General features: G+C 72.2%; 56 protein-coding genes and 2 pseudogenes (1 of these 58 only partly in view). 28 read left to right on the forward strand and 30 right to left on the reverse strand.

Translation table 11 applies throughout. The annotated features are described in order from the left end of the window. Positions 1-1,046: 1,046 nt before the first annotated feature. The 4 genes and pseudogenes from ACIQ6R_RS15195 to ACIQ6R_RS15210 form a co-directional block, all read right to left on the reverse strand. Positions 1,047-2,660, reverse strand: coding sequence for a sulfite oxidase (locus ACIQ6R_RS15195; protein WP_404221575.1), 1,614 nt, complete (start codon positions 2,658-2,660; stop codon positions 1,047-1,049). A 163-nt stretch (positions 2,661-2,823) separates the two neighbouring features. Continuing rightward, a complete protein-coding gene (locus tag ACIQ6R_RS15200) occupies positions 2,824-3,090 on the reverse strand; it encodes a hypothetical protein (RefSeq protein WP_404179100.1) in 267 nt (88 codons plus the stop codon). A 39-nt stretch (positions 3,091-3,129) separates the two neighbouring features. Then, a pseudogene (locus ACIQ6R_RS15205) lies at positions 3,130-3,818 on the reverse strand (hypothetical protein); the annotation flags it as partial. Beyond that, positions 3,818-5,146: an MFS transporter gene (locus ACIQ6R_RS15210; RefSeq protein WP_404221577.1), complete on the reverse strand. Its 1,329-nt coding sequence runs from the start codon at positions 5,144-5,146 to the stop codon at positions 3,818-3,820. The pseudogene ACIQ6R_RS15205 and the gene ACIQ6R_RS15210, both read right to left, overlap by 1 nt. A gap of 71 nt (positions 5,147-5,217) precedes the next feature. Here ACIQ6R_RS15210 and ACIQ6R_RS15215 point away from each other — a divergent pair, with 71 nt between their 5' ends. Continuing rightward, complete coding sequence (locus ACIQ6R_RS15215; protein ID WP_404178673.1) at positions 5,218-6,204, forward strand: GlxA family transcriptional regulator; 987 nt, start codon at positions 5,218-5,220, stop codon at positions 6,202-6,204. Positions 6,205-6,266: 62 nt separating this feature from the next. Here the strand turns inward: ACIQ6R_RS15215 and katG are convergent, their stop codons facing one another. Further along, positions 6,267-8,489, reverse strand: coding sequence for a catalase/peroxidase HPI (katG, locus tag ACIQ6R_RS15220; RefSeq protein ID WP_404221580.1), 2,223 nt, complete (start codon positions 8,487-8,489; stop codon positions 6,267-6,269). A gap of 29 nt (positions 8,490-8,518) precedes the next feature. Next, positions 8,519-8,965, reverse strand: coding sequence for a Fur family transcriptional regulator (locus ACIQ6R_RS15225; protein ID WP_404178667.1), 447 nt, complete (start codon positions 8,963-8,965; stop codon positions 8,519-8,521). A 189-nt stretch (positions 8,966-9,154) separates the two neighbouring features. Here ACIQ6R_RS15225 and ACIQ6R_RS15230 point away from each other — a divergent pair, with 189 nt between their 5' ends. Both ACIQ6R_RS15230 and ACIQ6R_RS15235 read left to right on the forward strand, forming a co-directional pair. Beyond that, positions 9,155-10,255 (forward strand): DUF475 domain-containing protein, encoded by a 1,101-nt coding sequence (locus tag ACIQ6R_RS15230; protein WP_404221583.1) that lies wholly within the window; start codon positions 9,155-9,157, stop codon positions 10,253-10,255. 118 nt (positions 10,256-10,373) lie between these two features. Then, positions 10,374-10,796, forward strand: a complete 423-nt coding sequence (locus ACIQ6R_RS15235; protein ID WP_055421381.1) for a DUF350 domain-containing protein — start codon at positions 10,374-10,376, stop codon at positions 10,794-10,796. 47 nt (positions 10,797-10,843) lie between these two features. Here ACIQ6R_RS15235 and ACIQ6R_RS15240 read toward each other — a convergent pair whose 3' ends face one another. The 5 genes from ACIQ6R_RS15240 to ACIQ6R_RS15260 form a co-directional block, all read right to left on the reverse strand. After that, positions 10,844-12,004: an oxygenase MpaB family protein gene (locus tag ACIQ6R_RS15240; RefSeq protein ID WP_404221586.1), complete on the reverse strand. Its 1,161-nt coding sequence runs from the start codon at positions 12,002-12,004 to the stop codon at positions 10,844-10,846. Positions 12,005-12,017: 13 nt separating this feature from the next. Continuing rightward, a complete protein-coding gene (locus ACIQ6R_RS15245; protein WP_404221588.1) occupies positions 12,018-13,076 on the reverse strand; it encodes a polyprenyl synthetase family protein in 1,059 nt (352 codons plus the stop codon). After that, positions 13,069-13,353, reverse strand: a complete 285-nt coding sequence (locus tag ACIQ6R_RS15250) for a polyprenyl synthetase (protein ID WP_404178655.1) — start codon at positions 13,351-13,353, stop codon at positions 13,069-13,071. The genes ACIQ6R_RS15245 and ACIQ6R_RS15250 overlap by 8 nt, the downstream gene beginning before the upstream one ends. A 376-nt stretch (positions 13,354-13,729) precedes the next feature. Continuing rightward, positions 13,730-13,912 carry a hypothetical protein gene (locus tag ACIQ6R_RS15255; protein WP_404221590.1) on the reverse strand — a complete coding sequence of 61 codons (183 nt, stop codon included), beginning with the start codon at positions 13,910-13,912 and terminating at the stop codon, positions 13,730-13,732. Between the two features lie 64 nt (positions 13,913-13,976). Then, positions 13,977-15,050 carry a polyprenyl synthetase family protein gene (locus ACIQ6R_RS15260; RefSeq protein WP_404221592.1) on the reverse strand — a complete coding sequence of 358 codons (1,074 nt, stop codon included), beginning with the start codon at positions 15,048-15,050 and terminating at the stop codon, positions 13,977-13,979. Positions 15,051-15,336: 286 nt separating this feature from the next. Here ACIQ6R_RS15260 and ACIQ6R_RS15265 point away from each other — a divergent pair, with 286 nt between their 5' ends. Beyond that, positions 15,337-17,208, forward strand: coding sequence for a LamG-like jellyroll fold domain-containing protein (locus tag ACIQ6R_RS15265; protein WP_404221594.1), 1,872 nt, complete (start codon positions 15,337-15,339; stop codon positions 17,206-17,208). A gap of 165 nt (positions 17,209-17,373) precedes the next feature. Further along, positions 17,374-18,600 (forward strand): cytochrome P450, encoded by a 1,227-nt coding sequence (locus ACIQ6R_RS15270; protein WP_404221596.1) that lies wholly within the window; start codon positions 17,374-17,376, stop codon positions 18,598-18,600. A gap of 19 nt (positions 18,601-18,619) precedes the next feature. Here the strand turns inward: ACIQ6R_RS15270 and ACIQ6R_RS15275 are convergent, their stop codons facing one another. Further along, complete coding sequence (locus ACIQ6R_RS15275; RefSeq protein WP_404221598.1) at positions 18,620-19,507, reverse strand: LysR family transcriptional regulator; 888 nt, start codon at positions 19,505-19,507, stop codon at positions 18,620-18,622. Positions 19,508-19,591: 84 nt separating this feature from the next. Between ACIQ6R_RS15275 and ACIQ6R_RS15280 the strand changes: the two genes are divergently transcribed. Both ACIQ6R_RS15280 and ACIQ6R_RS15285 read left to right on the forward strand, forming a co-directional pair. Beyond that, positions 19,592-20,494 (forward strand): PhzF family phenazine biosynthesis isomerase, encoded by a 903-nt coding sequence (locus ACIQ6R_RS15280; RefSeq protein ID WP_404221600.1) that lies wholly within the window; start codon positions 19,592-19,594, stop codon positions 20,492-20,494. Between the two features lie 74 nt (positions 20,495-20,568). After that, positions 20,569-21,084: pseudogene (locus ACIQ6R_RS15285) on the forward strand (cytochrome c biogenesis CcdA family protein); the annotation flags it as partial. 103 nt (positions 21,085-21,187) lie between these two features. Here the strand turns inward: ACIQ6R_RS15285 and ACIQ6R_RS15290 are convergent. After that, a complete protein-coding gene (locus tag ACIQ6R_RS15290) occupies positions 21,188-22,201 on the reverse strand; it encodes a TIGR01777 family oxidoreductase (protein ID WP_404221602.1) in 1,014 nt (337 codons plus the stop codon). A gap of 170 nt (positions 22,202-22,371) precedes the next feature. On the opposite strand from ACIQ6R_RS15290, the gene ACIQ6R_RS15295 reads away from it, so the two are divergent. Further along, positions 22,372-23,208 (forward strand): lysozyme, encoded by an 837-nt coding sequence (locus tag ACIQ6R_RS15295; protein WP_404221604.1) that lies wholly within the window; start codon positions 22,372-22,374, stop codon positions 23,206-23,208. A 33-nt stretch (positions 23,209-23,241) separates the two neighbouring features. On the opposite strand, the gene ACIQ6R_RS15300 is transcribed toward ACIQ6R_RS15295, so the two are convergent. The 8 genes from ACIQ6R_RS15300 to ACIQ6R_RS15335 form a co-directional block, all read right to left on the reverse strand. Continuing rightward, positions 23,242-23,964, reverse strand: coding sequence for an FAD binding domain-containing protein (locus ACIQ6R_RS15300; protein WP_404221606.1), 723 nt, complete (start codon positions 23,962-23,964; stop codon positions 23,242-23,244). A gap of 115 nt (positions 23,965-24,079) precedes the next feature. Next, a complete protein-coding gene (locus tag ACIQ6R_RS15305; RefSeq protein WP_404178626.1) occupies positions 24,080-24,667 on the reverse strand; it encodes a hypothetical protein in 588 nt (195 codons plus the stop codon). Continuing rightward, positions 24,664-24,963, reverse strand: a complete 300-nt coding sequence (locus ACIQ6R_RS15310; protein WP_404221608.1) for a hypothetical protein — start codon at positions 24,961-24,963, stop codon at positions 24,664-24,666. Before ACIQ6R_RS15310 ends, ACIQ6R_RS15305 begins: the two co-directional genes overlap by 4 nt. A 76-nt stretch (positions 24,964-25,039) precedes the next feature. Continuing rightward, entirely contained in the window at positions 25,040-25,843 is an 804-nt protein-coding gene (locus ACIQ6R_RS15315) for an alpha/beta fold hydrolase (protein WP_404221610.1), read from the reverse strand. Positions 25,844-25,897: 54 nt separating this feature from the next. Further along, the gene (locus tag ACIQ6R_RS15320) at positions 25,898-26,692 is read right to left on the reverse strand and encodes a hypothetical protein (protein WP_404178617.1); all 795 of its coding nucleotides are present in this window, start codon (positions 26,690-26,692) and stop codon (positions 25,898-25,900) included. 99 nt (positions 26,693-26,791) lie between these two features. Then, positions 26,792-27,565 (reverse strand): class I SAM-dependent methyltransferase, encoded by a 774-nt coding sequence (locus ACIQ6R_RS15325; RefSeq protein ID WP_404178614.1) that lies wholly within the window; start codon positions 27,563-27,565, stop codon positions 26,792-26,794. Between the two features lie 162 nt (positions 27,566-27,727). After that, positions 27,728-28,345: a sigma-70 family RNA polymerase sigma factor gene (locus ACIQ6R_RS15330; RefSeq protein ID WP_404178611.1), complete on the reverse strand. Its 618-nt coding sequence runs from the start codon at positions 28,343-28,345 to the stop codon at positions 27,728-27,730. Positions 28,346-28,541: 196 nt separating this feature from the next. Next, on the reverse strand, positions 28,542-29,285 hold the full coding sequence (locus tag ACIQ6R_RS15335; protein WP_404221612.1) for a hypothetical protein: 744 nt from the start codon (positions 29,283-29,285) through the stop codon (positions 28,542-28,544). Positions 29,286-29,620: 335 nt separating this feature from the next. Between ACIQ6R_RS15335 and ACIQ6R_RS15340 the strand changes: the two genes are divergently transcribed. Beyond that, the gene (locus ACIQ6R_RS15340) at positions 29,621-29,836 is read left to right on the forward strand and encodes a hypothetical protein (protein ID WP_404221614.1); all 216 of its coding nucleotides are present in this window, start codon (positions 29,621-29,623) and stop codon (positions 29,834-29,836) included. Positions 29,837-29,949: 113 nt separating this feature from the next. After that, positions 29,950-30,555, forward strand: coding sequence for a flavodoxin family protein (locus ACIQ6R_RS15345; protein WP_404178604.1), 606 nt, complete (start codon positions 29,950-29,952; stop codon positions 30,553-30,555). Between the two features lie 203 nt (positions 30,556-30,758). Here the strand turns inward: ACIQ6R_RS15345 and ACIQ6R_RS15350 are convergent, their stop codons facing one another. Beyond that, positions 30,759-31,301, reverse strand: a complete 543-nt coding sequence (locus ACIQ6R_RS15350) for a hypothetical protein (protein WP_404221616.1) — start codon at positions 31,299-31,301, stop codon at positions 30,759-30,761. A 213-nt stretch (positions 31,302-31,514) separates the two neighbouring features. Here ACIQ6R_RS15350 and ACIQ6R_RS15355 point away from each other — a divergent pair, with 213 nt between their 5' ends. Next, positions 31,515-32,075, forward strand: coding sequence for a Dps family protein (locus ACIQ6R_RS15355; RefSeq protein WP_404178598.1), 561 nt, complete (start codon positions 31,515-31,517; stop codon positions 32,073-32,075). A 118-nt stretch (positions 32,076-32,193) separates the two neighbouring features. On the opposite strand, the gene ACIQ6R_RS15360 is transcribed toward ACIQ6R_RS15355, so the two are convergent. Both ACIQ6R_RS15360 and ACIQ6R_RS15365 read right to left on the reverse strand, forming a co-directional pair. After that, positions 32,194-32,358 carry a hypothetical protein gene (locus ACIQ6R_RS15360; RefSeq protein WP_404221618.1) on the reverse strand — a complete coding sequence of 55 codons (165 nt, stop codon included), beginning with the start codon at positions 32,356-32,358 and terminating at the stop codon, positions 32,194-32,196. 48 nt (positions 32,359-32,406) lie between these two features. Continuing rightward, complete coding sequence (locus tag ACIQ6R_RS15365) at positions 32,407-32,763, reverse strand: PRC-barrel domain-containing protein (RefSeq protein ID WP_404221621.1); 357 nt, start codon at positions 32,761-32,763, stop codon at positions 32,407-32,409. Between the two features lie 168 nt (positions 32,764-32,931). Between ACIQ6R_RS15365 and ACIQ6R_RS15370 the strand changes: the two genes are divergently transcribed. The 3 genes from ACIQ6R_RS15370 (at position 32,932) to ACIQ6R_RS15380 (ending at position 35,191) form a co-directional block, all read left to right on the forward strand. Further along, positions 32,932-33,285: an STAS domain-containing protein gene (locus tag ACIQ6R_RS15370; protein WP_404178591.1), complete on the forward strand. Its 354-nt coding sequence runs from the start codon at positions 32,932-32,934 to the stop codon at positions 33,283-33,285. After that, entirely contained in the window at positions 33,282-34,211 is a 930-nt protein-coding gene (locus ACIQ6R_RS15375) for an anti-sigma factor RsbA family regulatory protein (protein ID WP_404221623.1), read from the forward strand. Before ACIQ6R_RS15370 ends, ACIQ6R_RS15375 begins: the two co-directional genes overlap by 4 nt. A gap of 134 nt (positions 34,212-34,345) precedes the next feature. Beyond that, positions 34,346-35,191, forward strand: coding sequence for an RNA polymerase sigma factor SigF (locus ACIQ6R_RS15380; protein WP_404178585.1), 846 nt, complete (start codon positions 34,346-34,348; stop codon positions 35,189-35,191). An 8-nt stretch (positions 35,192-35,199) separates the two neighbouring features. Here the strand turns inward: ACIQ6R_RS15380 and ACIQ6R_RS15385 are convergent, their stop codons facing one another. Next, positions 35,200-36,345 (reverse strand): Ku protein, encoded by a 1,146-nt coding sequence (locus ACIQ6R_RS15385; RefSeq protein ID WP_404221625.1) that lies wholly within the window; start codon positions 36,343-36,345, stop codon positions 35,200-35,202. 231 nt (positions 36,346-36,576) lie between these two features. On the opposite strand from ACIQ6R_RS15385, the gene ACIQ6R_RS15390 reads away from it, so the two are divergent. After that, positions 36,577-37,701: a lipid II:glycine glycyltransferase FemX gene (locus ACIQ6R_RS15390; protein WP_404178580.1), complete on the forward strand. Its 1,125-nt coding sequence runs from the start codon at positions 36,577-36,579 to the stop codon at positions 37,699-37,701. A gap of 30 nt (positions 37,702-37,731) precedes the next feature. Here ACIQ6R_RS15390 and ACIQ6R_RS15395 read toward each other — a convergent pair whose 3' ends face one another. Both ACIQ6R_RS15395 and ACIQ6R_RS15400 read right to left on the reverse strand, forming a co-directional pair. Then, on the reverse strand, positions 37,732-38,472 hold the full coding sequence (locus ACIQ6R_RS15395) for a class I SAM-dependent DNA methyltransferase (RefSeq protein WP_404178577.1): 741 nt from the start codon (positions 38,470-38,472) through the stop codon (positions 37,732-37,734). A 20-nt stretch (positions 38,473-38,492) separates the two neighbouring features. Further along, on the reverse strand, positions 38,493-39,950 hold the full coding sequence (locus ACIQ6R_RS15400) for a purine-cytosine permease family protein (RefSeq protein WP_404221627.1): 1,458 nt from the start codon (positions 39,948-39,950) through the stop codon (positions 38,493-38,495). Between the two features lie 69 nt (positions 39,951-40,019). On the opposite strand from ACIQ6R_RS15400, the gene ACIQ6R_RS15405 reads away from it, so the two are divergent. The 3 genes from ACIQ6R_RS15405 (at position 40,020) to ACIQ6R_RS15415 (ending at position 43,086) form a co-directional block, all read left to right on the forward strand. Further along, positions 40,020-40,682 (forward strand): TetR/AcrR family transcriptional regulator, encoded by a 663-nt coding sequence (locus tag ACIQ6R_RS15405; protein WP_404221630.1) that lies wholly within the window; start codon positions 40,020-40,022, stop codon positions 40,680-40,682. 2 nt (positions 40,683-40,684) lie between these two features. Beyond that, positions 40,685-42,310, forward strand: a complete 1,626-nt coding sequence (locus ACIQ6R_RS15410) for an amidohydrolase (RefSeq protein ID WP_404221634.1) — start codon at positions 40,685-40,687, stop codon at positions 42,308-42,310. A gap of 77 nt (positions 42,311-42,387) precedes the next feature. Further along, entirely contained in the window at positions 42,388-43,086 is a 699-nt protein-coding gene (locus tag ACIQ6R_RS15415) for a type 1 glutamine amidotransferase (protein WP_404221636.1), read from the forward strand. A gap of 63 nt (positions 43,087-43,149) precedes the next feature. Here ACIQ6R_RS15415 and ACIQ6R_RS15420 read toward each other — a convergent pair whose 3' ends face one another. Both ACIQ6R_RS15420 and ACIQ6R_RS15425 read right to left on the reverse strand, forming a co-directional pair. Further along, positions 43,150-44,349, reverse strand: coding sequence for a GDSL-type esterase/lipase family protein (locus tag ACIQ6R_RS15420; RefSeq protein WP_404178562.1), 1,200 nt, complete (start codon positions 44,347-44,349; stop codon positions 43,150-43,152). A gap of 109 nt (positions 44,350-44,458) precedes the next feature. Next, positions 44,459-45,028, reverse strand: coding sequence for a TetR/AcrR family transcriptional regulator (locus ACIQ6R_RS15425; RefSeq protein WP_404179097.1), 570 nt, complete (start codon positions 45,026-45,028; stop codon positions 44,459-44,461). 71 nt (positions 45,029-45,099) lie between these two features. Here ACIQ6R_RS15425 and ACIQ6R_RS15430 point away from each other — a divergent pair, with 71 nt between their 5' ends. The 9 genes from ACIQ6R_RS15430 (at position 45,100) to ACIQ6R_RS15470 (ending at position 53,182) form a co-directional block, all read left to right on the forward strand. After that, complete coding sequence (locus ACIQ6R_RS15430; protein WP_404178559.1) at positions 45,100-45,591, forward strand: FBP domain-containing protein; 492 nt, start codon at positions 45,100-45,102, stop codon at positions 45,589-45,591. Between the two features lie 34 nt (positions 45,592-45,625). Continuing rightward, positions 45,626-46,186, forward strand: coding sequence for a GNAT family N-acetyltransferase (locus tag ACIQ6R_RS15435; protein ID WP_404178556.1), 561 nt, complete (start codon positions 45,626-45,628; stop codon positions 46,184-46,186). A gap of 118 nt (positions 46,187-46,304) precedes the next feature. After that, the gene (locus ACIQ6R_RS15440) at positions 46,305-46,877 is read left to right on the forward strand and encodes a DUF488 family protein (protein ID WP_404221638.1); all 573 of its coding nucleotides are present in this window, start codon (positions 46,305-46,307) and stop codon (positions 46,875-46,877) included. Positions 46,878-46,899: 22 nt separating this feature from the next. Continuing rightward, positions 46,900-47,844, forward strand: a complete 945-nt coding sequence (locus ACIQ6R_RS15445) for a hypothetical protein (protein WP_404221640.1) — start codon at positions 46,900-46,902, stop codon at positions 47,842-47,844. Between the two features lie 88 nt (positions 47,845-47,932). Next, the gene (locus ACIQ6R_RS15450; RefSeq protein WP_404221642.1) at positions 47,933-48,271 is read left to right on the forward strand and encodes an SCO0607 family lipoprotein; all 339 of its coding nucleotides are present in this window, start codon (positions 47,933-47,935) and stop codon (positions 48,269-48,271) included. A gap of 266 nt (positions 48,272-48,537) precedes the next feature. Continuing rightward, positions 48,538-49,290 carry a hypothetical protein gene (locus ACIQ6R_RS15455; protein ID WP_404221644.1) on the forward strand — a complete coding sequence of 251 codons (753 nt, stop codon included), beginning with the start codon at positions 48,538-48,540 and terminating at the stop codon, positions 49,288-49,290. Positions 49,291-49,398: 108 nt separating this feature from the next. After that, positions 49,399-50,262 carry a DMT family transporter gene (locus ACIQ6R_RS15460; RefSeq protein WP_404221646.1) on the forward strand — a complete coding sequence of 288 codons (864 nt, stop codon included), beginning with the start codon at positions 49,399-49,401 and terminating at the stop codon, positions 50,260-50,262. A gap of 142 nt (positions 50,263-50,404) precedes the next feature. Continuing rightward, complete coding sequence (locus tag ACIQ6R_RS15465; RefSeq protein ID WP_404178538.1) at positions 50,405-51,859, forward strand: basic amino acid/polyamine antiporter; 1,455 nt, start codon at positions 50,405-50,407, stop codon at positions 51,857-51,859. 84 nt (positions 51,860-51,943) lie between these two features. After that, on the forward strand, positions 51,944-53,182 hold the full coding sequence (locus tag ACIQ6R_RS15470) for an arginine deiminase (RefSeq protein ID WP_404179094.1): 1,239 nt from the start codon (positions 51,944-51,946) through the stop codon (positions 53,180-53,182). 35 nt (positions 53,183-53,217) lie between these two features. Here ACIQ6R_RS15470 and ACIQ6R_RS15475 read toward each other — a convergent pair whose 3' ends face one another. Next, the gene (locus ACIQ6R_RS15475) at positions 53,218-53,502 is read right to left on the reverse strand and encodes a hypothetical protein (protein ID WP_404178535.1); all 285 of its coding nucleotides are present in this window, start codon (positions 53,500-53,502) and stop codon (positions 53,218-53,220) included. A 326-nt stretch (positions 53,503-53,828) separates the two neighbouring features. On the opposite strand from ACIQ6R_RS15475, the gene ACIQ6R_RS15480 reads away from it, so the two are divergent. Continuing rightward, on the forward strand, positions 53,829-53,851 hold the 5' portion of the coding sequence (locus tag ACIQ6R_RS15480) for a hypothetical protein (RefSeq protein WP_404221649.1). The gene runs 436 nt beyond the window's last position; the window shows 23 of its 459 coding nt (coding positions 1-23); the start codon lies at positions 53,829-53,831; the stop codon falls past the right edge of the window.

The following is a 53,851-nucleotide window of genomic DNA, read 5'->3' on the forward strand; positions in this document are numbered from 1 at the left end:
TCTTTTCGGCTGGTCGGCGAAACGGGGATGACGACCTCCTGCTGGCGTAATGGGCGACCGCCCACCGTGCGCCGCGTGGCGGCCCACTACCTGGGCAGCTGCGCGGTGCGCTCGGGGTGGGTCGCGGTGATGTATCGCATTGCGGTCTGAGAGGAGATGCCGAACAGCGCATCAGGTGGAGCGGGTCGTCGACCTCGAACGCCTCGTCCCGGATCCGGTCATGTCGCAGCGTGGGCATCGTGAGTCCGGTGGGCCGGAAGATGGCGGTGAGCGTGGTACCGATGGGCGAGCGGGTGGTGTCTACCGCGGTCCATCGGTTGATCAGCGGATGCGGGTTGGTCGTCACCGGCCAGCGGCGGTGACGTTCGCATCCGGCGGACGGGGAAGAGCGGCAACTGCCCCGGGACGGTGGGCGGGAGGACCGCAGGGTCGTCCCGCGTGGGGGCCGCGGCCGCGCGTAGGTGTTCCACCCAGTGCAGCCGCTCGCGCTGATCGACGCCGGTGCGGCCGGTGCGCCTGCCGTACTTCTTCAGCGGCTGGGTGGGGGCGAGGCCGTAGTAGAGGAACATCAGCTGGCGGCTACGCGGGCCGGCGCCTTCAGGGTCGGTGACCCACGCGGCGTCGGCGTCGAGCCGGACAGCGTGCAGACACGCCCGGCACAGACGATCGGAGTTGAGATGTCCGGTGTGACGACAGCGCAGACATACGCCCTGCTCAGGATGCTTCCTCCGCCACTCCGTGCACCCCTGGCACACGCTCAGCCCCAGCGCCCCCCAGCCCCTGCAGTCCGGGCACTGAGCGGGATGAGGTCCTGCCCGCATCGGAGTCACCGCCGTCGTCGGAGCAGGCGCTCAGCGTGAGCGGCAGGACGGCGGGGTCGGTGCACCCGACGGGATCGGCGCCGCCGACGCCCTGGGCGCCATGACCCCCCACCACGGCGACGGTGACGGCGATGCGGCGGACGCGGGTCCGCATGCTGTTACTCCTGTGGGATTGCCCGGCTACTGCCGCCTGAGTTGAGGGGGAAGGGTGGTTGATCTGGTGAGTCACTCGGCCGTCACCACGACGGAGTGCCATCCACTGGCACCGTCGGGAACGGTGCGGGTGCGCTTCTCGGTCTGCACCTCGCCGGTGCGGTCGGTCGCCCGCACGGTGAGGGTGTGGCCGCCCTTGGCGGCCTGCCAGGCGTAGGACCACTGGCGCCAGGTGTCGCGCGAGTCCTCGGCCGTGAGGGTGGCCTCCTGCCAGGGCCCGTCGTCGACGCGCACCTCGACCTTGTCGATGCCGCGGTGCTGGGCCCAGGCGACGCCGGCCACCATGACGGTGCCCGCCTTCGGCCGGGCGAACGGCTTCGGGGTGTCGATCCGGGACTGGGTCTTGATCGGGGCCTCACGGGCCCAGTCGCGCTTGACCCAGTAGGAGTCGTACGCGTCGAACGTGGTCAGCTCGATGTCCTTGATCCACTTGCAGGCGGACACGTATCCGTACAGGCCGGGGACGAGCATGCGGACGGGGAATCCGTGGTCGAACGGGAGGGGCCGGCCGTTCATACCGATGGCGAGCATCGCGTCGCGGCCGTCCATGACGTCCTCGACCGGGCTGCCGATGGTCATGCCGTCCACGGAGCGGGCCACCAGCTGATCGGCGGGGCCGCCGGCCGACGGAGGCCGAACGCCGCACTCCTTCAGCAGGCCGTCCAGCCGCACGCCGATCCAGCGGGCGTTGCCGACGTACGGGCCGCCGACCTCGTTGGACACACAGGTGAGGGTGATGTCCCGCTCGATCAGCTCGCGGCGCAGCAGGTCGTCGAAGGTCAGGGTCTTCTCCCGGGTGACCCCCTTGCCGTGGATGCGCAGCCGCCAGGCCGTGGCGTCCACCTTGGGGACGACCAGGGCGGTGTCCACCCGGTAGAAGTCGCCGTTGGGCGTGATGAACGGGCTGACACCGGCGACCCTGGCCTGTGCGCCCCGGGGCACCGCGGGGGCGCGTGAGTCGGGCGGCGGCAGGTCGATGTTCTTGCGAGAGGCCACGGCCTCCTGGCCACTGGAACCGTTCAGGACCCGGCCCAGTGCGCCCGCCCCGGCCGAGGCGGCGGCAGCGGCCGTCGCCGCGATCACGAAACCGCGCCGGTCCCAGCCTTCACCGTGCCCTCGCGGTGCCGCGTCCGGTGCCGCCGGCACGTCCCGGGGCGGCGCCGGGAGGCGGCCCACGAGGACGTAGAGGAGCCCCGCGCCGACGACCGCCCCCAGGACTGAGGGGAGGGCGTCGGTGATGCTCGTGGAGTCGGGCCGGCTGGTGGCCGCCGTCGCTCCGACGGCCCCGAAGACCAGGACGCCCGCCGCCCCCGTACGCCGGTGCCGGAGGGCGAACATGCCGAGGGCCAGGGCGAACAGCGCCAGTACGGCGAGGATGCCGAGCTGGAGGATCAGCTTGTCGTCGGTGCCGAAGTTGCGGATCGCCCAGTCCTTCACGGCGCTCGGCGTACGGTCGATGGCCGCTGCGCCGACCGCGACGACCGGGCCCGCCTGTGGACGTACCGACCCGGCCACCGGTTCGGCGACGGCGAGCGCGGCGAAGCCCGCCAGGAGACCGCTCAGCGCACTCAGCCCGAGCCGTGTCCTGCTTCCGGGATTCCGCGGTTTCTTCTCTTCGTCGCTCACGTCGGTAATCCGGGACCGCACGGTCGGCGGATTGGCCCGGATCCCATTCCATTCCACTTTGCTTCCGGACCGATTCACGCGTTCACCGGATACGGATCATTACGCTCGCCGGTCAGTGGCCGATGCCCCGGCGGTGGCGTCACGCCGCCGGGGCGAGGCGACGTCAGGGCACGTCGCCCCGCCAGTCGAAGCGGCGGGGGTCGCCGGGCCGTGGGGAGTAGGCGGAGCGGCCGCCCGGGCCGTAGCGGCCTATCTCCGTCGCCAGCGACACCCCCCGGCCGCGCTCCAGTTCGGTGAGGTCGGTGACGTCCAGGAGCAGACCGTCCAGAGGGCCGCCCACCAGTTGTGCGTAGACACGGCCGGTCCGCGGACCGGGGTTGTCGTGATCGGCGCCGTAGACCCTGCCCCGCATGAATTCCACCTCATCCATGCCCCGCAGCCTCGCATCCGCCACTGACAACGGCGTCTGGACCGGCGGCTCGTCGAGCAGTTCCAGCAGGCAGCGGGCGCCCTCCCCGGTCACCGCGGCACCGGCGGCGCCGTGCGCGGTGGGGAACAGCCTGCCGTAGGCGCCGGCCCGGCTCAGGGCACTCAGCCGCCACGCGAGGCTCACCGCACGCCGCAGTTCCGCCGTGCTCCGGCCGCCGCCCGTCCACGGCTCCAGGTAGGCGTCACGCAGCCGCGGCAGTACGTGCGGCCCGTATCGCTCGCGGGCCTGTGCTGCATGGCGGCGTACTGGCGCAGCGGTTCCTCCCAGGCGCCGGGACCGCTGGGCTTCTTGTCGAGTACGTTCCTCAACAGCGGTCCCCCGTCGGGCAGCAGCGACCAGCCGCGGTCGGTGTCCACCGCCAGCGGCTCCAGTACGTGCTCCGGCACCCAGCGGGCCAGGGCCGCGGTCAGCGGGCCCTCGAAGGCGCTGGCCGGCGGATTCGCCTTGAACCACACCGCGCCGTGCCCCTCGACGGACAGCCGCACCAGCACGGACCAGGGCCGCAGCCGTACCCGCCGCTCCCCCGTCGCCCGCAGGCCGCGGGCGGCGAGCGCGCCCTCCGCCCAGCCGAGGGCCTCGGTCCGCCAGGCCTCGTCCTCCCAGGGAGTCACCGTGTCCTGGTACCGCCCCCGGTCCACGACCACCGGAGTCTCCGTCTCGCTCCGCATCACGCCATCTCAGCATCGCGTCCCCCGGCGGCCACCGCTTTTCGCCCCGGCAGGGGCGCCGCGGTCGCGCGCGGCCCGGTACGGCGGACGGTGAGGACGAGGAGGGCCGCCGCGGCGCATGCCGCGCCGAGGACGATCCAGACGGGGTCGTAGCCGGCGAAGGTGTCCCGGGCGACGCCGCCGAGGAAGGCGGCCAGTGCCGCGCCGACCTGGTGGGCGGCGTTGGTCCAGCCGAAGACGATGGCGCTGTCGTCGCCGTAGAACCGGCGGCACAGGGCGATGACGGGCGGCACCGTGGCGAGGTCGAGGAGGCCGAAGAGGACGACGAAGGCCATCATCGGCGGCGTCACGGTGGCGCTCATGATCACGGGCAGCGCCACCAGCAGGAGACCGCGCAGGGTGAAGACCACGGCGAGCAGCCTGCGCGCGTCGACGCGGTCGGTGAGCCATCCCGCGGCGACGGTGCCGGCGACGTTGAAGACACCGATGAGGGCGAGCAGGGTGGACGCGGTGGTGACCGGCATCCCGTGGTCGTGGGCGGCGGGGGCGAAGTGGGTCCACATGACGCCGTTGGTGGAGGCCCCGCAGACGGCGAACGCGGCGGCGAGCAGCCAGAAGGGGGCGGTGCGGGCCGCGTGGCCGAGGACGGTGACGGCGCGGCGCGCGGCGCCGGGGGCGGGTGGCGGCTTGGGGACGAAGACGGGGCTGCCGTAGGGGCGTCGGCCGCTGTCGGCGGGGTGGTCGCTCAGGGCGAGCCGGACGAGGAGCGCGGTGGCCAGTGCGGCGAGGGCGAGGGTGGCCAGGGCCGGGCGCCAGTCGTAGCGGTCGATGGTCCAGGACAGGGCGGGCAGGAAGACCATCTGGCCGAGGACACCGGCCGAGGCGAGGATGCCGGTGACCAGGCCGCGTCGCTCGGTGAACCAGCGGTTCGCCACGGTGGTGGCGAGGGTCATGGACAGGGCTCCGGTGCCCAGGCCGACGAGGAGGCCCCAGAAGAGGGTGAACTGCCAGGCGGCGGCCATGACGGTGGTGAGGAGTGCTCCCCCGGCGACCACGCCCAGGGCGGTGACGGCGATCCGCCGGATGCCGAAGCGGTCCATCAGTGCGGCGGCGAACGGGGCGGTGAGGCCGTACAGGACCATGTTCAGCGACGCGGCGAGGCCGATGGAGCCGCGGGACCAGTGGAAGTCGCGCTGCAGCGGGCCCTGGAGGATGCCGGGCATGGTGGAGAAGGCACCGGCGACGACGATCGCGATTCCGGTGACGGCTGCCACCCACCAGGCGCGGTGTCCGTGGAGGGCGCGGGGGTGCGGGGTCGGGTAGCGCATGCGTCCCACCCTTCGCCGGGCGCGGGACGCAAACCACTGGCCGGATGGACAGCGAGTGAAAGAATCTGGTCATGCGAAACACGACGGTCGAAGCGGTGCACCGGGTGGTGGTGTTCGTACGTCCCGGACTGCTGCCCATGGAGCTGGGGATCGTGCACCGCCTGTTCGGGACGGCCGCCGACGACGGCGGGCGGCCCTTGTACTCGGTCCTGACGTGCGCGTCCGCGCCGGGCGAGGTGGCCACCGACACGGACTTCAGCATCAACGTCCCCCACGGTCCGGAGGTCCTGGAGTGCGCCGACACGGTGGTCGTGCCGGCGGCCGTGGAGGACTACGGGCCGCAGGAGCGGGGGCGGCTCGCCGCGCCGGTGCGCGCGGCCCTGGCGCGGGTTCCGGCGAGGGCCCGGCTGGCGTCCATCTGCACCGGTTCGTTCGTGCTGGCCGCGGCCGGTGTGCTGGAGGGGCGCCGGGCCACCACGCACTGGAAGTCGTGCGCCGAACTGGCCTCGTTGTACCCGGAGGTCGACGTCGATCCGGACGTGCTCTACACCGACGACCGGGGTGTGCTCACCTCGGCCGGTGTCGCGGCCGGGATCGATCTGTGCCTGCACATGATCCGTGACGACCACGGGGCGGAGGTGGCGAACACGGTGGCACGCGGCACGGTGGTACCGCCCCATCGCGAGGGTGGTCAGGCGCAGTACATCGACCGGCCGATCCGGCAGGTGGACGACTCCTCGACGGCAGCCGCCCGCACGTACGCGCTCCAGCGGCTGGGCGAGCCCCTCACTCTCGAAGAGCTCGCCCGGCAGTCGGCGATGAGCGTGCGGACCCTCAACCGGAGGTTCCGGCAGGAGACCGGGGTGACGCCCATGCAGTGGCTCGGCCGGCAGCGTCTCGACTACGCCCGGCGGCTGCTGGAGCGCAGCGACGAGCCGGTCGACCGCGTCGCCGCCCGTTCCGGATTCGGCACCGGGACCGCGATGCGCCAGCACTTCCGTGAGGTCCTCGGTGTGTCACCGCGCGCGTATCGCAACACCTTCCGCGGGACGGCGTAGCACCGGGGCGTCCGGGGCGTCCGGGCCGGTCGGGTGGACCGGCCGGCCCGGACGCCGGCGGATCAGACCAGGTCGAAACGGTCGAGGTTCATGACCTTGACCCAGGCGGCGACGAAGTCGTGCACGAACTTCTCCTTCGCGTCGTCGCTCGCGTAGACCTCGGCGAGCGCCCGCAGCTCGGAGTTGGAGCCGAAGACCAGATCGGCGCGGCTGCCGGCCCACTTGATCTCGCCCGTGGCGGCGTCGCGGCCCTCGAACGTGGTCTGGTCCTCGGACGTCGACTTCCACGTCGTGCCCAGGTCGAGCAGGTTGACGAAGAAGTCGTTGGTCAGCGAGCCGGGCGTCCGGGTGAGGGCGCCGAGCTGGGACTGCTGGTAGTTGGCGCCGAGCACGCGCAGCCCGCCGATCAGGACGGTCATCTCGGGCGCGCTCAGGGTGAGCAGGTTCGCCCGGTCGAGCAGCAGGAACTCGGCCGGCAGGCGGTTGCCCTTGCCGTGGTAGTTGCGGAACCCGTCGGCGGTCGGCTCCAGGGCCTCGAAGGACTCGGCGTCGGTGTGCTCCTCCGTCGCGTCCACCCGGCCCGGGGCGAAGGGAACCTCCACCTCGAAGCCGGCTTCCTTGGCGGCCTTCTCGACGGCGGCGGTACCGCCGAGGACGATCAGGTCGGCCAGGGACACCCTCTTGGCTCCGGCGCCGGAGTTGAACTGCTGCTGGACGCCTTCCAGGACCCGAAGGACCTGCGCCAGTTCGTCGGGCTCGTTGACCTCCCAGCCGCGCTGCGGCTGCAGGCGGATGCGGGCGCCGTTGGCACCGCCGCGCTTGTCGCTGCCGCGGAAGGTGGACGCCGAGGCCCACGCGGTGGACACCAGCTGCGAGACGGACAGACCGGACTCGAGGAGCTTGGTCTTGAGGGTCGCGATGTCCTCGGCGTCGATGGCCTCGCCCTCGGGCTCGGGCAGCGGGTCCTGCCAGAGCAGGGTCTCCTCGGGGACCTCCGGGCCGAGGTACAGGGACTTCGGGCCCATGTCACGGTGGGTGAGCTTGTACCAGGCGCGGGCGAAGGCGTCCGCGAACTCCTCCGGGTTCTCGTGGAACCGGCGGGAGATCGGCTCGTAGACCGGGTCGTAGCGCAGCGACAGGTCGGTGGTGAGCATCTTCGGGCGGTGCTTCTTCGACGGGTCGTGCGCGTCGGGGATGATCTCCGGGGCGTCCTTGGCCACCCACTGGTGGGCGCCGGCGGGGCTCTGCTCCAGCTCGTACTCGTACTCGAAGAGGTTCTTGAAGAACCCGTTGCCCCACTGGGTCGGGGTCGTGGTCCAGGTGACCTCCAGGCCGGAGGTGATGGCGTCCCCGCCCTTGCCCGTGCCGTAGGTGTTCTTCCAGCCCAGGCCCATCTCCTCCATGGCGGCGGCCTCGGGGTCGTCGCCGACGTGGTCGGCCGGGCCCGCTCCGTGGGTCTTGCCGAAGGTGTGTCCGCCGGCGATCAGCGCGACGGTCTCCTCGTCGTTCATCGCCATGCGGCGGAACGTCTCACGGATGTCGCGGGCGGCGGCGATCGGGTCCGGGTTGCCGTTAGGGCCCTCCGGGTTGACGTAGATCAGGCCCATCTGGACCGCGCCGAGCGGGTTCTCCAGCTCGCGGTCGCCGGTGTAGCGCTCGTCGTCGAGCCAGGTCGTCTCGGGGCCCCAGTAGACGTCCTCCTCGGCCTCCCAGACGTCGGCGCGGCCACCGGCGAAGCCGAAGGTCTCGAAGCCCATCTGCTCCAGGGCGACGTTGCCGGTGAGGACCAGCAGGTCGGCCCAGGAGATGTTCTGGCCGTACTTCTTCTTGACGGGCCACAGCAGGCGGCGGGCCTTGTCGAGGTTGCCGTTGTCCGGCCAGCTGTTGAGCGGCGCGAACCGCTGCTGCCCGGCGCCGGCGCCGCCGCGGCCGTCGCTGATGCGGTAGGTGCCGGCACTGTGCCAGGCCATACGGATCATCAGCGGGCCGTAGTGCCCGAAGTCGGCGGGCCACCAGTCCTGCGAGGTGGTCAGTACCTCGGCGATGTCCCGTTTCACGGCCGGCAGGTCGAGCGACGCGAACGCCGCGGCGTAGTCGAACTCCTCACCGAGCGGGTTGGCCACGGCGGGGTTCTTGGCCAGGATCTTCAGGTTGAGCCGCTCCGGCCACCACTGGCGGTTTCCGCCTCCCTGCGTGGGGTGCGGGGCGCGTCCGTGGGCGACCGGGCAGCCGCCCGTCTCCTCGGTTTTCGCGTCGGTCACGATGGCGTCGTGGTTCTCGGACATGGGAGGGGAATCCTTCCGAACGGGGCGGATCAAGGTGCTGGGGAACTGCCGGTGGTGGAGCAGTCGGGGCACAGGCCCCGGTAGATGACCTCGGCCTCGTCTATCGAGAAGCCGTGGTCGTCGGAGGCGGTCAGGCAGGGCGCCTCGCCGACGGCGCAGTCGACGTCGGCGAGCGCACCGCAGGACCGGCACAGGACGTGGTGGTGGTTGTCCCCCACCCGTCCCTCGAACCGCGCCGGGCCGCCGGGCGGTTGGATGCGGCGCACGAGTCCGGCCGCGGTGAGCGCGTGCAGACCCTCGTACACGGCCTGGAGGGAGACGTGGCCCACGCGCCGGCGCACCCCGGACGCGATCGCCTCGACGCCGAGGTGATCGCCCTGCCGGACGGTCTCGAGCAGCGCGACACGGGCGGCGGTCACACGCAGGCCGGCCCCGCGCAGTTCCGAGGGTGCGGCCGGGTCCCGGGATGCGGTCATGGCGGTGAACCTACTCCCGTAAACACGAACCTCTCAAGGAAACGAACCGATCCATTTCGGTGACCGTCGGGTGCCGTGCCCGGGCTGCCCGGTGGCGGCGAACGATCGTGGTAGACAACGTCGGTGGGGGGCACTGGCAAGGAATGCCGCATACCGGCACACCGCGACCAAGGAGTGAGTGAGCAGCCCGTGCTGTTGAAGACGTTCCGTTGGGCCTTCGCCGTCACTGCCCTGGGCCTGGCCGCGGGAGTGCTGTACGAGGGATGGACCGCCTTCGGCCTCGTGGCCATCCTCGCCGTGCTGGAGATCTCGCTGTCCTTCGACAACGCGGTGATCAACGCCGGGATCCTGAAGAAGATGAGCGCCTTCTGGCAGAAGATCTTCCTCACCATCGGCATCCTGATCGCCGTCTTCGGCATGCGCCTGGTCTTCCCGGTGGTGATCGTGGCGATCAGCGCCCGGCTGAGCCCGTGGTCCGCGGTCCACCTGGCGCTCACCGACAAGCAGCGCTATCAGGAGCTGGTGACGGACGCCCATCCGTCGATCGCCGCCTTCGGCGGCATGTTCCTCCTGATGATCTTCCTCGACTTCGTCCTCACGGACCGGGAGATCAAGTGGCTGGGCCTGCTGGAGCGCCCGCTGGCCAAGCTCGGCAGGGTCGACATGCTGTCGGTCTGCATCGCCCTGATCGTGCTGCTCGTCGCGGCGATGACCGTCGGCGCCCATGCCCACCAGCACGGCGGCACCCACGTCGACAAGACGCAGACGGTCCTGCTCGCAGGGGTCGCCGGGCTGATCACCTACATGGTCGTCGGCGGGCTCTCCGGCTACTTCGAGGACAAGCTCGAACGGGAGGGGGAGCGCGAACACGCGGCCGAGGAAGAGGCCGAACGCGCCGGCAAGCCCCGGTCGGCCGTCGCCCTCACCGGCAAGGCCGCGTTCTTCATGTTCCTCTACCTGGAGGTCCTGGACGCGTCCTTCTCCTTCGACGGCGTCATCGGCGCCTTCGCCATCACCAACGACATCGTCCTGATGGCCCTCGGCCTCGGTATCGGCGCCATGTACGTCCGGTCCCTCACCGTCTACCTGGTCCGCCAGGGCACCCTCGACGACTATGTCTACCTGGAGCACGGCGCCCACTACGCCATCGGCGCCCTCGCCGCCGTCCTCCTGGTGACCATCCAGTACGAGATCAACGAGATCATCACCGGACTCATCGGCGTGATCCTGATCGGCGCCTCCTTCTGGTCGTCGGTGCGCCGCAACCGCGCGCTCGCGGCGGCCTCCTGACTCCACGTTCGGCCGGGTTCCCGGATTGTCGGACCGCGAGGGCCAAGGGGCCGAACGGGTGCGCTACATTTTGCAGCGCCTCGACCACGATCACTCACGCTACGGAGCCGGCAACCCCATGAGCGACATCGTCAACGGACTCGGCCGTGCCACCGCCTACGGCGGCCTGGGCCTGGTCCTCCTGGTCCTCGGCATCGTCCTGGTCGACGTGCTGACGCCCGGAAAGCTCGGCCGGCAGATCTGGGAGCAGCGCAACCGCAACGCGGCCATGGTGCTCAGCTCCGCGCTGCTCGGCATCGGCGGCATCGTGTTCACCTCCATCTGGACGACGTACGAGGACTTCGGCAAGGGCCTGGTGTCCACCGCGGCGTTCGGGCTTCTCGGGCTCGTGATGATGGCCGTGGCCTTCCTGGTGGTCGACCTGATCACCCCGGGGCGGCTGGGCGCGACGCTGGTCGAGCCGGAGCCCCACCCCGCGGTGTGGGTGACGGCCTCCTGCAACCTGGCCGTTTCCGCGGTCATCTCGGCCTCCATCGCTTGACGCGGTCTTCCTCGGGGTCACCGCGCCCGCGCACGTGGCACCGTGACTCAGGAGACGGTCGCGGGCGGCGGGGTCCAGCGGCGGGTGCGAGCGGCGCCACCGGAGACGCCGTAGTCCTTCCTCAGTTGTTCGGGGATGGCGTAGTGCATGACGCGTCCGCGGGTGAGGGAGGACAGTTCGAGGATCGTGGTGAGGTGCCCGAGCCGGTCCAGCGCCCACGCGCCCACGGGTGAGTGGTCCTCGATCGTCTCCAGGACGCCGAGGAGACGCGGGGCGGCCTTCACGAGGGTGTCCCAGGTGGTGCGGGGCACGTCGAGCCAGTCGGCGCACGTGTCGCCGACGAGGTAGCGGATCAGGGCCGAGACGACGGGGTCGAAGAGGGTGCCGGGGACCACTTCCTCGTACAGGTCGATCAGCTGCCGCGTCAGATGGGCGCCCTCCTCGGAGGGGCCCATGTGGCGCAGCATGTACAGGTCGAGGAACTGGCGCCCCTCGTCGAGCGTGGTGGGGACGGCCGACTGGTCGACGCCGAGGATGGCGCCGACCACACGCCAGGCGTAGAAGTAGGCGTCCGCTCCTTCCGCGGACATGTGGATGCCGAGGCGGTGCAGGCTGTCCAGGACGAGGAGGGAGAAGAACATCTGCCCCCCGATCATGTCCTCCTGGCAGATCGGTACGCCGAGGGTGTCGGCGTCCCAGCGGTTCTCCCGTTTCAGGTGGTGGCGGATGGCGGCGTGCAGCAGGCGTACCTTCTGGGCGGCGGGGATGAAGCGCCCGCCGGCCTCGAACGCGTCCGGCTGCATGAGGTAGACGGTGAACTGGCCGGTCTCCGCCATCCGTTTGGACGGATAGCTCAGCCCGTGGGTGGCCGACAGCAGTTTGGCCACGTGCGGGACGACGTAGCAGGCGGGCATCGACGCGAACGACAGCGCGGTGGAGATGTGCACGTTGTTGTCGATGAAGAACAGGCGAGCCTTCTCCATCTCGGCCCAGTCCACCCAGTCCGGTGGGGCGGCCGTCACCCGCAGATACTCCCGGGCCACCCCGGGAAGGCCCTCCGGCAGTTCCTGGCCGGTGGTGGAGACGTAGCGCATCAGGGAGTTGAACTTGCCGACCTCGCCCCGCTCGAAAAGGGTGGCGACGACGGCGTCGGCCAGTTCGTCGCCGCCGCCGCGCAGTGCGTCCATCGACGTCTCGGTGTAGGTCATCGCGGTCTCCTCGTCAGTGGATGCGGTCGGTGGCCCGCTGTGCGAGCTCGCGCAGTGCCCGGCGTGCCCGCGGTGGTGTCCCGGCGGTGTCCAGGGCGCGGGTGGCCCGCTCCACGCGGGCGACGATCATCCGCTCGACCTGTTGCGGCGCCTTCAGCTCCAGCATGAGGTCGCGTACCTCGCGCAGGTGGTCTCCGTCCAGGTCGCTGCGGCCCAGTAGGTGGCCCAGCCGCTCGCGTTGGGTCGCGTCGGCGGCCCGCCAGGTCTCGGCCAGCAGTGCGGTGGGCCGGTGGGCGCGCAGGTCGTCCAGGCCCGCCTTGCCGGTGTGCGCCGGGTCGCCGAACAGGCCGAGCAGGTCGTCGCGGAGCTGGAAGGCCTCGCCGAGCGGCAGGCCGTAGGCGGAGTAGGTGTCCCGCAGCGCGGTGGGGGCGCCGGCGAGCAGGCCGCCGATGAGCAGGGGGTGCTCGACGGTGTACTTGGCGGTCTTGTACCGGACCACCTTCAGGGAGGTTCCGGTGTCCGGCCGACCGCCGGTGTGCAGGATCTCCAGGCACTCACCGGCGATGAGTTCGCGGGCGAGCGCGGCCCACAGGCCCCGGGCGCGGGCGAGGTAGGCGGCGGGGAGACCGCTGGTGGCGAACAGCTGCCCCGCGAGGGCCATCAGGTGGTCGCCCACCAGCATGGCCAGGGACCGGGCGGCTCCGCGGGCCCGGCGGCGGCCGTCCCGGGTCAGTACGGCCTCCAGGGCGACGTGGGCGGTGGGCAGACCGTGGCGCAGTGCGCTGTCGTCGATGAGGTCGTCGTGGACGACGGCCGCGGCGTGCACCAGCTCCATGGCGGCCGCCGCCCGCACCATCGCGTCGCTGTCGGGCTGTCCGGCCGCCCGCCAGCCCCAGTAGCAGAAGGCCGCTCGCAGCCGTTTGCCGTGCCCGGCCGCGTTCCGCAGCTGCTCGGCCACGGGCGCGAGCGCGTCGTCGACGGCCACGAGGTGGCCGGCCTCCTCGTCCAGGAAGCTCCGCAGGACACCGTCGACACGGGTTCTGAAGGCGGCGGGGTCCCAGGCGTCAGACATCGCTGCCGTCGGCGGCCCGCCGCGCCCGCACATGCTGGGCGAGTACCTCCAGGTGGGCGGGCGGCACGTTGGTGCACCGGTCCAGGGCCAGCCTGCCCCGGGCCTGGAGATCCTGCTCCGCCTCCCGCACCAGGTCGGCGGTGTCCGAGCGACCGAGGAGCCCGCGCAGCCCGCCCACCGCCGAACCGATCGTGCTCACCGCCAGATCGGCGAGTCCGGCGACCAGCAGCACGGCCTGGCCGTCCAGGCCCGAACCCCGTCGCGTCGAGTGCGTCATGCTTCTCCCCCAGGGATCGCGTCGTCACCGATGCGCCTGGTCAACGGCGCACCGGTCAGAGCATGACCGGATGGCCGGGGCGGAAGATCCCGAATCACCCTTTGAGCGACATGGGGAACAGGTGTCAGACGGTCCGGTTCGGTCGGGCCGGACGCCGTCGCTCTCCCGCGGCCCGATCCGCCGGACGAGCCCCGGGGTGTGCCGTTGGGATCTTGCCGGGGTCGCGGGCTCTGGCACGTACGTCTACGGCGTTGTCGTCGGCTGCCAGGCCTCCGCCCTGTCGCCCTCCTCCGCCTTGCGGCTGCACGCACCGGGCCCCGCTCGGCCATGCCGCAAGGCGCCGTCACCTGGAGCCGACCTGATCCGAACGACCCCCCTAGTCGTCTCCCCCGCCCCCACGTCGGCCGGCGCTCTTCGAAGTGCGCGCCAGTTCGCCCACCGCCAGGGTCACGGCGGACACCGCGCGCACCCAGCGCGGACCGCCCCGCGCCGCCCACACGACGCAGACACACCCGCCGACGACGAGCACGAGGACACCGGACAGGACCAGTACCGCCATGTCATTCCCTTCCCTTGCTTCGGCTCCTTCCCGCGAGCCGCGGCAAGGCCAGGGTTTTCCCGGTTCACCCGGTCCGTTCGACGCTCCACCGCGGCAGACGCTCGAAGAAGGCGACCGCCTCCTCGCGCCACCGCGGACGCCAGCCCTCGGCCACCAGGCGGGCCTGCTCGGCGTACTCGCGCATGTCCGCACGCATCCGGTCGGCGACACCACGGCGCTCTCCGATCTCGCGGACCGCGGCGACGGTCTCCGCCGTGCAGGCGGGGTTGCCCAGCGCTTCTTCGACGACGGCGCGCTCGGCGCCGCTCACGACTGACAGCAGGCGGGCGACGGTGTAACTGTGCCTGCCCTCGCGGATGTCGGTGCCGGTCGGCTTGCCCATCGCGGCCTCGTCGCCGAACAGGTCCAGGTAGTCGTCGCGCATCTGCCCGCAGATGCCGACCAGTCGCGCGTAGCGACGCAACTCCGTGTCGTAGGAGGCCGGTTGTCCGCCCGCGGCCAGGAGTCCGAGGTACAGGGGGGCGAGGACCGAGTAGCGGGCCGACTTGTGGTCGGCCACGTTGTGCAGGACCTCGTCGTCCGGGACGTCGGAAGCGAAGTCGCGCTCCAGGTCGATGATCTGGCCCACGAACGTGTCGGTCGCGGCGCGTGTCTGGACCTCGACCATGGCCTGACGCACCTCGACCGGGAGGTCGGCGTCCAGGAGTACGCGGAGCGAGAGGGCCAGCGCGAGGTCACCCGCGAGGACGGTGAGCCCGAGGGCCGCCCGCGGGTGCCGGGGGAACCGCTCCCGGTAGGCGTAGTAGGTGGTGGGGCCGCCCCGCCTGGTGGCGCTGTCGTCGATGAGGTCGTCGTGCACCAGGCCGTGGGTCTGGAGCAGTTCGACGCTCAGCGCGGCCGCGTCCAGCCCTTCGACCGGCTCGTCACTCACCAGGCGCGCGGCCTCGTGGAGCAGCACGACCCGCATGCGCTTGCCGCCACGCAGGGACAGGTCGCGCAGCAGCTCCAGGCAGTCCGGGGTGAAGCGGCTGAACCTCGGGGCGTCCAACGTCGTGCCCAGCGTGTCGAAGTACTCCGCGAAGAGCGTGTTGAACCGTCGCTCGTACCGGGCGACACGGTCCAGCGGCTGCTCGGGCATGACGGAATCCTCCTGAGGACGGGCGAACGACACGCCAGCAGTCTGTCAGGGGCGCCGGCCCCCCGAGCAGGCGGTCGGCATGGACCTCGCCACGCCGCCGCCCTCGGTCCGTGCTCCCTCAGCAGCCCTGCCGCAGCCGGGCCACCCTCCGGGCCGGCTCCCGCGGCACCGGCCACTCCAGTAGCCCGCCGCGCACCATGCGGCGTTCAGCTCACCGTCGCCACGAGGTCACGGCCGCTGAGCACCGTGAGCCGCGCACGGTGAACTTCACGCTTCTGGAGACCTCATGAGCACGGCGGAACAGCACGAGAGCCCCGGCAGACGCACGGTACTGAGAGCGGCCGTGGCCGGCGGGGTGGCCACGGCGGCGGTCGCGGCCCTGGACGCGGTACCCGCGCGGGCCGCGGAGTCGGCCGGCGGCAGGCGGTTCGACTCCGACAGCCCGCGTTTCACGCTGGCCGTCCTGCCGGACACGCAGTACCTCTTCGACGCCGACAGCAGCGACCCGGCACCACTGCGGGAGACCTTCCGCTACCTCGCCGCCGACCGGTCCGAGGCCAACATCGCCTTCATGACCCACCTCGGCGACGTCACCGAGCACGGCACCGAGGACGAGATCCGGCGGGCTGCCCAGACCTTCCGCACCCTGCACGGCAAGGTGCCCTACAGCGTGCTCGCGGGCAACCACGACATCGCCTCGTCGACGGACGACCAGCGCGGCGACTCCGCCTATCTCAGGGAGTTCGGGCCCCGGCGCTACGCCTCGATGCCGACCTTCCGCGGCGCCTCGCCCGACGGCTACAACAGCTACCACGTCCTGCGCGCCGCGGGCCGCGAGTGGCTGGTCCTCGCCCTGGACTGGCGGATCTCCGACAAGGGGCTGGGCTGGGCGCAGGGCGTGCTCGACGCGCACCCGACCCTGCCCGCCGTCCTCACCACGCACGACCTCGCCTGGGCGGAGGAGGACGGCTCGGCGTCCCTCTCGGGCCACGGACAGCGACTGTGGGACGGCCTCGTGCGCGGCAACGACCAGATCTTCCTGGCTCTGGGCGGGCACTACTGGCCGCCCGGCCGGACGGTTCTCACCAACGACGCCGACAACGATGTCCACGTCCACATCACCAATTACCAGGACCGCTACTACGGCGGCGCCGGCATGATCCGCACCTACGGGTTCGACCTGGTGCGTGGAGTGATCGACGTGGAGACGTTCGCGCCGTGGTTCCTGGCCCGCGATCCCGAGCGGCGTGCGCCGCTCGAGGCCGAGACGGTCGAACTGACCGGCCCCGCCGACCGGTTCAGCCTGAGCATCGACTTCGACGAGCGCTTCCGGGGCTTCTCCCCCGTCGCGGTGCCCAAGCCCCGCCCCGCCTCCGCGGTGATGCCGCGCGGCACGGTCGCGTACTGGCGGTTCGACACCTCCGGCATGACCACCGCCCCGGACGGCGCCCCGGTCACGGACGGTTCCGTCGTGCGCGACCTGTCCGGCCACGGCAACGACCTCACCGTCGGCCGACTGCACGCGAGTGGCCCGGAGGCGCTCACCTGGTCGCCGGACCACCATCCCGGGCAGCCCGCGCACGCCAGCCTCCGGTTCGACGGCGGCAAGACGCCGGACCGCGGGGCCGTCCTCCGTACGGGGTCGAAGGCTCCGCTGAACAGCGAGAAGTTCCCGCGCGGATACACCATCGAGACCTTCGTGCGACTCCCCGAACCCTTCGAGGGCGATCACAGCTGGATGGGCATCCTCAGCTGGGAGGGGCGCAACGGGGACGCCGGCAAGACCACCGGGTGGTCCCCGCTGGAGCCCACGTGCAGCCTCAACCTGTCCCCGGAGCGGTTCCTGCAGTTCGTCGTCTACCCCCACCGCCAGGACGCGGATCCCACCTCGTGGAGCCACGCCGTGCCGGTGGGCCGCTGGATGCACATCGCCGTCGTGAACGACGGCCGCCGTACCGTCATGTACGTGGACGGCTCGAAGATCGCCCGCAATCCGGCGGCGCCCTCGACCGGCATCGCCACCCTCGGCAAGCCCTTCGTGCTCGGCGCCACCCAGTTCGACGAGGCGTTCGGACAGGGCTTCTACGGCTGGATCGGCGACACCCGCATCGTCGACCGGCCGCTGCGGACCCGGGACTTCCTCACCCCCTTCGACTGACGCCCGCCCCGTCCCGCGTCGGGCGTCGAAGCGCCGGGGCGCGCACCAGCGCGGTTCCGCCCCGGCCGCCGGCACCGGCCGAGGCGGGGGGGCGGGGCGGTCTGTCGGGGTCGGCGCGTCGTCAATAGCCTGGTGCGGTACGGCCGTTGTCGACCGAGGAGTCACATGTCCACCGCGCGGCAGGTCCCCGACATCCTCTCCCCCGAGTTCGCGGCGAACCCCTATCCGGCCTACCGGGTGATGCGGGAGAGCGCGCCGCTCCTGTGGCACGAGGCCACGGGGAGCTGGATCGTCTCGCGCTACGAGGACGTGGAACGCGTCTTCAAGGACCGCAACGGGCAGTTCACGACCGAGAACTACGACTGGCAGATCGAGCCCGTGCACGGCAGGACGATCCTTCAGCTGAGCGGTCGCGAACACGCGGTCCGGCGCGCCCTGGTCGCCCCGGCCTTCCGCGGGACCGATCTGCGGGAGAGGTTCCTGCCGGTGATCGAGCGCAACTCCCGTGAGCTCATCGACGCGTTCCGGCACACCGGCCGCGCCGATCTGGTGACCGACTACGCGACGCGCTTCCCCGTCAACGTCATCGCGGACATGCTGGGCCTGGACACGGCCGACCACGACCGGTTCCACGGCTGGTACACGTCGGTCATCGCCTTCCTGGGCAACCTCGCGGGCGACCCCGAGGTCGCCGCGGCCGGCGCGCGCACCCGGGTGGAGTTCGCCGAGTACATGTTCCCGGTCATCCAGGAGCGCCGCGAGAAGCCCGGCGACGACCTGCTGTCCACCCTGTGTGCCGCGGAGGTCGACGGGGTCCGGATGAGCGACGAGGACATCAAGGCGTTCTGCAGCCTGCTGCTCGCGGCGGGCGGTGAGACCACGGACAAGGCGATCGCGAGCATCTTCGCCAACCTGCTGGCCCACCCCGAGCAGTTGGCGGCCGTACGCGAGGACCGGAGCCTGATCGCCCGCGCCTTCGCCGAGACGCTCCGCTACACGCCGCCCGTCCACATGATCATGCGCCAGTCGGCGACCGAGGTCGAGCTCAGCGGCGGCACCGTACCGGCCGGAGCCACCGTCACCTGTCTGATCGGCGCGGCCAACCGGGACGGGAGCCGCTACCGCGATCCGGACCGTTTCGACATCCTCCGCGACGACCTGACCACGACGACCGCCTTCTCGGCCGCCGCCGACCATGTCGCCTTCGCCCTCGGCCGGCACTTCTGCGTCGGGGCGCTGCTGGCGAAGGCCGAGGTGGAGATCGGGGTCGGGCAGCTGCTGGACGCCATGCCCGCCCTGCGGCCGGCCGAGGGATTCGACGTGGTGGAGCGCGGCGTGTTCACCCGGGGGCCGCGGTCGCTGCCGGTGCGCTTCACGCCCGGCAACGTCTGACGACGGCGCGGGCTCCGCCTCAGTCACCCAGGTACCGCACGAGTGCCCGCGCGACCTCCTGTGCGGCCGGTGCCGCCCACCGCCGGCGGTGCCGGGCCAGCCGCACCGGCACGTCGGGGAAGCGCGGTCCGTCGACCCGTACCAGCCGCCCCCGGCGCAGCTCCTCCGCCACGGTGGTCAGCGGCAGCAGGGTCAACCCCAGCCCCGCCGCCACGCAGTTGCGCGCCGCGTCCACACTCCCGAACCGGGTCAGCCTCGGCCGCCCGCCCGGAACGTCGAGCAACCGCCGCGCCAGCGCGTCACTGTAGGAGCAGCCCTCCTCCAGGAGGAAGAAACTCTCCGCCGCCAGTTCCGGCCAGCTCGCCGCGTGCTCCCGTGCGGCAAGGGGGTGCCCGGGAGCGGATACGAGGGCGAGCGGCTCGCGAGCGACGGGTTCGCCCGTCACGTCGGGGAACTCGGTCTCCTCCTCCAGCAGCAGAGCCAGGTCGAGCCGTCCGGACCTCAGCCCTTCGAGGCACTCCGCGGTCCCGGCCGCGTACAGGTGGACGTCGACCTCGGGGTGGCTCGTCCGCAGGGCCGCGACGACGCCGGGCAGGCGGCTCGCGCACAGGGACTCCGGGCTGCCGACCACCACCCGCCCCGACACGACTCCGGCGTCGTCGCCCGCGGCGCGCAACCGCGCCACGGTGTCGAGTACCTCCTCGGCCCGCTCCAGGAGCCGGTGACCGGTGTCGGTGAGCAGCGCACCGGTGGGCAGGCGGTCGAAGAGCCGGACGCCGAGGTCCCGTTCAAGGGTGCGGATGTGCACGGTGACGGTGGACTGGGCCAGGTGCAGTTCGGTGGCGGCGGCGGTGAAGCTGCCCGTGCGGGCGAGCGTCGTGAAGGTCGTCAGCAGTCGGGTGTCCACGCGGCCAGCCTATGCATTTTTCCGATGGGAAGTATCGAGTTCGATCGTTGGACACGATCGGTACCGGGTGGCAGCGTGGGGGTCATGAGCACCGACGTGACGGGAACGAGCGACGTGACAGACCGTTCCGAGCCGACGAACGAGACCGGGATCCTGCGCTACTCCGCCTTCACCCACGACCCGGCGGGCGGGAATCCGGCGGGGGTGGTCCTCGACGCCTTTGGGCTCGACGCCACGGCGATGCGGGCGATCGCCGCCGAGGTGGGCTACTCCGAGACCGCCTTCGTCACCGGCGGCGACGCGGCGACGCGGCGGTTCCGGGTCCGCTACTTCAGTCCGCTCGCCGAGGTGGCGTTCTGCGGGCACGCCACGGTCGCGCTGGCCGTCGCCCTCGCCGAGCGGACGGGACCCGGCGAGATCCTCCTCGACACGCCCGCCGGCGAGATCCCCGTGTCCACCGCGGCCGACGACGCCGGCGCGGTGCGGGCCACCCTCACCAGTGTGCCGACGCGTTCCCGCCCGGCTCTCGCCACGGAGCTGGACGCGACGCTCCGGGCCCTCGGCTGGGCTCCGGACGACCTGGACCCCGCCCTTCCCCCGCACGTGGCGTTCGGCGGCAACGACCACCTGGTGCTCGCCGCGGCGACCCGGGCCCGACTGGCCGACCTCGACTATGACTTCGACGGGCTCGCCGAGGTCATGCGGCAACACGGCTGGACGACGGTGGACCTGGTGTGGCGCGAGTCGCCGGAGCGTTTCCACGCCCGCAACCCGTTCCCCGTCGGCGGTGTCGTGGAGGACCCTGCGACGGGAGCGGCTGCCGCCGCGTTCGGCGGGTACCTCCGCGAACTGGGCCTGGTCGCCCGCCCCGGCACGGTCGCGATCCGCCAGGGAGAGGACATGGGCCGCCCCAGCGACCTGCTCATCGACGTGAGCCCGCGGGATCCCCGCACACGGGTCACGGGCCAGGCGGTGCCCATCCCCTAGTCGCGTCGGTCGACTCGGGGGCGGGTGTGCGGGGCGGGTACGTAGGGCGGCTTCCGCATACGTCCCTTCCGGGGGCGCGTTGGCTGGGCCTGGGATTCGGTTCGCGCCGTCTGCAGCAGTCCGCCGGGGCGCGCCGGTCCGGCTCGGCGCTGTCCGTGACGGCGCTGGGCGCGGTGTACGGGCCGGCCGGCTTCTGCGCCGGCCCCGTCCTCGGCAGCGTGCCGACGGTGGCCGCGGTCGGCGGTGACCCCTGGCGCGGTGGATCGCTGCTCGCGGTGTACGCCCTGGGCATGGCCGTGCCGATGTTCGTGCCGGCGGCGTTGTGGGACCGGTTCGACCTGGGCCGGCGGCACTGGCTGCGTGGCCGGCCGGTACGACCGGGCCCGTCGCGCCCGTACTCCACGTCACTGCTCGGCTGGGCGATGTTCATCGCCCCCGGCGCGGTGTTCCTGCTCTTCGACGGGGCGCCGCCGTCGCCGATGGGCGTGGACACGGAGTTCGCGCGGGAGCAGGGCCTGTCCCACCTCGGGGACGCCGCCTCCGACCGTGCGCTGCTGGGCGTGCTCGCCCTCGTCGTGGCCGTGGGGGCCTGGCCGTCCTGGTGCGCGGGGCCCGGGAGGCACGCCGCGGTGAACGGGGAAGCTGACGGCGTCGGCTCGGCACAGAGGGGTGCCTCGCGGGGCGCCCTTCCGCTCAGGGTGTCGGTCCGCCGGCGCCCGGCGGCGGAGTGCGCCGGCTCGGCCGTCCGGGCCGCCGCCTTCCCTGCCGGTCCACGCGCACCCGTCGTACGAGGTCGTCGGCGGCGTCGGGCCACTCGGGGTGGTCGAAGGCGAATCCCGCCTCGCGCAGCCGGCCGGGGACGACGCGCCGGCTCTTGAGGAGCAACTCGGTGTCCGAGCGCAGGACGAGGGCGCCGAGTTCGGCCATCCACCGCGTCGCGGGCAGGCCCACCGGCATGCCCCACGCCTTCCGCAGGGCGCGCATGAACGCGCGCTGGGGCAGCGGAACCGGCGCGGCGAGGTTCACGGGGCCGGTGAGGTCGTCGTGGCCGACGAGGAAGTCGACCGCGCGGACGAAGTCCTGGTCGTGGATCCAGGACACGTACTGCGCACCGCCCGCGACGGAGCCGCCGAGCCCCAGTCGCGCCAGCCACAGCAGGACGTCCAGGACTCCGCCCCGGTCCGGGCTCATCACCATGGCGGAGCGCAGGGCCACCTTGCGGGTGTGCGGGGTGTCGGCCCGCTCCTGTTCGCGCTCCCACGCCTTCGCGATGTCGACGCTGTAGGACCAGTAGTCGGGAACTCCGGGTTCGGCTCCGCCGAGCAGGCCGGTGGCCTCGTCGTTGGGCGCGTCGAAGCGGTGGGCGTAGACGGTGGCGGTGCTCATCTGCAGCCAGACGCGGGGCGGTTCGGCGGCTGCCGAGATCGCCTCGCCGACGACGCGCGCGGAGTCCACGCGCGAGTCCATCATCGCCTTCAGGTTGCCGGGGGTGTAGCGGCAGCTCACGCTGCGGCCGGCCAGGTTGACGACCACGTCGCTGCCGTCGACCTCCTTGACCCACTCCCCCGGCGTCCGGCCGTCCCACGGGACTTCGCCGGGCCGCCGCGGCCGCCGGGTGAGCACGACGACCTCATGGCCGGCGGCGGTCCACGCGCGCCTCAGCACCGTACCGACCTGCCCGGTCCCCCCGGGGATCACGATCTTCATGGGACGCTCCCTCCCCCTCCTCATGTCTTCGCACGACCGAGCGTATCCCAGATTTGAACGCGTTCAAACGCCATGGACGGCGGGGGCCGGCCCCTCGGCAGCCCAGCGCCCAACACCGTCTGGGCGCCCGTGGGATGCGGTCGGGCGCGACAGCGGATCGGATGGGTGCCATGCGCAGACCCATAGCCGTGGCGTCCAGCCACTCACGCCGCCTGCTCACGTCAGGCGTCCTCCTCGCCTCCCAGTCGCTCCTGCTCTCCCTGTCCGCGGCCCCCGCGTCGGCCGACGACACGCGAACGCCCGTCCGCGGTACCGCCTACATGGGCAGCGGCGTACTCGCCCACGAGGGGGTCCAGGGGCGGCCCGCCGCCACTCGCGTCACCCAGACGGAGGGTGTGGACGTCTCCAGCCATCAGGGCAACGTCGCCTGGCCGACCCTCTGGAGCAGCGGGGTGAAGTGGGCCTACACGAAGGCCACCGAGGGAACGTCGTACCGCAATCCCTACTACTCCCAGCAGTACGACGGTTCGTACGACGTCGGCATGATCCGCGGCGCCTACCACTTCGCCATCCCGGACGGCGCCGGCGGCGCGGCCCAGGCCGACTACTTCGTCGACCACGGCGGTGGCTGGTCGAAGGACGGCAGGACACTGCCGGGCGTGCTCGACATCGAGTACAACCCGTACGGGGACACCTGCTACGGCAGGACGACGAGTCAGATGGTCGGCTGGATCCGGGACTTCCTCGGCCGGTACAAGGAGCGCACCGGCCGCCAGGCCGTGATCTACACCTCCACCAACTGGTGGAAGCAGTGCACCGGGGACTACAGCGGCTTCGGCTCGACCAACCCCTTGTGGATCGCCCGGTACGCCTCGACCGTGGGCCCTCTCCCGGCCGGCTGGGACGTCCACACGATGTGGCAGTACACCTCCTCCGGGCCGACCGTCGGGGACCACGACAAGTTCAACGGGACGCTCGATCGCGTCAAGGCGCTGGCCAACGGCTGACGCGGACCGCCGGGCCCCCGGCCGTCCGTGGCGTCAGCGGTCGGTGAGGGAGCCCAGGATGTCGGCGACCTGCTCACGCACCACGTCCCGGGCCCCGGGAGGCAGGGCGCCGACGTCCGTACGTTCCAGAGCGCCGAGCACCTCGTCGGCGCCCGCGTCGCACGGTGCGCTCTCGCTGACGACCTCGTAGCCGTCGCGGACGGCGATCCGCAGGCGGTGCCGCCCCTCGCCGTCGGCGTGCACGGCGGTGGCGACGACCAGGGGCGGCGGCCCGCCGGCTTCGGCGGACCGCTTGCGGTAGCCGCTGGCTATCGGGGTGCGCCAGCCGAGGCCCAGCAGCAGGTGACGCTTCGCCATGACCTCGGCGAGGTCGGTCTCGTAGGCCCGGTCCGGCCCCAGGACCGTGGCACGGGCGTCCAGGACGAGGGCCGCGGGCAGCAGGCAGCGCAGGCTGCTCCCGACGAGGTTGCCACCGACCGTGGCCGTCCGGCGCACCGCTCCGGTGCCCACCGTGCCGGCCGCCCCGCGCAGCACCTCGGGGACGCGGTCGTCGATGCGGTGCAGTGTCACGGCCGCCCCCAATGCCTCGGGTTCGACCGCGGTCGCCTCGGGCAGGTTCCGCAGCGACATGGCCAGTTCCGGGAAGCCGTCCCGCTGCCAGGTGGCCCACACGAGGGTGGCACCGCCGATGGGCACCGCTCCCTCGGCCATGCACTCCTGCGCTTCGGACACGGACGTGGGCAGACGCAACAGCATGGCGATCGACCTGCTTTCCCGGGAAGGCGGCGGTGGACGACCCCGCGCCTCCCGCCGCGTGATCACGGCCACTGCGCATTGTCCGTACCGCCGCGGGGGCGCGTCCAGGGCTCACTCATTCACCATGTGCGCCCTGCGCGCGCCGGACAGAGCGCTTGTAGTAGCGCCACGGGAAGGCCCCGGAGCCGACCTGTGTCCACCCCTGTTCCTCCATCCGGCGGTGCCGGGCGCCGACCGCGAAGGGAACCCTGCGGTGTTCCCAGGGGTGGTCGGACTTCTCCACGACATGGAAGAACGGGCCGAAGTCGACCACGTGCCAGCCGTCCGCGCCGGCTTCGGCGAGCGCCTGCATCTCGTTGAACGCGGTCAGCGGGGTCAGCACCCGGCGTTCCGCCGCACCGGACGCGTCAGGACCGGGTCCCCTGTCGGCGAACCTCTGCTGCGCGGCCTGCCGGCTCACGCCGAGAACACCGCCCACGGTGTCCCAGCTATGCCCAGCGGCCCGCGCGCCCTGGACCGCTTCGCGGAGCAGCCGGCTCGTCTCCTCGGCGCCGACGCGGCTGGCGGCCACCAGGCGGAGATAGCCCTCGGGATCGTGCTCCAGCGATTCGACCAGTCCGTCCGGGGCATCGAGTACGGCGGCAGCGATGCCCTCCCTGATGCGCAGGATCTCCTCCTCCGTGAGCAGTTCGGTTTCGCTCACCGCCGCGCGTCCTTCGCCTCGCCGGTGCGCAGCGGCTCCAGGCCGTCGAGCTTCTCCAGGTCCCGCTCCAGTCGCCCGGCGTCGGGGCCGACCGCGGTGTGCCTCGTCAGGGACGCGGAGAGGAGTACTCCCATGACGAGGACGACCAGGAGGTCCGCGGCGACCAGGACGAGGAAGGCCGGGGTGCCGAGGTCGTCGGCGAGTGAGGTCGACAGTGCGATCAGGGCGGTCACCACGGCGAGCAAGGGGGTGGCGACCGCGGGGACGGCTGGGGCAGGGCGGGTCGAGTGATTCATGCTGTCAAGGTTTCCTTGACAGCATGCATCTTGTCAAGGAAACCTTGACATCCCCGGGCGGGCGGCCCGCACGCGGTCACATCCGCGCGGCCAGGAAGTCCAGCAGTACGGCGTTGAAGCGCTCCGGTTGCTCGGCACCCGGCAGGTGACCGGCCTTGTCGATGACGGCGAGGGTGGAGTGCGGGACGAGGCGTCGGATGGACTCGGCCTCCGCCACGGGGGTGTAGACGTCGTCCGCGCCCACGACGATCAGGACCGGGACCTCGACGGCGGCCAGGACCTCCCGGTAGTCGGGGCGTTCGGCACGCCCCCGCAGTGCCGCCGCGGCGCCGCGCGGGTCGGTGGCGCACATCATCTCCAGGACGCGGGCGGCCACGTCCGGCATGGCGGTGACGTTGTAGGCGGCGAGCATCTTGTCGATGACCTCGTGCGCGTAACCGTCCATGCCCTCCGCGAGGAGCCGGTCGGCCAGCCGGTTGCGGAACCGCCTGCCCTCGGCGGTCTCGGCGGGCGCGGAGGTGTCGGACAGGACGAGGGCCCGCACCCGCTCCGGGTGACGCAGCTGGAACTCCATGGTGATCTGACCGCCCATGGAGACGCCGCCGACCACCGCGCGCTCGATGTCCAAGTGGTCCAGGAGCCCGGCGAGGTCGTCGGCGAAGTCGGCGAGCAGCACCTTGCCGGTGCTCACGCTGCTGCGGCCGTAGCCGCGCAGGTCGGGGGTGACGACCCGGTAGCCGGCTTCCGTCAGCGCCGTCACCTGGGGCGCCCACAGGGTCCGGTCGAAGGGGTGCCCGTGGATCAGGAGGATCGGGAACCCGGTCGAGGGACCGAGGTCGTCGTAGTCGATCGTGGCGCCGCGCACGGTTGCAGAGTCCATTCCGGGACCCTAACGGGGTGTCACCCGGCGGGGAGCACGGGGCGTGCGGATGCCTCAAGGGGCGAGCAGCGCACCGGTCAACTCCGCACGCAGTTCCTCGCCTTCCTTGCGGACCAGCGCGGGCAGCCGGCCGTTCCACTCCCGCGCCGCCTCGTCCAGCGCCTCGGCGAAGGCCCTGTGCGCGCGGCGCCCCATGACGGCCATCGCGACGGGGAGCAGGGGCCGGGCGAAGGAGCGGCCTCTGACCCGCGCCTTCACCGTCACCCGCCAGTGTCCGTCGGGGGCCGGACGCGGTACGACCGTCACGGTGGCGCGGGCGAGTGCGTGGGTGAGGCCTCCGGTCAGGGGCGCGGGCAGGGGGCGGCGACCTCGGCTCGCCGCCGACGGCCACCATGCGCCCAGATCGAGGTGCAGCCGTACGGTGCCGCCGAGGTACTTCGACCGCTTCTCCCCGCCGGTCCGCAGTGTCGCCGAGAGCCACGCCTCTCGTGGGCGTGCGGCGTTCACGAGCCCGAGTACGCAGGTCGACTCGGCGCGGTGTGCCGGGTCGTCGTCGAGGGTGACGACCTCCAGCGCCGTCTCACCGTGACGGTCCCAGGAGAGGACGGTGACTGCCTGGTCGGCGTCCGGTTGCCCGTCCTTCTCGTTCACCGGCCGGTAGCGGGCGCCCGGACGCAGGTGGCTCCCCTCGGACAGGACCAGGCCGGGCAGCGGCCGCCCGTCGGGCAGGCGCAGGCACGGTCCCTCGGCGTCCAGGCCTTCCGCGAGGTCGTGGAGCGTGGTGACGCACGACTCGAACCAGGGGCGGGGCACGGGGGCGAGCGTCACGGTGTGCTGAAGTCGGGCCATGGGCCAAGGATGGGTGCCCGGGGGCGCGGGGTCATGGGTGTGGCCCGGCAGTGAGGGGCCGCGGTCGGTTGCCGGTTCCCGGGGGCTGCCGCTCCTGGGTCACCCGGCCCGGCGTGGGGTCGGGCTCCCGGTGAACGGCCGGTCGCCCCCAGGGCGTCGTGCGACGAAGACGAACTCCCTGCCCGCGCGGTCGGGGGCGTCGCGCACCTCCTCCACCACGTAGCCCTGTGCTTCCAGGTCCGCCTCGACCTCCTGCCGCCCGCGGAAGCGCAACGTCGAGTCGGAGGTCAGCACTTCGCCGTCCGAGGCGAAGAGGTAGGTCCAGCGGAAGGAGACCAGCGGCCACCTCACCTCCACCAACCGGCACCAGCTCTCGACCGCCCCCACGCCGGGGATCTCCGTGACCCGGTGGGTCCGGTGCGGGTTCCACTCCTCCCAGGCGCGCCGGTCCGGGTCCCGCGTCTCGAACACCAGGTGCCCGCCGGGGCGCAGGGCTGCGTAGGCGCCCCTCAGCGTCCCGTGCCACGTCCGTGTGTCGGTGATCTCCTGGGGGGCGTTCGCCGTCATGGTCGCCAGGTCCACCCGCAGCGCGGGCAGTGAGGTGGCGTCGCCCTCGATCCAACGCACCCGGTCGCCGCCCGCCTTGCCCCGAGCCACCTCGATGGAGGCCCGGGCCGGGTCGACGCCGACGACCTCCACACCGCGGCCGGCCAGCAGCAGGGCGAACACCCCTGTTCCGCAGCCGATGTCCAGCACCCGCCGTGCGCCGAACTCCTCGGCCATGCGCGCGTACGCGTCGAGGTCGCCGCGATCGGGGTCGAGGGCGTCGTACACCGCGGCGAGCCGTGGATGCCGGAAGCACTCGTCAGCCATGCGGCCGACGGTAGCCGAAGCCCTCCACGAAGTCCCCGGCCCGGGACCGGACCGAGGACACGCGGGTGGCATCAGGACAGACCGTCGTAGGACCGCACGCCGTCGGCCGGGGTGGGCCCGGGTCACTCGGTGATCCGGGCCCACCGCCGTCCGGACCGGCCGTCACGCGGCGGCGGCCACCGCCACGGGGCGCTCGGCGTCGTTCAGCCACTCGATCAGGGACGTACGGGCGCGGGCGACCCGTGAACGCACCGTCCCTATCGGGCACTCGCTGACGTCGGCCGCCTCCGCGTAGGGCAGCCCCAGCAGCTGGGTGAGGACGAACGCCTCGCGGCGGTCGTCGGGCAACGCGGCCAGCAGTTCGGCGAGGGCGATGCCGTCGTCGAAGCCGGGCAGATCGCGCGGCTGGGTGCGCTCCACGGCCGACTCCCAGTCGTCCGTGGCGGCCAGGCGGGGCCGGGAGGAGTCGTAACGGATGCTGTCGACGACCGCGCGGCGGGCGATGGCGAGCAGCCAGGTGCGGGCCGAGGAGCGGCCTTCGAAGCGGTGCAGGCTGCCGAGGGCCCGCAGGAAGGTGTCCTGGGTCAGGTCCTCGGCGCTCTGCGGATCGGCGCCGAGGAAGGTCACGTAGTGGCGGACGTCCCGGTGCAGGGCGCGTACGAAGCGGTCGACGGCGACGGGGTCGCCGGTGCGCGCGGCGAGTGCCCAGGCCGTGATGGACGCCTCCCTCGCGGACGTACCCGGCTGCCGGCGTGGTGGGGGCAGGGCAGGAGTGATCACCTGTGTCTGTCCTTCTCGGGATCGTGGACCCGGTCTCCGGGCGGGGCCGGCCCGTGGGGGACGGGCCGGCGGCACGGTGGGACCGGCCAAGAGGTGGGCGGCCGGGCGCGGGAGCGCGCGGCCGGTGCCCGAGGCGCGACGCCGGCGGCTCGACGGCTCGGCGGATTCGCCGGCGGCCTCGGGGAACCTGCTGTCGTCAGACGACAGCGGTCCCGGCGGGCGGACCCCGAGAAGTGATCGCATGGGCGAGGAGAAGACGGCGCGGTGCCCGGTCCGAGGCCGCTCGGCGGGCCCCCCGGACGCGCGGGCGGTGCGGCGGCGCGGGCAGCCGGAGCAGCAGGCGCAGGGGCGCGACGAGCCGGGTGGCGAGGCACCGCAGGATGCGGAAGACGGCGCGTTCGCCGTGGGCGAGCCAGAGGCCGCACAGCAGCGCGGCCACCAGGTGTGCGGCGAGCATGCCGGTCGAGGACATGCCGCCCATGGCGTGGCCCGCGGGGTCCATGGTGGGCATGGCGTCCATGCCCGCCACGGAGTGTCCGGCGTGCCGGCCGTGGTCCGCGGTGCTCATGCTCATGGACGTCGGCATGGCGCCGTGTTCCCCGCCCGGGCCGGACGGCATCCGGCACAGCAGGATGTCCAGCCACCGACGCACGAGGGACTCGTCGCCCGGGGACCGCTGCCGCTCCGTCGCCTGGGCGAGCGAGAAGGACGTGTGCAGTACGGTCTGGGCGGCCATGGCGACGCAGACGACGGCGAGCGGTCCGCGTTCCCGGTCGGCGAGCCACCAGGCGGCGCCGCCCGTCGCCGCCGCGCCCGCCGCCATGGCCCACCAGGGCACCGCGGTCCCGGACATCAGGATGTGGCCGAGGGCGGCGAGCAGCACGCAGACGGCCGCGAACACCGCGGCCCGTACCGTGCGAGAACACCACCCTGCAGTCATGGCCGCCTCATCCTTGCATCCGGGCTCCCGTGATCGCCGGTGGGTACGGATTCCGGTGCGGCCCCCCACTCAACACGACGGGCGTGATCCACACCACACTTCACGCACATACGGTCGGACGAACGGCCCGTCCGGTTCCCGGCCGCCCCCGCCGGACCGGAGCAGCGGAAGCGGACACGGGAGCGCCGGCGCACAGGGGCCGCCCGCCGTGCCTCCGTGCCCGGCCGAGGCACGCGTCCGCGGCCGCCGTGCCGGGTATCCCCCAGTCAGTTCCCCCACGACCGCCGGTGCCGACACCGGCGCGGTCACCCGTCTCCCACGGAAGGTGCACCGGTATGACCGATCCTCACGGCCTGGAGCCCGTAGCGACGTTCTGCGGAAACTGCGACTGCGGCTGCCCCCAGCTGTTCGTCGACCCCGACGCCCCGGCGGCGCAGCGGATCGTCCTGACCGACGACTTCGGTCAGCGCGTGCAGATGAGCGCCGACCAGTTCTCGTCGCTGGTCGACGACGCCAAGCAGGGCAGACTGGACGGCATCGCCCTGCCCTGAGCGGACACCGCCGGACCGCCGTCCGGCCGCTCCCCGGCCGCCGCGCGTCCGGCCGGGTGAACGGTCCCGCGCTGGGCCGGTCGAAAGCCGCCGCCCGGGGAAGAGGGGTAGGCATGCGCGCACTCGTCATCAACTGCACTCTCAAGCCCTCCCCCCGACCGTCGAACACCGAGGCCCTGGCCGCCACGGTCATCGCGGCCCTCAAAGGCCACGGCGCGGAGGTGGATGTCGTACGGGCCGTCGACCTCGACCTGAAACCGGGGGTCGAGACCGACATGGGCGACGGCGACGACTGGCCGGGCGTGCACGAGAAGCTGCTGGCGTCACAGATCCTGATCATCGCCTCGCCGACCTGGCTCGGCCGCCCGTCCTCGGTCGCCCAGCGGGTCCTCGAACGCATGGACGCCATGCTCGGCGAGACCGACGACGAGGAGCGCCCCGTCGCCTACAACCGCGTCGCCGGGGTCCTGGTCACCGGGAACGAGGACGGCGCCCACCACGTCATCAGTGAGATCAGCGGCGCGCTCTCGGACATCGGCTACACCATCCCGGGTCAGGCCTGGACCTACTGGCACCTCGGTCCCGGACCCGGACCCGACTACCTCGACGACGACCGCGGCCACGACTGGTCGACCTCGACCGGCCGGGCCATGGCATCCAACCTCGTCCACGCGGCGCGCGCGCTCAGCGCGATGCCCCTGCCCGCTCCGCCGTCCTGACGTCGTCGGCGTTCACTCCGATCGGCGGCGTCATCGCGGACCGGTTGTCCGGTCGCGGCCGACGGTCACGGCCGACGTGCCGGGGGGCGAAGCCGTTGTCCGGGACCGAAATGACGCGCGCGCTCAGGAGCGGCACGAAGCGCTGGTCGCGCCCCAGGGGCCGCCGTCGGGGAGTTCCGGGGCATCCGTCGCGGGCAGGCACCCTAGAGCCCCGTGATCGGCGCACGCTCGGAGCCGGCCACCGCGGGACGGCGTCGGCGGTAGCAGGAGACGGTGACGGCGCCGAGCAGCGGGCCCCAGGCGATCAGGGGCAGGTAGGCGAATCCGAGGAGCGTGTCGCCGAGCGGGGTCATGTCGGGGTGGGGAGCGGCCCACCACCAGGCGAAGGGGGTCCACAGGGCGGTCAGCACGATGGCGCCCAGGCCCGCCGGGAGGACCGCCGCCATCACCGGGACCGGCCGCCCGCCGAGCAGCGGGACCCAGCGCGGGACCACCTCGCCCCAGGGCCGGACCAGGCCGAGCGTGAGCAGGGCCAGCGCCTCGATCACCACGCTCAGTCCGACCACGTACACCACGCCCCACCCGTCGATGCCCAGCGCCTCGTAGCCCGCCTCGGTGTATCCGGCGGGCTGCCCCGCCGCCAGCAGGAGGCGCCAGAGTCCGGTCGGCAGGGTGAGGAGCGCCACGGCGTGAGCGGCGAGGACCGCCCAGCGGGCGGGGGCGGGATGCAGGTGTGTCGTGGTCATGCACATCATCCTGTCGGCGGGCCGCCGCCCCGGCGTCGCTCCCGGGTACGGTCCGCGACGCGGCGCCGGAAGGACGTCCCGAGGGTTGACTCCCCCGCTCGGGGGAGACCCGTCCTCCTCAGGCACAGCGCCCGTGCATGTCTGCCGTCGCCGATGCGGGGCAGTCGTGCACGTGCGACAACGTACGAAACGCATGAGGAGCTGGTGTCCGCCATGACGCACGACCTGACCCCGAAGTACACGGTCCCCGGCATCGAGCGCGAGGCCGCCGGCCGGCTGATCGGCGCGCTGCGGATGCGCCTGCACGCTCTCAACGACCTGCATCTGACCCTCAAGCACGTGCACTGGAACGTCGTGGGACCGCAGTTCATCGCCGTGCACGAGATGATCGACCCGCAGGTCGACCAGGTGCGCGAGATGGCCGACGACGTCGCGGAGCGCATCGCCGCACTCGGAGGGGTGGCGCAGGGCACGCCCGGGGCCCTGGTGGCCGAGCGGGCCTGGGACGACTACTCCATCGGCCGGGCCGACGCCATCGCCCATCTCGGCGCGCTCGATGTCGTGTACACCGGCGTGATCGAGGGTGTGCGCGAGGCGGTGAAGGAGGCGGGCGACATCGACCCCGCAACGGAGGACCTCCTGATCGGTCAGCTCCGGGACCTGGAGCAGTTCCAGTGGTTCGTGCGGGCCCATCTGGAGAGCTCCGGCGGCACCCTGGCGACGGGCGGCGCGACGTCCGAGACAGAGGCCGCGGAGCGCGGCGCGGAACTGTAGGCCGCGGAGCGCGGCGCGGAACTGGCCTGGTCAGGTCCTGACCCTGGTCGCGCGAGGTGGGCCGACCGTGCCGGCGACGGCGCGGTCGGCCCACGTGCGTGTTCGCCCGATGTGCTGTTCAGCGTGCGGGACGTCCTCGGCGTCCGATGAGTACCCCGGCGAGGACCAGGTCGGCGACCAGCACCAGGGCGCCGATGACGAAGAGGTAGAACAGCCCTTCGGCGGCCAGTCCGACCACGCCCAGGACGAGCGCGACCAGCAACAGCAGGAGGAACAGGCTCAAGATCTTCTCCCCTCGAAGAGGCTCGTCGGACGGTTCGGCTCGGACGGTTCAGCGTCGGCCGAGCCGGCGCTCGCCGCGGCTGCCCTGCTCGTAGGGCAGGTGGTAGTGGGCGAAGACGGCGCCCTCGTCCTCGGCCGCGAGTTCACCGTCCGGGTCGATCCCGGGCGCGTCCTTGACCAGGTTCTTGTCGTAGCCCACCTTCAGGTAGCCCGGTCCGACGGTGGCCTTGTCCACCGGGACGAACACCAGACGACGGCGGGTCGGCAGACCGATCAGCACCGCGGCGAACGCGGGCCGGTCGGTGGCGGTGTCGAAGTAGATGGACTCGAGAGCCCCGATCTTGCGGCCGTCGCCGTCGACGACGTCATGTCCACGCCAGTCACGAATGTTGTCTGCTTCAAACATGGGTCTTCCCTTCCGAGGACGCTTACTGTCTTGTTCCCCGCTTCGTGTCCCCCTCGCATGTTTTGTCCCCGCACCGGCGTACGGCACCCGATCGCGATAGGCTTCCTGGTCGGACGAGGCGCCCGCGGTGCCGACGGACACCCGGCGAATTTCCGAAGGAGATCGAGTGTGGATGCCACAGGCCCCACGGGCGGGCCGCCCCGGTTACGGCGCGGGGCCCTGCTGGAGGTCGGCCCGCTGCCCGGCCGTCCCGGCCTCCGGGCCAGCGGAGAGATCAGCGTGACCACCCGCCCGTCCTGGGAGAAGGCCCTCACGGAACTGTCCAGGCGGCACACGGACGTGTCCTATGTGGAACTGTCCGGCGTGCGGTTCGTCGACGTGGCCGGGGTCACGGCGCTCGCCGTCACCGCCATGAACCTGCCCGGCGGGCGGGTCGTGGTGGAACAGCCTCCGCCGCAACTGTCCCGGGTCCTGGAGCTGTTCTGGCCGTCCCTGCACCGGATCGAGGTGGCGCCGCGATGAGCACGGTGATCCACGACGAGGCCTTCGCGCATCCGGCGCTGTTCTACCGCTCGGAGCGCGAGTACGCCGACCGGACGGTGACGTTCGTACGGGAGGGACTGGCATCGGGCGAACCCGTGGCGGTGGCCGTGCCCGCCCCCAACCTGGAGCTGATCAGGGAGGGACTGGGAACGGACGCGCGGGACGTCTCCTTCCTGGACATGACGCAGGCCGGACGCAATCCGGGGCGGATCATCCCCGGCGTGCTCAGGGCGTTCGCCGACGCGCACGCGCACGAACGGGTGCGCATCATCGGCGAGCCCGTCTGGGTCGGGCGCAGCGCGACGGAGTACCCGGCGTGCGCCCAGCACGAGGCATTGATCAACGCGGCCTTCGCGGGCCGTTCCGCGACGATCCTGTGTCCGTACGACGAGGCCGGGCTGGACGCGGACGTCCTGGCCGACGCCTTCGTCACCCATCCGACGGTCATCGCCGGAGGCAGTGAGCGGGCCAGCGGCGCCTACGACTGGCCCGCGGTCGTCGCCCGCTACAACGAGCCGCTGGCTCCCGCGCCGGACGCCGACGTCCTCGCCTTCGGCGCCGGGGAGCTGCCCGAGGTGCGGCGCTTCGTCGTCGGTCGGGCCACGTCGCTCGGGCTGGCCGAGCGACGCCTGCAGGACGCGGAATTGGCGGTGGCGGAGCTCACGACCAACAGCGTGGTGCACGGCGGCGGTCACGGGACGCTGGCGATCTGGTCCGAGGCGGGGCAGGTGGTGTGCGAGGTCCGCGACGCGGGGCGCCTCACGGACCCGCTCGCCGGCCGCCGGCCCCCCGAGCACGGGCAGATCGGCGGCCGTGGCCTGCTCCTCGTCCATTACGTGGCGGACCTGGTGCGGGTGCACACATCGGACGACGGCACCACCGTGCGCTTCTACCTCGGCCTCTGAACCGGGGTCGGGAACCGTTCGCCCGCCACGCCGATCGCGAAAGACAGGTGTGGGTGGCTTGACCCGGGGTAGGCGCTTCGTCGTTGGCCGACAAGCTGACAGCGACGGGGGCCGATCGACTGGGAGGGCACATCATGGCGACGACGACCGCACAGATCACCGAGCACACCACCACGGGCATGCCGGAGGTAGCGGACCCGTCCAAGGTGGCGCCCAAGGACGCGCGGGAGTTGTCGAAGCTGTTCTTCAAGCAGCTTGCGGTGCTCGAAGAGGGCACGCCCGAATACCAGTACGCGCGCAACACGCTGATCGAGATGAACATGTCCCTGGTCCGCTTCGCGGCCGGCCGGTTCCGCAGCCGTGGGCCGGAGGAGATGGAGGACATCGTCCAGGTCGGCATGATCGGCCTGATCAAGGCGATCGACCGGTTCGAGCTGACCCGTGAGGTCGAGTTCACCTCCTTCGCCGTGCCGTACATCGTCGGCGAGATCAAGCGGTTCTTCCGGGACACCTCGTGGGCCGTGCACGTGCCCCGGCGGCTCCAGGAGGCCCGTGTCCAGCTGGCCCGGGCCACCGAGGAGCTGCGCAGCCGTCTGGGCCGCAACCCCACCACCAAGGAACTGTCCGAGCTGATGAGCCTCCCGGAGGACGAGGTCGTCGAGGCCCGTCTGGCGGCCAACGGCTACAACTCCGCCTCCCTGGACGCGGCCATCAACGGCAGCGAGGACGGCGAATCGGCGCTGGCCGACTTCATCGGCGCGGACGACGCGGCGCTGGAGCTCGTGGACGACTTCCATGCCCTGGCCCCGATGATCGCCGAGCTGGACGAGCGCGACCGGCAGATCATCCACTGGCGGTTCGTCGAGGAGCTCACCCAGAAGGACATCGGTGAACGCCTCGGGGTCTCGCAGATGCATGTGTCCCGTCTGATCTCGCGCCTGCTGGGCCGTCTGCGGGAAGGCATGCTCAGCACCCACTGATCCGCGTCTCAGGCGGCGGCCGTCTTCTTCTTCCGGCCGCCGCCGGCACCGGTGAGGGCGGCGATGAGCTGTTCACGGCTCATCTTCGACCGTCCGGCGATGTCCTGGTCGGTGGCCCGCTGGTACAGCTCCGCCTTGCTCAGCTCCCTCAGCTCGCCCCGCTTGGGCGGCGCCTTGCGGGAGGGGGCGGTGGTCTTCTTGCGTGCCTCGGTCTTCCGCCCCTCGGTGGGCTTCCGCGCCTCGGTGGGCTTCCGGCCCCCGGTGGACTTCCGCCCCCCGGCGGGCTTCCGGCCCTCGGTGGCCTTCTCCCGCGGTGCCGAGGACCGCTTGCCGCCGGTGCCCCTCGCCTTCGCGGGTGCCTGGCTGCCGCCGGTGCCCTTGGCCTGCTCCAGGCTGCCCTGCAGGACCTCCATCAGGTCGACGACGTTGGTGGCCCGGGGTGCCTCCTCGGCGACGGCGACCTCCTTGCCCTCGGCCTTGGCCCGGACCAGCTCGCGGACCTTCTCCTGGTAGGTGTCGTGGTAGCGGGCGGGGTCCCAGGGGCCGCTGAGGGCGTCGACGAGGCGCATCGCCATGTCCAGTTCCTTGCCCCGTCCCGCCCTGCCCTCCGGCAGCTCGGGCAGCTCCTCGACCGGGTCGCGGACCTCGTCCGCCCAGTGCAGCGTCTGGAGCATCAGGACCTCGTCCTCGGCGCGGAGCGCGGTCAGGTACTGCCGGTTGCGCATGACGAAGGTGGCGACGCCGACCTTGCCGGCCTCGGCGAGGGCGGTGCGGAGCAGCTCGTAGACCTTGAGGTACTCCTTGCCGCGCGGGGCGACGTAGTAGGTGCGGCCGAAGTAGACCGGTGCGATGCGGTCGAGGTCGACGAAGTCGGTGATCTCCAGGGTCTGGGAGCGGCCCGGCGCGATCTCGTCCAGTTCCTCCGGCTCGACGACGACGTACTCGCCCTCGCCGACCTCGTAGCCCTTGACGATGTCCCCGGGGCCGACCTCCTCGCCGGTGCGCTCGTTGACCCGCCGGTTGCGGATCCGGTCCGAGGTGCCGCGCTGCAGTTGGTGGAAGTGGACCGTGTGGTCCTGGGTCGCCGTGAACAGACCGACGGGCACCGAGACCAGCCCGAACGTGATGACACCTGTCCAGATCGCCCGCGCCATGGCCGTCCGCTCCGTCCGTCCTGCCCGCACCGCCCAATCCGTCCACGCTGACACCCTCCTTGCGATCGTGCGCGCCGGACGGCGCACACGGGTCAACAGCCGGGTGACAGCGCGCGCATCGGCCTCAGTCGGTATTCCCTGTGAGGTGCGGGACGGCAACCGCACTCCGCGCCTTCGCCGCTTCCCCTGTCGGACGAAGACGAGCAACGTCGATCAAAGGGATCCCGACCCATGAGCTGTCACCTGAAGGCGATCACCCGCGAGGAGCATCTGCGCTTCGTCGCGTCCCGACCCTCCGTGAGTCACCTGCAGACGCCCTCGTGGGGCGACGTGAAACCGGACTGGCGGGCGGAGAGCCTGGGCTGGTTCGACGACGAGGGCGGCGACCTCGTGGGCGCCGGGCTGGTGCTGCTGCGGCCGTTGCCGAGGCTGAAGCGGTATCTGGCCTATCTGCCCGAGGGCCCGGTCATCGACTGGGGCACGGCGGATCTGGAGCGGTGGCTGGAGCCGATGCTCGCCTACCTCAAGAAGCGGGGCGTCTTCTCGGTGCGGATGGGGCCGCCCGTGGTGGCCCGGCGCTGGAGTGCCGAGGTGGTCAAGGCCGCGATCGCCGACCCGGGGGCCCGGCGGCTGGGGGACGTGGAGGCCACCGTGCGCGAGCCCGGGGCCGACGGCGTCGCCGAGCGGCTGCGCCGGATGGGCTGGCGGCAGACCGCGTCGGGCGGCGAGGACGGCTTCGCCGCGGGCCAGCCGCGCTACGTGTGCCAGGTACCGCTCGCCGGGCGGTCTCTGGAGCAGATCCAGAACGGCTTCAACCAGCAGTGGCGCCGCAACATCAAGAAGTCCGAGAAGGCCGGCGTCAAGGTCGTCCGGGGCGACCACGAGGACCTCCCGGTCTTCTACGACCTCTACGTCGAGACCGCCGAACGGGACCGGTTCGTCCCGCGCCCCCTCGCCTACTTCCAGCGGATGTGGACCGCGCTGACGGCCGAGGACCCGGACCGCATGCGCCTCTACCTCGCCCACCACGACGGGGAGGTGCTCGCCGGTGCCACGATGCTGACCGTCGGCGACCACGTCTGGTACTCCTACGGTGCCTCCACGAGCCGCCGGCGCGAGGTGCGGCCCAACAACGCGCTCCAGTGGCGGATGATGTGCGACGCCCATGAACTCGGCGCGGCCGTCTACGACTTCCGCGGCATCACCGACACCCTGGACGCGGACGACCACCTTCTGGGACTGCTCCGGTTCAAGGTCGGAGCGGGCGGTGAGGCCGTGGAGTACCTGGGCGAGTGGGACTACCCGCTCAACAAGGTGCTGCACAGGGCCCTGGGCCTGTACCTGACGCGGCGCTGAGCCGCCCCGGACCGGACCGGTCCCGGCCGGTCACTCGGCGGGCTTCTCCCAGACCGACACGTGGCCGCGGCTCTCGTGGGTGAACGGCTCCCGGGTCCAGCCCTCCCACCGGTCGCGCAGCCGCAGTCCGGCGAGCCGGGCCATCAGGTCGAGTTCGGAGGGCCACACGTACCGGAAGGGGTAGTGCTCGTACTCGGGGCGTCCGTCCACGATGGTGACGTAGTTCGAACTCATCGCCTGGGTGACGGTGTCATAGGTGTCGAACGCCCACCCGGTCGGGCCGATGCGGAACGGCACCGCGGTCTGCCCCGGGGGCAGCAGGCGCAGCTCCGGCACGCCCACCTCGATGACGAAGCAGCCGCCGGGCTCCAGGTGGTCGGCCGCGTTGCGGAAGCAGTCGACCTGGGCGTCCTGCGTGGTCAGGTTGTTGATGGTGTTGAAGACGAGGTAGGCGACCGTGAAGGTGCCCGGTACCCGGGTGGTCGCGAAGTCGCCGATGGTCACCCCGACGGCGTCGCCGCCCGGCTTGGCACTCAGCCGGGAGGTCATGGCCCGGGACATGTCGATGCCGTGCACCGGGACCCCGCGGCCCGCCAGGGGCAGCGCGATCCGGCCGGTGCCGACACCGAACTCCAGTGCCCGGCCGGTGCCCGCCAGTTCGGTCAGCAGGTCGACGGCGGGGTTCACCGCCTCGGGTGTGAACCTGTCCGCCACCGACTCGTCGTAGTGCGCGGCGACGCTTTCCCCGAAGTAGCCGTCCTCATCAGACATGCGAGGGACCGTACCGCTCGTCAGGCCGCCGGCGCCCGGGATTTTCCGCCGCGCGCCAGGACCGCGTACAGCAGCGAGGCGACGACGACGCCCGCCGGCAGGGCGAGGTCCAGGCCGCCCAGGGCGTGTGCGATCGGCCCGGTGTAGAGGGTGTCGACGCTCAGGGCGGCCACGGTGACGCCCCCGGCGAGGGCCAGCGCGCCCGCCGGGTTGACCCCGGCGGTGTACCAGAAGGCACTGCCGGGCGTCTCGTCCATCAGGGCCCGGCCGTCGTAGCGGTTGCGGCGCAGCACGATGTCCGTGGCGTAGACGGCCATGGCGGGGCCGAGGAGGACGACGGTGAGCTGGAGGACGTTGCTGACGGTGTCGAGGAAGCCGGAGGCCAGCAGGCCGTACAGGGTGAGGGCGACGGCCGCGGTGCCGTCGGCGAGCACGCTGAGGGAGCGGCGGATGCGGATGCCGACGGCCTGGAGGGCGAGGCCCGCGCTGTAGGCGGTCAGGGCGTTGATGGCGATCGTGCCGAGCACCAGGGCGAGCAGCAGGATCGGGCCGAACCAGCCGGGCAGGAGCTGCCGCAGACCGGCCTGCGGGTCCGTCATGTCGACGGCGGTGGCGGCGAGGGCGCCGAGGGAGCAGACGATCACGCCGGGCAGGAAGCCGCCCAGTGCGGTCCAGCCGGCGATCGCCTTGGCGGACGTCGTACGGGGCAGGTAGCGGGAGAAGTCGGCGCTGGTGGTGTACGACAACGGGCCGGATCCGATGAGGGTGACGCCGGCGATCAGGACGGCCCACAGGTCGGCGCCGGTGAGCGGTTCGGCCGGTACGTACGCGAAGTCGGTGTGCCGGAACACGCCGACCGCGACGACGGCGAAGGCGGCCGTCAGGGTGAGCGTGATCGGGAGGTACAGCTTCATGATCATGCCGTGGCCGTAGACCCCGATGGTCAGGGTGAGGGCGGCGACGACCATCACCACGGCGACCTTGACGCCGGTGTTCGCGGTGACGCCGGCCATCTCGACGAGGGCGAAGGCGGCGGTGGCGGCGGCGGCCAGGTTGAGGGCGAAGTAGCAGACGGAGATCAGCCAGCCGACGACCGCGTTGTTCACGCGGTTGCCGCGGACCCCGTACATGGCCCGCGTGATGACCTCGCTCGGCGCGCCCGCCGCCGGGCCGGATATGGCGAGCAGGCCGGTGAGCAGCCAGAACAGGTTGCCCACCACGATCACCGCGAGGGCCTGCCACAGGGTCAGGCCCATGAGGACCAGGGCGCCGCCGGTCACCAGGCTGAGATAGGTGACGTTGGCCGCCGCCCAGACGGAGAAGAGCTGTCTCGGGCTGCCGTGGCGTTCGTGGTCCGGGATGTGGTCGATGCCGTGGGCTTCGACGCGACCCGCCTTCTCCGACGGCGGCCGGGGTGGCGGAGCCTCCTGACGCACGGCGCCGGTGCCGGGGTGCGGGTCGGGGATCGTGGACGCCATGAGGCTCCTCCGGGGTGCTGGTGTCCCACCTGCTTGCTTGTTGGTCGCACACTCAATAGCATTGATTCCATGCCGTCAAGCATCCCGAACAAGCGAATCCGCAAGTCTCCAGCAGCCAGACGTGCGGAAATCGTTGCCGCAGCCTCCGGTGTCGCACTGACCGAGGGACTGGAGTGCATCACCCTGAGGCGGATCGCCGAGGAACTCGACGTCCGCTCCGGGTTGATCAGTCACTACTTCCCCGCGGTGGAGGACCTGGTGGCCGAGGCGTACGGCGACGCCGCCGGTGCCGAGCTGGACGCGCTCCTGCCGGCCGACCTGGCCGGTGCGACGCCGACGCGGCACCTGGCGCGGTTCTTCGCCCGGGCGACCGGAGCGGCGTTCGACGACATCAGCCGGCTCTGGCTCAACGCCCGGCATCTGAGCCGTTACCGGCCCACGCTGCGCGACCGTGTGGCCGTCCAGGAGGCGGCCTGGCGCGACCGGCTGGAGGCGCTCATCCGCGAAGGCGTGCGGCGGGGCGAGTTCCGCACCGAGGACCCCCTGGTGGCCGCCGTCCAGATCCTGGTCGTCCTCGACGGTCTCGGCATGCTCGTCAACAGCGCCGACACCGCTGACGATCCCCCCGCGGTCCGGCTGATGCCCGTCACCACCGCGGAACGCGAACTCGGTTTGCCCGCAGGCACGCTGCTGGCTTCCGACACCCCGAACCGACCCGCTCCCAAGGAGTGACCGTGCGCACCTCTCTGATCCTGCTCTCGGCCCGGCTGCTCGACCCGGTCACCGGCGAGTTCCTGCCGCAGACCGCGCTGGCCGCGGCCGACGGCCGGATCTCCGCCCTCGGCGACGACCGGGACATCCGCGCGCTCGCGGACGCCTCGACGACGGTGGTCGATCTCAAGGGCGCCGTGGTGACGCCCGGCCTGGTGGACGGGCACATCCACCCGGTCTCGGGCGCCGAACTGACGCACGGTCTCGACCTGTCGGGCTGCACCGATGTCGGCCAGGTGCGCGAGGCGCTGGCCCGCGCGGTACGCGGCCTCTCCCCCGGCGCGTGGCTGCACGCCTGGGGCCTCGACCCCAACGTCTTCGCCGGCCGACCCGTCGACACGACACCCTTCGACGCCGTACTCGACGGTGTGCCCGCGCTGTTGCTGCTCTTCGACGCGCACTCCATGCTCGCCAGCCGGCGCGCGTTGGAGCTGGCCGGGGTGGCCGGACCGCGCACCTTCGACCAGGCCACAGCGGAGGTGGTGTGCGACGCGGACGGCCGGCCCACCGGCCTGCTGCTGGAGGACGCCGCGTGCGAGCTGGTGGAACGGGTCGCTCCCCAGCCCACGCGCGAGGAGCGCCGCGACCGGCTCGCCGCGGCCCTGCGCGCCATGGCCGCCACCGGCCTGACGGGCGGTCACGTCATGGACGCCAACGGCGACAGCCTCGACTTCTACGCCGAACTGGACGGGACGGGGCGGCTGCCGCTGCGGCTGCGGGTGGCGCCGTGGTGCCAGCCCGGCACCGACGCCGAGGGTGTGCGCACGCTCATCGGGCGGCAGGGTGCGGGCGGGCGGCTGTGGCGGACCGCCGGCGTCAAGATCTTCATGGACGGGACGGTAGACAACGGCACCGCCTGGCTGGAACAGCCTGACCGCCAAGGCGAGTCCCGGCACGCCTTCTGGCCGGACCCGGAGGAGTACACCCGCGTCATCGGCGAGCTGCACCGGGCCGGGGTGCCCACGGCCACCCACGCGATCGGCGACGCCGCCGTACGTCATGTGCTCGATGCCGTCGAGAGGGCGCAGGCCGAGGGCGGACGCGGAGTACGGCACCGGGTCGAGCACATCGAGACCGTCCCGGACGACACCCTGCGCCGGTTCGCCGAACTCGGCGTCGTGGCGTCCATGCAGCCCACCCACTGCTGCGACTTCACCCGGGCCGACCACACCGACAACTGGTCCCGCCGGCTGGGCGAGCCGCGCGCCTCGCGGGCCTGGCGCTGCCGCGACCTGCACGACTCCGGTGCCGTCGTGGTCCTCGGCTCCGACTGGCCCATCGCCCCCTACCCGCCGCTGGGTGTCATGGCGGGCGCCCGCCACCGCCGCCCGACCCGCGACCTCGGCCGTGACCCGCACGGCCCGGAACAGGCACTGACGGCATTGGAGGCACTGCGCGGCATGACCTTCAACGCGGCGTACGCGGCGGGCGAGGAGGACCAGGCCGGTCGGATCGCCGTCGGGCACCGCGCCGACCTGACGGTCCTCGGCGCCGACCCGCTCACCGTGCCGGCCATCGAACTGGCCGATGTACCGGTGCTGTTGACCGTCCTCGACGGCGACCCGACGCATCGGGCCGCGAGTCTGTGATCCGGCCGGAGGGTTGCGGCCCACCCCGTCCTGGGCAGGGGGACGGTGTCCGAGGGATGTGAGGCAAGGGGTGGGCGATGTCGCGGCTGCTGGTGGTGCAGAACGGTCCGGACGGCGGGCCGGGCCGGTTCGGTGACTGGCTGGTCTCGGACGGGCTGTCGCTGGACGTGGTGCACGCGTACGCCGGTACGCCTCTCCCCAGGCGCCTGGCGCACGAGGGAGTCATGGTCCTCGGCGGCGGCTGTCTGCCCGACGACGACGTCCGCGCGCCCTGGCTCGCGCCCACCCGCGCACTCGTCGCCGAGGCGGTGGAGCGAGGCACTCCCGTGTTCGGGATCTGCCTCGGCGGACAGCTCCTCGCCCATGTCGCGGGAGGAACGGTCCGGGCCGACCACGGCGAACCGGAGCTCGGCAGCACGCCGCTCACCGTGCGGGCGGAAGCCGGGAGTGATCCCCTCTTCCGAGGGCTCCCGGAGCGGGTGACGGCGGTCGAGCATCATGTGGACGCCGTCACCGCCCTGCCGCCTGACTCCGCCTGGCTGATGGAGAGCGAGCGGTGCCCGTACCAGGCGTTCCGGGTCGGCGACCGGGCATGGGGGGTGCAGTTCCACCCCGAGGCGGGCGCGGACCGGGTCCGGTCGTGGGCTCCGGAGCGGATCCGGGCCAAGGGCCTGGACCCGGAGGAACTCACCCGCCGGGCGGAACGCGACGAGACCGCGGCCGAAGGGGTCTGGCGCGAGGTCGCGCGGCGCTTCGCCGCGGTTGTCGGGGCGTGAGGGGGCGGGAGCGCCGGAGGGGCGGAAGGGCCGTGAGCGTCGGAGGGCCGGGAGGGTCGTGAGTCAGCCCGTGAAGGGGGTCGTGAGTCGACCCGCGAAGGCGCCGTGGTCGGCGAAGACCTGCTCGGCGAAGCGTTCGCCGATGCGGCGGTGGGTGGCCGCGTCCGGGTGGAGGTCGTCGGGCAGGGGCAGCTCGGCGGAGTCGGCCTCGCCGTAGAGGTCGCGGCCGTCGAGGTAGTGCAGGTTCGGGTCGTCGGCGGATCGCTGCTCGACGATCCGGGCCAGCTCGTCCCGGATGACGTTCAGGGTCAGTTTCCCGCTCGCCCGTTCGGCCGGGTCGCCCATGGCCGTGAAGCGCAGTCGCCCCTCGGCGGCGTGGGAGAAGTCGGGGGCGCTGGGACCGGGGGTGTCCTCGTGGATGGGGCACAGGATGGGCGAGACGACCAGCAGCGGGGCGGTGGGGTGGCCGTCGCGGACGGTGTCGAGGAAGCCGTGGACGGCGGGGGCGAAGGCGCGCAGGCGCATGACGTCCGCGTTGACGATGTTGATGCCGATCTTGAGGCTGATCAGGTCGGCGGGGGTGTCGCGCAGGGCCTGCGCGGTGAAGGGGTCGAGCAGGGCGCTGCCGGCCAGGCCCAGGTTGACGAGTTCGACGCCGCCGAGGGAGGCCGCGAGCGCGGGCCAGGTGGTGGTGGGGCTCGCGGCGTCGGAGCCGTGGCTGATCGAGCTGCCGTGGTGCAGCCAGACCCTGCGGCCCGGGTCCGGGGCGGGCTCGACGGGGGCGTTCGTGCGCAGGGCGACGAGTTCGGTGGTCTCGTTGTGCGGCAGCCAGATCTCGATGTCCTTGCGGCCTTCGGGCAGGCCCGCGAAGCGGAGGGTGCCGACAGGGCCGGGTTCGACGCTCGCCGAGCCGGTGGTCATGTCGATGGTCAGGGTGTTGCCGCCCGCGACACTGCCCCGGCCGGCCGGTCGGCCGTCGACGAGCAGGTCGTACACGCCGTCCGGGCGCGGCGGGGCGCCGGCGTAGACGCGTTTGGTGGGCAGGGTGTCCAGTTCGAGGGCGGTGGCCCGGGTGCGCAGGGCCAGGCGTACACCGGAGGGCTGGGACTCGGCCATGGCCAGCTGTCCGTCGGTGTTCCGGGCGCGGGCCCGGGCGGGCAGCCGGTGCGGCAGCAGGCCCTGCTCGGTGCGCTCGAGATCGAGGGCACCACGCAGGAGGTCCCGGGTGATCGGCGTGGTGATCCAGTCGTCCGTGGTGTGCATGTCGTCTCCGGCTGTGGTGGTGTGTTCGCTCGCAGGGGCGGTGCGTTCGCCCGCTGGGGTGGCGCGTTCGCCCGCTGGGGCGGGGAGGCTCACGCTGGGGCGGGGTGGCTCACGCTGCGGGCCAGTTGCGCAGCAGGGCGTCGAGGGCGTCCACGATCCGCGTCCACGTCTCCTGGGTGTCGGGGGCGCTGTGGCTGAAGCCGCCGCCCATCTCCAGACTGACGTAGCCATGGAAGACGCTGCCCAGGAGTCGGACGGCGTGCGTCTGGTCGGGTTCCACCAGGTCGTAGCCGCGCAGGATGGCCCGGGTCATCTGTGCGTGGCGGACGCCCGCGCTGGCCGCCGCCGTCTCCGGGTCGAGACGCAGCTGGGCCGCGGCGTATCGGCCGGGGTGTTCCCTGGCGTAGTCGCGGTAGACGTTCGCGAAGGCGGCGAGGGCGTCCTTGCCGGCCCGCCCCGCCAGCGCCGTGGCGCCCCGGTCGGCGAGTTCGGCGAGGGCCAGCAGGGCGATCCGGGTCTTGAGGTCCTGGGAGTTCCTCACATGCGAGTACAGGCTCGCGACCTTGACGTCGAAGTGCCTGGCCAGCGCGGAGACCGTCACCTGGTCGAAGCCGACGTCGTCGGCCAGTTCCGCGCCCGCCCGGACCAGGCGTTCCGTGGTCAGCCCCACCCGCACCATAATCATCCTCTCGTTGTCCTGATCCAATTATGCATTTGCCTAAAGCTTTTAGGCAACTTAGCCTGAGGAGTATGAGACCGCTGACCGACAAAGAGATCCGTGCCGCCTTCGTGAACTGCACCAAGGGAGCGGCCAAACGGCTGTCCGTGCCCCACGACCTGGCCGACCGCCCGTGGGACGACCTGGACTACTTCGGCTGGCGGGATCCCCAGGCGCCGGACCGCGCCTACCTGGTGACCGAACTGGGCGGCCGTCCGACGGCCCTCGCACTGCGCTCCTCCGGCGCCGCCTCCGGGCAGGCGCGCCGCAGCATGTGCTCGATGTGCCTGACCACCCATTCCGGCGGCGTCTCCCTCATGGTCGCCCCGAAGGCGGGCAAGGCCGGGCAGCAGGGCAACTCGGTGGGCGCCTACATATGCAGCGACCTGGCCTGTTCGCTGTATGTGCGCGGCAAGCGGGAGGCGGGCGCCGGGGCGCGACTGCACGAAACGATCACGCTGGAGGAGAAGATCCGGCGGACCGTGGCGAATCTCGCGGCGTTCGTCGACAAGGTGGTCGCATGACGGACGGTTCGCGACGCGCGGCTAGGATCCCGCAATGATCGAAGGCAGGTTGACAAGGTTGCGGGCGCTGCGGTCAGAGGACGCCGCGCACCATCTCCGGTGGCGCAACGATCCGCGGGTGGTGCGCTGGGCGGCGGCCGGCGACCCGTGTTTCGGCCCCGTGACGGCGGAGGCGATCACGCTCGCCTTCGACACCATGCTGCGGCTCAGCCCGAGGGAGTCGGCCGTGTTCACCGTCGAGGACACGGCCGGCGGCGGGGTGATAGGCATGGTCGACTACCGCGACCTGGACCCGTACGCCGGGGTGGCCACCCTGGGCATCACCATCGGCGAGAAGGAGTTCTGGGGGCGCGGCCACGGCTCGGAGGCGCTGCGGCTGCTCGTGGGTCACCTGTTCGGCGCGTACGGTCTCCACCGGCTGGAGCTGGACACCTGGAGCGGCAACGAGCGTGCCATGCGTTCCTTCACGAAGCTGGGCTTTCGCGAGGAGGGCCGGCTGCGCTCCGCCGTGCTGATGGAGGGGCGGCGCTACGACCGGGTGCTGTTCGGCATCCTGCGCGAGGAGTGGTCGCAGGCCGGGACCGGCGACGACTGACCACCAGCGGTCGAGCACAGGAGGGGCGGGACGCCCGGGTGCGTCCCGCCCGGGTCACGCGGCCGTCCGCGACCGCACACAGAGGCATGAGCGCGGGCAGCGAGGGGACCCCGACGACATGTCCCAGCCTCACCTGGTCACGTTCGGGCACGGCACCGCGGGCCGCGCCGCGCTGGCCGAACTGCTGCGTGGTGCCGGCGTCGCCGCCGTGGTCGACGTCAGGACGGCGCCCGGCAGCCGCCGCGACCCCGACCTGCTGCGGGAGCGGCTCGCCGGGTGGCTGCCCGAGGAGGGCCTCGCCTACCGCTGGGAGCAGCGCCTGGGCGGTTTCCGCAAGCCGGTGCCGGACTCGCCCGACGTCATCTGGCGCAACACCTCGTTCCGCGGGTACGCCGGACACACGCGCTCACCGGAGTTCGTCACCGCCATGGACGAGCTGCTGGACCGGACGGCGCGGGAACGCACCGCGGTCATGTGCGGCGAAGCGGTGTGGTGGCGGTGCCACCGACGCCTCATCGCCGACTTCGCCGTCCTGGCCCGCGGCACCCCCGTGGACCACCTCATGCACGACGGCCGCCTGACGGCCCACTCCCCCACTCCTGGTGCGCGACTGCGGACGGACGGCCTCCTCGTCTACGACGACGAGGAGGCGGCGGCGAAGGCGGCCGCGTCGAGGTCGGGGCGGCCGTAGAGACGAGGCGGAGGCAGCGGACATGCAGCGCGAGGGCGGACGCGGTCGGGACACCGGCGAACACGACGTGGAGCCGGTGGAGTCGGTCCTCGACGAGCTGTACGCGACGCCGCCGTCCGACTTCGTCGCCCGTCGTGAGGAACACGCCGCGGCCGCCAGAACGGACGGCCGCAAGGAGGACGCCCGCGCCATCCACGCCGCCCGTCGGCCCACGCCGGCGGCCTGGGCGGCGAACCTGCTGAGGCGCTCCCGACCGGAGGAGAGCCGGCGGTTCCTGGAGCTGGGGCAGGCGCTGCGCGAGGCACACCGCACCCTGGACGCGGCCGGCCTCAAGGAGCTCTCGGCGCAGCGTCGGCACATCGTGTCCGCCCTGTCCCGGCAGGCCGCCCAGCTCGCCCGCGAGGCCGGGCACCAACTGTCGCAGGCGGCGCAGCAGGAGGTCGAGTCGACCCTGCGCGCGGTCCTCGCCGACCCGGACGCGGCCGACCAGTGGGCCGGCGGGCGCCTGGCGGGCTCCCTCACCCCGCCCTCGGAGTTCCCCTCGGACACCGCCCCCGCCGAACCCGCGCCGCGCGAGCTGCCCCGGCCGGACACCCGTCGTCGCACGCCCGCGGACCGGGGGCGGGACGAACTCGCCGAGCGGCGCCGCAAACGGCGGGAGGAACTCGTCCGGGCCGAACAGGCCGCGGAGAAGGCCGCGCGGCAACTGGCTGACAGACGCGCGGAAGAGGCCGACGCCGAGGCGTCACTGCGGCGGACCGACGAGGAGCACGACCGGGCACGCGAGGAGGTGTCCGCCGCGGAGCGACGCCTGGGACAGGCACACGAGGAGCTCGACCGGGCCGAGCGGGAGCGGCGGAAGGCCGAGGAGCGCAGGCGTGCGGCCGCCGGCGCGCTGTCCCGGGCCGAGCGGGAGGCACGTGAGACCGCACGCGAGGTCGACCGCTTGGCCGGCCGTGTCAGGTAGTAGGGCCCCCGATTGAGTACTCGTACTCATGAGGAGTTTCCCCCGCCGGGGGAGGCTTGCCGTACCAGCCACCCAGAGGGAGTCAACCGTGCGCACCACCGGCCGAGTTCACCGCCCGTCGCCCCTGCGTGTCGACCGCACCAAACGGTCCGCCCCGGGTCTCGCCCTGGCCTGCGTGACCGTCGCCGCGATCCTGACCGGCTGCTCCATGCAGGACGCGACCTGCGGAGGCGGCGAGTACCCGGTCATGGCCATCGGCAGCACCGGCAGTGCCTGTGTGCCCAACGACGAGGAGCCGCCCGAGGGTTACACCCGTTACCCCGAGGGCAAGGTTCCCGAGCATGTCGGCGACAAGTGGGACACCTACTGGCAGACGCACACCGTCGACAAGGACGGAAACATCGTCGAGGTGCCCGAAGGCGAGTGAGTGCCGGGGGGCCAGGCTCCGAACACACACGCGAGTAACCCGCGGCACATACCACGTTGGCGGCCATACGTGGTATACCGGCCCGGCAGCAAACAGGGGAACAACAGGCTCCGTCCGTCCGTACTATCTGTGTGTCAGCACAGCCGGTGGCAGTCTCCAGTTCTCCGCTGCCGGGCGCCGATCGGACATGGTCCCCATGTCCCGCGCCTGATGTCCCGCCGTTCCTCACGAGCCTTCACGGCCGCGAATCGAGGAGAGTCAACACCATGTCCGAGAGCACGATGCAGGCCGCCACCCAACTGGCATCGCAGTACAGCGTCCAGGTGACCGACGACCTGGAGCGCAACATCAAGGAGCAGGAACGCATCAGCGGGGAGATCACCGCTCTGCAGCAGCAGCTGGCCGCGCTGCAGCACGACCACGCCCTGCTGGTGAACATGCAGCAGGCGCTCGGCATCACCTCCCCGCCGGCTCCGTCCGCGACCGCCGCGGAGCCCGCCGCCGCGACCGACGCGGCCGCCGTCCCCGCTCCCCGGGACAGTGACGCCACGGAGCCGGCCGCCAAGAAGCGGACGCGGAGCAGGAAGACCGCCACCACGACCAAGCGCGCCGCCGCCCCGAAGTCGGGTGCCAAGCCGGCCCCGAAGACCGACGCCGCGCCTGCCGCCAAGCCGGCCGCCAAGTCGTCCACCAAGGCCGCCAAGAAGCCGGTGGCGAAGAAGACGCCGACGCAGGTCGCCGACCGGCCCACGCTGGTCGAGCTGGTGCGCAACCACCTCGTCGAACAGAGTGAGCCGCGCTCCGCCGCCGAGGTCACCACGGCGCTCGGCCAGGCCCACTCCGGACGCACCATCAAGACCACGGTCGTCCGCACCACCCTCGAAGGTCTCGTCGCCAAGAACCAGGCCCAGCGCTCCAAGCAGGGCACCTCGGTCTACTACACCGCCACCGAAACGCCGGAGGCGAAGCAGAAGCAGGACGCGGGAACGGAGAAGCCGGCCGCGCAGAGCGACAACTGACGGCCCCCGCACCCCGCACCCTGCGCCCTGCACCGGCGCACGGTCGCATCGTCCTCCCCCGTCGTGGCGCGGCGCGCGGTCGCGGGAAAACGGGGTGAGGATCGGTGGATGGGTGTTGTTCTGCCGGTGCTCTTCGCACTCCTCGCCGCGTTCAGCAACGCGCTGGCCACCGTGCTCCAGCGGCGTGCCGCGTTGAGTGTGCCGCAGACCCAGGGCTTCCGCCCGGGGTTGGTGCTCGACCTGTTGCGGCGGCCCGTCTGGATCGGCGGCATGCTGGCCGTCGTGGTCGCCGGTGTGGGGCAGGCGGTGGCTCTGGCGACGGGGCCGCTGTCACTCGTACAGCCGTTGTTCGTGCTGGAGCTTCCCCTGGCCCTGCTGCTGGCCTCGCTGATGACCGGCCGCCACATGACCCACGTCATGTGGCTCGCCGTGGGCGGGGTGGTCGTCGGGCTGGGTGTCGCGCTGGCGTCGGCCGCGCCGGACGGCGGCGAGGCCGACGTGCCCCTGGATCGGTGGGTGCCCGCGCTGGTGGCCTGCGCCGTGGCGGCCGTACTGCTGACCGCGGCCGGTCTGAAGCGCCCCGTCGGCAAGGCCCGCGCCGGTTGTCTCGGTGCGGCCACCGCGGTGTGCTACGCCCTGACGGCCGCTCTGATGAAGGACTCCATGCGCGTCCTGGACACCGACGGTGTGGTCGGCTTCCTGACCACGTGGCAGACGTACGGCTTCGCGGCGGCCGGTGTGGGTGCCGTGCTCCTGCTGGAGCACGCCATGCAGGGCGGCCCCCTCGTCGCCTCCCAGCCCGCCCTCACCCTGGGGGACGCCGCGGTGAGCCTCCTGCTCGGCGTCGTCCTCTACCAGGAGGACGTGCGCGCCGGCTGGTGGATCGTGCCGCAGTTGCTCGGCGTCTCCCTGATCGTCGTGGGTGTGCTCACCCTCGCCCGGCGCGGCGTCGACCTGCGCACCGGGCGCTGAACGCGCCGCGCCGAGCCGGGTGGCGAAGCTCGTCGCCGTCCCCGTCGCCGCCGCAGGACACCAGCGCCGCCGCGCCCGGGATGCCCGAAGCCGCCATGCGATGCACAGTGGTCGCAATCGCTCGGCGACCCAGAGGGACGGCATGTCACAGGCCGCTGCTTCCGACACCGACGGGGAATCCCCGCCGGCTGCCAAACTGCCGCTGTTCACCCTGACGGCCATGGTCGTCGGGTCGATGGTGGGCGCCGGGGTGTTCTCACTGCCGGGGCGGTTCGCCGAGGAGACCGGCGTCGCGGGGGCGCTGATCGCCTGGACGATCGCCGGCACGGGCATGCTGATGCTGGCCTTCGTCTTCCAGTCCCTCGCCGTACGCAGACCCGACCTCGACGCCGGTGTGTACGCGTACGCCAAGGCCGGCTTCGGTGAGTACCTGGGCTTCTTCGCCGCCTTCGGCTACTGGGCCAGCACCTGCGTCGGCAACGTGACCTACTGGGTCCTCATCATGTCGACCGTCGGCTCGATCTGGCCCGGCCTCGGCGACGGGGACACCGCCCTCGCGGTGGTCCTGTCCTCGGTCGGGCTGTGGGCGTTCTTCTGGATGATCCGGCGCGGTGTGAAGGAAGCGACCGCCATCAACAAGGTCGTCACGGTGGCCAAGCTCGTGCCCATCGTGATCTTCGTGATCCTGGCCCTGGTGTACTTCCGGCCGAGCGTGTTCGCCGACAACTTCGGCGGCGCGGACTACGCCGGTTCCCTGTTCTCGCAGGTGCGCGGCACCATGCTGGCCACGGTGTTCGTCTTCCTCGGCGTGGAGGGCGCCAGCGTCTACTCGCGGCACGCCAAACGCCGGTCCGACGTGGGCAGGGCGACGGTGCTCGGCTTCCTCAGCGTGTTCGCCGTCTTCGCGTCGGTGACCATCGTGTCGTACGGCATCATGCCGATGGCCGAGATCGCCGACCTGCGCCAGCCGTCCATGGCGGGCGTCCTGGAGGAGGCCGTCGGCACCTGGGGCAGGGTGTTCATCAGCGTCGGCCTGATCGTGTCGGTGCTGGGCGCCTATCTGGCGTGGACGCTGATGGCGGCGGAGGTGCTCTTCGTCGCGGCCAAGGACGACGACATGCCGCGCTTCCTGCGCCGTGCCAACGACGTCGACGTGCCCGTGCCGGCGCTGCTGATGACCTCGCTGCTCACCCAGGTGGTGCTGATCGCCACCAGCTTCTCGGACGACGCCTTCGACTTCGCGCTCAACCTGACCAGCGCCCTCTCCCTGATCCCGTATCTGCTGGCGGCGGGCTTCGCGGTGCGGATCGGCGCCCGTGCCGACCCGCTCACGGCGGGCGGCCGGACCTCCCGGCGCGAGCTGGCCGTCGGCGTCGTCGCCACGCTGTACACGGCGTTCCTGCTGTACGCGGCCGGACTGAAGTACGTACTGGTCTCCTTCATCCTCTACGCCCCGGCGACCGTCCTGTTCGTGATGGCCCGCAGCGAGCAGGGCCGGCGGCTGTTCTCACCCGGGGAACTCGTCGTGCTGACCGTCTCCGTGGTGGGTGCGGTGCTGGGCATCGTGGCCCTGGCGGCCGGATGGATCAGCCTGTGAGCCGCGTCCCCGTCGTTCCCCCCTCCCCCCGCCTCGTCCCGCATCCTTCAAGGAGGACGTGTGAACAGCAACGAAAGCGCCGCGATGCCCGCCCTCGGCGTCCACTCCGAGGTCGGCAGGCTGCGCAAGGTCCTGGTGTGTTCCCCCGGCCTGGCGCACCGGCGCCTCACCCCCACCAACTCCGACGACCTGCTCTTCGACGACGTGATGTGGGTGGAGAACGCCCAGCGCGACCATGCCGCGTTCGTCGGCGAACTGCGCCGGCGCGGGGTGGAGGTGGTGGAACTGCACGACCTGCTGGCGCGGATCGTGGCGATCCCGGAGGCGAAGGCGTGGCTCCTGGACCGGAAGATCGTCGCCAACCAGGTCGGTATCGGTCTCATCGACGCCACCCGCGCCTACCTGGAGACGCTGTCGCCCAGGGAACTGGCCGAGTACCTCGTCGGCGGGCTCGCCACCAGCGACCTGCCCGAGGACTTCCGCTCCCCGCACCTCACGCTCGCCCGCGAGTCCACCGGCGCGCGCGAGTACCTGATGCCGCCCCTGCCCAACACGCTGTACACCCGCGACACGACCTGCTGGCTCTACGGCGGGCTCACCCTCAACCCGCTGTACTGGCCCGCGCGGCACGACGAGACACTGCTGATGAAGGCGATCTACACCTTCCACCCCGACTTCAAGGGCTCGACGGTGTGGTGGGGCGACCCCGAACAGGACTGGGGCCAGGCCACCTTCGAGGGCGGTGACATCATGCCGGTGGGCAACGGAGTCGTCCTCATGGGCATGAGCGAGCGTACGTCGCGGCAGGCCATCACCCAGGTCGCCGCCGCGCTGTTCCGCAGCGGCGCCGCCCAGCACGTCGTCGTCGCCGGGATGCCGAAGCTGCGGTCCGCCATGCACCTCGACACGGTCTTCACCTTCGCCGACCGCGACGTGGTGACCCTCTACCCGCGGATCATGGACGGGGTGCACACCTTCTCGCTGCGCCCCGGTGACCGGGCGCCCGGCTTCGACATCGTCGACGAGGGCACCACTCCCTTCGTGGACGTCGTCGCCAAGGCGCTCGGGCTGTCCTCGCTGCGGGTGGTGGAGACGGGCGGCGACGCCTACGCCTCCGAACGCCAGCAGTGGGACAGCGGCAACAATGCCGTCGCGGTGGAACCCGGCGTGGTGTTCACCTACGACCGCAACACCCTCACCAACGCCCTGCTGCGCGAGGCCCGCATCGAGGTCGTGACCATCGTGGGCGCGGAACTGGGCCGGGGCCGCGGCGGGGGTCACTGCATGACGTGCCCGCTGGTACGGGATCCCGTCGACTTCTGAGCGTGCGCCCCCTCTCGTAGGCTGCACGCCCCGCGTCACCGGCAGAAGCCGTACGCCTGCTCCAGCCACCGGTGCAGCGCCGTGTGCACGCTGCCGGGGAGCCGGCTGAGCTGTGCGATGGCGGCGCGGTCCCCGGCGGAGGGCGCGATGCCCGCCGCGGTCAGGAGGGCGAGCAGGTCCAGGCGGCGCAGGTCGACGGGGTCGATGCGGCTGGGAACGCGTTCGGCCGGGTTGGGCGGCCGGAGCAGGAAGTCGCCCTGGGCGTCGCTGGAGTCGGAGCACGCCGGGTCGGCGGCGGTCGGGGCAGTCATCGTGTGCATACCGCGGTCCTCCACTTGATGGGTCGCCGTTCTTGCCGGCATGAGACACCGGGGCGGCGACGGTGGTTGCGGACCGGCCCGAGGACCACACGGTGGATGCAATCGGCGCCTTATCGCACGATCCGGCCCGGCACGGGCGCCGGCCGGCAGGCGTCCCGGGGGCCGGGGGCCGGTGGCCGGGCTGCTCGGCGCACCGGAGCAGCGCCCGCCACCGTCCCACCCGGGTGCTGCTCCGTACGAGTGGTGCGTCACCCGACACGGTCGTACGGTCGGTACGGGGAAAGGGAGAGCGGAGCCAAGCGACCCCGAGACGGCCGGGAGCAGACATGGGCAGAAACCCGATGAGGGC

The sequence above is a fragment of the Streptomyces sp. NPDC096048 genome, assembly GCF_044763415.1.
Classification (GTDB): Bacteria; Actinomycetota; Actinomycetes; order Streptomycetales; family Streptomycetaceae; genus Streptomyces.

What these genes read in the sequence shown, in the direction of transcription:
- ACIQ6R_RS15255 (WP_404221590.1), bottom strand. Translation starts at nt 13,912, where the DNA reads ATGGCGGTACTGGTCCTGTCCGGTGTCCTCGTGCTCGTCGTCGGCGGG.
- ACIQ6R_RS15210 (WP_404221577.1), bottom strand. Translation starts at nt 5,146, where the DNA reads ATGCGCTACCCGACCCCGCACCCCCGCGCCCTCCACGGACACCGCGCC.
- ACIQ6R_RS15440 (WP_404221638.1), top strand. Translation starts at nt 46,305, where the DNA reads ATGTCCCAGCCTCACCTGGTCACGTTCGGGCACGGCACCGCGGGCCGC.
- ACIQ6R_RS15445 (WP_404221640.1), top strand. Translation starts at nt 46,900, where the DNA reads ATGCAGCGCGAGGGCGGACGCGGTCGGGACACCGGCGAACACGACGTG.
- ACIQ6R_RS15430 (WP_404178559.1), top strand. Translation starts at nt 45,100, where the DNA reads ATGAGACCGCTGACCGACAAAGAGATCCGTGCCGCCTTCGTGAACTGC.
- ACIQ6R_RS15400 (WP_404221627.1), bottom strand. Translation starts at nt 39,950, where the DNA reads ATGGCGTCCACGATCCCCGACCCGCACCCCGGCACCGGCGCCGTGCGT.
- ACIQ6R_RS15380 (WP_404178585.1), top strand. Translation starts at nt 34,346, where the DNA reads ATGGCGACGACGACCGCACAGATCACCGAGCACACCACCACGGGCATG.
- ACIQ6R_RS15290 (WP_404221602.1), bottom strand. Translation starts at nt 22,201, where the DNA reads ATGAAGATCGTGATCCCCGGGGGGACCGGGCAGGTCGGTACGGTGCTG.
- ACIQ6R_RS15425 (WP_404179097.1), bottom strand. Translation starts at nt 45,028, where the DNA reads ATGGTGCGGGTGGGGCTGACCACGGAACGCCTGGTCCGGGCGGGCGCG.
- ACIQ6R_RS15310 (WP_404221608.1), bottom strand. Translation starts at nt 24,963, where the DNA reads ATGAATCACTCGACCCGCCCTGCCCCAGCCGTCCCCGCGGTCGCCACC.
- ACIQ6R_RS15270 (WP_404221596.1), top strand. Translation starts at nt 17,374, where the DNA reads ATGTCCACCGCGCGGCAGGTCCCCGACATCCTCTCCCCCGAGTTCGCG.
- ACIQ6R_RS15225 (WP_404178667.1), bottom strand. Translation starts at nt 8,965, where the DNA reads ATGACCGCATCCCGGGACCCGGCCGCACCCTCGGAACTGCGCGGGGCC.
- ACIQ6R_RS15465 (WP_404178538.1), top strand. Translation starts at nt 50,405, where the DNA reads ATGTCACAGGCCGCTGCTTCCGACACCGACGGGGAATCCCCGCCGGCT.
- ACIQ6R_RS15435 (WP_404178556.1), top strand. Translation starts at nt 45,626, where the DNA reads ATGATCGAAGGCAGGTTGACAAGGTTGCGGGCGCTGCGGTCAGAGGAC.
- ACIQ6R_RS15325 (WP_404178614.1), bottom strand. Translation starts at nt 27,565, where the DNA reads ATGGCTGACGAGTGCTTCCGGCATCCACGGCTCGCCGCGGTGTACGAC.
- ACIQ6R_RS15455 (WP_404221644.1), top strand. Translation starts at nt 48,538, where the DNA reads ATGTCCGAGAGCACGATGCAGGCCGCCACCCAACTGGCATCGCAGTAC.
- ACIQ6R_RS15245 (WP_404221588.1), bottom strand. Translation starts at nt 13,076, where the DNA reads ATGTCTGACGCCTGGGACCCCGCCGCCTTCAGAACCCGTGTCGACGGT.
- ACIQ6R_RS15250 (WP_404178655.1), bottom strand. Translation starts at nt 13,353, where the DNA reads ATGACGCACTCGACGCGACGGGGTTCGGGCCTGGACGGCCAGGCCGTG.
- ACIQ6R_RS15365 (WP_404221621.1), bottom strand. Translation starts at nt 32,763, where the DNA reads ATGTTTGAAGCAGACAACATTCGTGACTGGCGTGGACATGACGTCGTC.
- ACIQ6R_RS15200 (WP_404179100.1), bottom strand. Translation starts at nt 3,090, where the DNA reads ATGGATGAGGTGGAATTCATGCGGGGCAGGGTCTACGGCGCCGATCAC.
- ACIQ6R_RS15340 (WP_404221614.1), top strand. Translation starts at nt 29,621, where the DNA reads ATGACCGATCCTCACGGCCTGGAGCCCGTAGCGACGTTCTGCGGAAAC.
- ACIQ6R_RS15460 (WP_404221646.1), top strand. Translation starts at nt 49,399, where the DNA reads ATGGGTGTTGTTCTGCCGGTGCTCTTCGCACTCCTCGCCGCGTTCAGC.
- ACIQ6R_RS15350 (WP_404221616.1), bottom strand. Translation starts at nt 31,301, where the DNA reads ATGACCACGACACACCTGCATCCCGCCCCCGCCCGCTGGGCGGTCCTC.
- ACIQ6R_RS15385 (WP_404221625.1), bottom strand. Translation starts at nt 36,345, where the DNA reads ATGGCGCGGGCGATCTGGACAGGTGTCATCACGTTCGGGCTGGTCTCG.
- ACIQ6R_RS15420 (WP_404178562.1), bottom strand. Translation starts at nt 44,349, where the DNA reads ATGCACACCACGGACGACTGGATCACCACGCCGATCACCCGGGACCTC.
- ACIQ6R_RS15260 (WP_404221592.1), bottom strand. Translation starts at nt 15,050, where the DNA reads ATGCCCGAGCAGCCGCTGGACCGTGTCGCCCGGTACGAGCGACGGTTC.
- ACIQ6R_RS15335 (WP_404221612.1), bottom strand. Translation starts at nt 29,285, where the DNA reads ATGACTGCAGGGTGGTGTTCTCGCACGGTACGGGCCGCGGTGTTCGCG.
- katG (WP_404221580.1), bottom strand. Translation starts at nt 8,489, where the DNA reads ATGTCCGAGAACCACGACGCCATCGTGACCGACGCGAAAACCGAGGAG.
- ACIQ6R_RS15375 (WP_404221623.1), top strand. Translation starts at nt 33,282, where the DNA reads ATGAGCACGGTGATCCACGACGAGGCCTTCGCGCATCCGGCGCTGTTC.
- ACIQ6R_RS15320 (WP_404178617.1), bottom strand. Translation starts at nt 26,692, where the DNA reads ATGGCCCGACTTCAGCACACCGTGACGCTCGCCCCCGTGCCCCGCCCC.
- ACIQ6R_RS15405 (WP_404221630.1), top strand. Translation starts at nt 40,020, where the DNA reads ATGCCGTCAAGCATCCCGAACAAGCGAATCCGCAAGTCTCCAGCAGCC.
- ACIQ6R_RS15280 (WP_404221600.1), top strand. Translation starts at nt 19,592, where the DNA reads ATGAGCACCGACGTGACGGGAACGAGCGACGTGACAGACCGTTCCGAG.
- ACIQ6R_RS15215 (WP_404178673.1), top strand. Translation starts at nt 5,218, where the DNA reads ATGCGAAACACGACGGTCGAAGCGGTGCACCGGGTGGTGGTGTTCGTA.
- ACIQ6R_RS15475 (WP_404178535.1), bottom strand. Translation starts at nt 53,502, where the DNA reads ATGCACACGATGACTGCCCCGACCGCCGCCGACCCGGCGTGCTCCGAC.
- ACIQ6R_RS15240 (WP_404221586.1), bottom strand. Translation starts at nt 12,004, where the DNA reads ATGACCTACACCGAGACGTCGATGGACGCACTGCGCGGCGGCGGCGAC.
- ACIQ6R_RS15295 (WP_404221604.1), top strand. Translation starts at nt 22,372, where the DNA reads ATGCGCAGACCCATAGCCGTGGCGTCCAGCCACTCACGCCGCCTGCTC.
- ACIQ6R_RS15355 (WP_404178598.1), top strand. Translation starts at nt 31,515, where the DNA reads ATGACGCACGACCTGACCCCGAAGTACACGGTCCCCGGCATCGAGCGC.
- ACIQ6R_RS15235 (WP_055421381.1), top strand. Translation starts at nt 10,374, where the DNA reads ATGAGCGACATCGTCAACGGACTCGGCCGTGCCACCGCCTACGGCGGC.
- ACIQ6R_RS15265 (WP_404221594.1), top strand. Translation starts at nt 15,337, where the DNA reads ATGAGCACGGCGGAACAGCACGAGAGCCCCGGCAGACGCACGGTACTG.
- ACIQ6R_RS15390 (WP_404178580.1), top strand. Translation starts at nt 36,577, where the DNA reads ATGAGCTGTCACCTGAAGGCGATCACCCGCGAGGAGCATCTGCGCTTC.
- ACIQ6R_RS15300 (WP_404221606.1), bottom strand. Translation starts at nt 23,964, where the DNA reads ATGCTGTTGCGTCTGCCCACGTCCGTGTCCGAAGCGCAGGAGTGCATG.
- ACIQ6R_RS15415 (WP_404221636.1), top strand. Translation starts at nt 42,388, where the DNA reads ATGTCGCGGCTGCTGGTGGTGCAGAACGGTCCGGACGGCGGGCCGGGC.
- ACIQ6R_RS15315 (WP_404221610.1), bottom strand. Translation starts at nt 25,843, where the DNA reads ATGGACTCTGCAACCGTGCGCGGCGCCACGATCGACTACGACGACCTC.
- ACIQ6R_RS15395 (WP_404178577.1), bottom strand. Translation starts at nt 38,472, where the DNA reads ATGTCTGATGAGGACGGCTACTTCGGGGAAAGCGTCGCCGCGCACTAC.
- ACIQ6R_RS15345 (WP_404178604.1), top strand. Translation starts at nt 29,950, where the DNA reads ATGCGCGCACTCGTCATCAACTGCACTCTCAAGCCCTCCCCCCGACCG.
- ACIQ6R_RS15470 (WP_404179094.1), top strand. Translation starts at nt 51,944, where the DNA reads ATGCCCGCCCTCGGCGTCCACTCCGAGGTCGGCAGGCTGCGCAAGGTC.